Here is a 57,671-nt window from a genome sequence, read left to right as displayed (position 1 = left end):
TGCATTATGTCTGAGCCATGGAGCTCCCTCCCAACACCCTTAGCCAAGGACGTGGCCGGCTGCTGGCATTCCGTGTTTCCGCAGGGCGTGCCTGAGTGGCTGTTGACGGAGGGGATGTCCGAGGCGGTGCTGGCAGAGGCAGTGGCGCGCAGCCTGTTTCTTCGGCAAACCCTGGAGCGCCAGCCGGAGCAGGTGCGCGCCATGGTAAAGGCGCGGCCCCTAACCGAGCCAAACACCCCGGAGTTCCTGGCTGAGCGCTGGCAGGACTATCTCGGTGACGTTACCGATGAAACGTCCTTGCACGCCCAGCTGCGCAAATACCGTCGTGAGGCGCAGTTCCGAATCATCTGGCGGGACCTGCTGCGGTGGGCCGATCTGGCCGAGACCATCGCGGCCACCAGCGCCTTCGCCGATACCTGCATCGAAGGCGCGCTCGACTGGCTTTATCAGGAAGCCTGCGAGCAGTCTGGCACGCCCTGGGGCACGGACCCTGCCACCGGCAAAGAAGCGCCCCAGAGAATGGTGGTCTTGGGCATGGGCAAACTCGGCGGTCGGGAACTCAACGTCTCCTCGGACATCGACCTGATCTTCGCGTTTCCCGACAAGGGCGAAACCCAGGGTGGCCGTCGCTCCATCGACAACCAGACCTTTTTCATCCGCCTCGGCCAGCGCCTGATCCAGGCGCTGGACCAGATTACCGCAGACGGTTTCGTGTTCCGGGTGGACATGCGTCTGCGGCCCTACGGGCAGAGCGGGGCCCTGGCGTTGAGTTTTGCCGCGCTGGAGGCCTACTACCAGGATCAGGGCCGCGACTGGGAGCGGTACGCCATGGTCAAGGCCCGGGTGGTGGCCGGTGACCAGGCCGCGGGCCAGGTCCTGCTCGCCACTCTCCGGCCCTTCGTGTACCGCAAGTACATAGACTTCAGCGCGTTCGAGTCACTGCGCAGCATGAAAGCCATGATCGGTCGGGAGGTGCGACGCAAAGGCCTGGAAAACAACATCAAGCTGGGCAGTGGTGGTATCCGCGAGATCGAGTTCGTGGTCCAGGCCTTCCAGCTGATCCGTGGCGGGCGCGACCGGGAGCTCCAGCAACGGGAGCTGCAGGTCATCCTGAACGAGCTGGAGGCCCTGGAGCTGTTGCCGCCTCAGGTGGTCAAGGAGCTGCGCGAGGCCTACGTGTTCCTTCGCGATCTTGAGCACGCGCTGCAGGGCATGGAGGACAAGCAAACCCAGCTGCTACCGGAAGACGAGCTTGGGCGGGCCCGCGTGGCGAGGATCATGGGATTCGACGACTGGCAGGCCTTCGACGCCAGTCTCAGTCAGCACCGTCAGCGGGTGGCCAAGCACTTTGCCAACATCATCGCCACCGAAGACAAGGAACAGGATGGGGCAGGTGAACCGGAGGAGGGCTGGCAGGAGGTGTGGCTGGCCGAGCTCGATGCCGAGGCGTCGGTGGCCTGGCTGGCAAAGCACGGCTACGAGGACGCCGAGGCCAGTGTGACCATGCTGCGGGAACTCCGCGAGAATCGCACGGTGCAGACCCTACAGACCCAGGGCCGCAGGCGGCTGAACCAGTTCATGCCGATGCTGCTGGAGGCGCTGACCCAGGTCGACAACCCCTCGGAAACCCTGGCCCGGGTGCTGCAGCTGGTTGAAGCCATCCTCCGGCGTACCGCCTACATGGTGTTGCTGCTGGAAAACCCGGGCGCCTGCGCCCAGTTGGTTGCCCTGTGCAGCGACAGTCCTTGGATCGCCAGTCAACTGGCGGAAACGCCGCTGCTGCTGGACGAGCTGCTCAACGCCGAGAGTCTGTACCATCCGCCCGCCAAGGCCGAGCTGCAGGACGATCTGAGACAGCAGATGCTGCGGATTCCCTACGAGGACCTGGAGGAGCAGATGGAGTCGCTGCGTCACTTCAAGAAGGCGCACCTGCTGCGGTTGGCGGCGTCGGAGCTGAAGGGTACCTTGCCGCTGATGAAGGTCAGCGATTACCTCACCTGGCTGGCGGAAGTGTTGCTGGATCACGTTGTCGACGTTGCCTTTGCCAACCTGGTCAGCCGCCACGGCTACCCCAAGCGCGCCGACGGCTCGGTCTGTGACACCGACTTTGCCGTGATTGGCTACGGCAAGCTCGGCGGCATAGAGCTGGGGTACACCTCCGATCTGGACCTGGTATTCGTGCACAAGGCCGACCCGGAACTGGCCACCGACGGCGAGAAACCCATCGACAACGCCGTGTTCTATACCCGGCTGGGCCAGCGCATTGTGCATATCCTGAATACCCAGACCCCCGCGGGCCTGCTCTACGAGGTGGATATGCGCCTGCGACCGTCCGGGAATTCCGGGCTGCTGGTCAGCACCGTGCAGGCCTTCGAGAAATACCAGCGCAACGATGCCTGGACCTGGGAGCACCAGGCCCTGGCCCGGGCCCGGGGCGTCGCGGGTTGCCCGCAAACCCTGGCCGCGTTCGAAACCATTCGCCACGACATCCTGTGCCAGAGCCGGGACCTGGACAAGCTGCGTCAGGAGGTCGTGGACATGCGCGAGAAGATGCGGGTCAGCCTGGGCACCCCTGAAAACCGTCAGTCCGAGACCTTCCACATCAAGCACGACACCGGCGGCATCGTCGATGTGGAATTCATGGTGCAGTACCTGATGCTGGCACACAGTGCCGATCACCCCGAACTGACTCAGTGGTCGGACAACATTCGGCAGCTCGAAGAGCTGGGGCGGGTCGGCGTATTACCGGTCGAGGACACGAAAAAGCTGCGCGAGGTGTTCATCACCCTGCGTTCGACCATCCATCGCCGGGCGCTGCAGAACCTCAACAGCCAGGTTGAGGCCGGCAACTTTATGGACGAACGGAATTACATCCGCGCCCTGTGGCAGCGTGTGATGCTCGACTAGTTTGCTCTGTGTCTTTCTGGTTAAAAATCCTGCTAGAATGCCGGTTCCCCCGAAAACCGCTTTTTTAGGAGCAACAAAGAATGTCGATGGCTGATCGCGATGGCCTCATCTGGCTGGATGGCGAAATGGTTCCCTGGCGGGAAGCCAAAACCCACGTGCTGACCCACACCCTGCATTACGGCCTGGGCTGTTTTGAAGGCGTGAGGGCGTACAACACCGCCAAGGGCCCGGCAATTTTCCGCCTGAACGATCACACCGACCGGTTGTTCCGCTCAGCTCACATTCTCAACATGAAAATGCCGTTCAGTAAGGAAGAACTGAACGAGGCGCAGTGTGCTGCGGTACGGGAAAACAATCTGGACGAGGCCTACCTGCGCCCCATGGTGTTCCTGGGTTCTGAAGGTATGGGCCTGCGCGCCGACAACCTCAAGGTTCATGTCATGGTCGCCGCCTGGAGCTGGCCGTCCTACATGTCGCCGGAGGCCAAGGAGATGGGGATCAAGGTTCGCACTTCCTCCTACACCCGTCACCACGTCAACATCACCATGTGCAAGGCGAAGGCGAACGGCAACTACATCAACTCCATGCTGGCACTGAATGAAGCCATCGCCAGTGGGTGTGAAGAGGCGCTGCTGCTCGACAACGAGGGCTACGTGGCCGAGGGTTCCGGTGAGAACATCTTCATCCTGCGCGACGGTGTCCTGCATACCCCGGAACTGACCTCCTGTCTGGAGGGGATCACCCGCCAGACTATCCTGGACTTCGCTCAGGAGCTGAACATCCCGGTGAAAGAACGCCGAATCACCCGTGACGAGGTGTACATCGCCGAAGAAGCTTTCTTTACCGGCACCGCCGCCGAGGTACTGCCGATTCGCGAGCTGGATGGCCGCACCATCGGCGCCGGCAAGCGTGGCCCGGTCACCGAAAAACTCCAGGCCATGTACTTCGATGCGGTTAAAGGCAAGCTTGACGCCCGCAGCAACTGGTTGACCCACGTAAAGGGCTGATCGGGCACACGGGTACCCGAGGCCGCCTTCTGCCGTTGCGCAGTCTGGCGGCCTTGTTGTTTACATTCATTTTATTTTCAGGAACAGCACATGGCAGACGTCATCAAAGTCCCCGTCTCCTTCGGCGAGGTTCTCGACAAGATTACTATCCTCGAAATCAAATCCGAGCGCATCAAGGATGAGGCCAAGCTCAAGAACGTTCGTCTGGAGCTGGAGGAATTGAGCGCGACCTGGAACGACGCAGTCGAGGATCAAAGCGCCATCGCCGATCTGCGTGCCCAGCTCAAAGCGGTGAACGAAGAGCTGTGGGTGATCGAGGACGACATCCGCGATCAGGAAGCGGCTCAGGATTTCGGGCCCCGGTTCATCGAACTCGCCCGTGCCGTCTACGTCACTAACGACAAGCGAGCGGCCATCAAGAAGGACGTGAACCTGGCGCTGGGGTCACGGTTTGTGGAAGAGAAGTCCTATCAGGATTACACCGCACGGAAATGATTCTCCGGCGCTCGCCTCACTGGCGCCGCGCCGCTAAGGAGAGACAAGGCAGCGTCCGATCATCCAAGATCCGACGCTGTTTTTGTTTCTGCGGTCTGTTGACTTGCCACCCACCGGTCCAGCAGTGCGGTAGCATCCTCAACGGTCACCAGTTCCATGGCACCTTCAAATTCGGCTTTCGCTCCCCATCTCGCTTCTTCGACGTTCTTCCCGGTAAATTGCTCAAGCGCTTCAGGGTAGCGATTCACGCACCAGGCCAACGAGTTGTAGGGGCCTGAACGATAGGGGTTGCTGGCGGCAAAAATACCGAGAACATCGGTGCCGACGGCGCTGGCAATGTGGGCCGGGCCGGTGTCGGGCGCTACGGCCAGATCCGCCTGGGTCAGAAGCGCGGTCAGCTGCTTGAGGGTGTCCTGGCCGCAGATGTTGTGGGCTCGCTCCTTCATGGCGTGCTCAATCGTTTTGCAATACTCCGCTTCGAATGGAGCCGGGCTGCCCACCAGAATCACCTTCATGCCGTGTTTTTGAATGGCATGGTCCGCCAGCTGGGCATACCGCTCCGCCGGCCAGTTCCGCAAGGTGTGACTGGCGCAGGGGCTGATCACCAGGTTGCGCCGGTCGGTGGCCAGGTGCTGGCGGGCAAAGGCGTGGTCGCTGTCGCTGAGCGGAATGTGCCATTGCGGGGGCGCGGCCTTGAGTCCCAGCGGCTCCAGGAAGCTGGCCAGGCAGTCACGCACGTGTTGCTGTGGCGCCGGTGCAATGCGTTTGTTGATGAACAGGCTGTGCAGGTCTTTGCTGCGGGCTCTGTCATAGCCGACCTTGATCTTGGCAGGGATGCAGGCAGCCGCCAGATTGGCCCGGAAAGCGACCTGCATGTGCAACAGGGCGTCGAACGACCGACCGCGCATCTGTTCGCGCAGTTCGGCGTAGCCCCGTCGCCCCGCCTTTTTATCGAAGATGACGAACTCAACGCCCGGCAAATCACCGATGAGTTTGGCTTCCACCTTGCCGATGACCCAGGTGATCTGCACGCCCGGCACCTGCTCCTGCAGGCTGAGTACAACCGGGATTACGTGGGTCACGTCGCCAATGGCGGAGAGGCGGAGTATGCAGATGGACTTCATGACTTCTTGGCTCATAGTGGGCCGGCGACCTCAGTTGTGGAGGTCGCGGGCCATTCATTGGTAAACTGGCCGCCATTCTATCTCACCAGTGGTCGGAGGTCCCAACTGATCCAGTGGTGGGTTGATTCCATCCAGATGCACTGTTCCGGGGAGCCATGGTCGAGTCTGAGTGTATTGAACGGGAAAAGGGCTCAGCCTTGCTCATACATCCGAATTACGAAGGGCTGGTGACCGGTGATTGGTTTGACCCACTGTATTGGGGGTCGCGAGCCCAAATGGTCGGCAGTGGTGGTCGAGGTGCTGCCTGGTTTATCGAGGCCGAGGGGCGTCGTCTCGTGTTGCGAGAGTATCGACGGGGTGGGCTCGTCGCCAAGCTGGCCGAGAAGAGCTATGTCTTCACCGGGGAGCAGAACGTTCGATCGTTTTCAGAATTCAGATTGCTGAACTGGATGGTCGAGGCCGGACTTCCCGTTCCCAGAGCTGTAGCGGCGATGTATCGGAAGGTGTCTGGGCTGCATTACCAGGCCTCGATCCTGATTGAGCGCATTGACCATTCGGTGCCGCTCGCCGATCTCATCCGGGATCTCCAGGCGTCGGACTGGTCTCGGCTCGGCGCGACGATCCGTCGCTTCCACGACGCCGGTGTTCGCCATGCCGACCTGAACTGCTTCAATGTTCTGGTCAAAGAGGCGCAATTTTTCCTGATCGACTTTGACAAGGGACAGCTCATGCCGTCCTCTGCACGACCGCAGTGGAAGCAGGGGAACCTGGAGCGGTTTGCCCGGTCGCTGCGGAAAGTCGCTGGTGAGACCACCCAGCAAAAAGTTTGGGACTCATTTTTGAACGGATATAACGGGAGTCAGACCGCTTGAACGACCAACCGAAACAGAACGCCTTGCCCGCCATTCTCTGCCTGACGGACGCCTGCGACCGGCCGGAAACCGAGCTGTTTATTGGCTTGAGAAACGCGGGCTTTGACGTTGATGTGATGTGTAACCCCAAGGGCAGGAACTATCAGCGCCTGGTCGATGAAGGCATGGTGGCCCAGCCGATGGCGCTGAAGACCCGATTCGACAAGGATGGCATTGCGGCGATCCGCGAGCAGTTGGGAAAGAAACGCTATGAAGTGATTCACGCCTACAACCCACGCGCACTGGCTTGCGGCATCAAAGCGTCCAAGGGCATGGATGTCAAAATCGTGGCCTATCGTGGCGTGATCGGAAACATCAGTTTCCTCAATCCGGAGTCCTGGATTACCTTCCTGCACCCCCGGGTAAACAAAATTGTGTGCGTGGCCGACGCCATCAAGGAATACCTGGCGAGCCTGCGACTCCTCTGGCTGCGCATTCCCGACTCGAAACTGCAGCGAATCTACAAGGGGCACGATCTGGGGTGGTATCAGGCGGAACCCGCAGACCTGAGTGAGTTTGGCATTCAGGAGAACGACTTCGTGATCTGCTGTACCGGGCGCAACTCGCCAAGGAAGGGCTTTGATGTGTTGATCGAAGCCATGGACGAGTTGCCATCGGATGTAAACGCGCATCTCGTGTTGGTTGGAAATGTCGATCAGAACGAAGAGATTCGTGCCCTGGCTCAAAAGTCCAACCGCGCCGATCGGATACATTTCACGGGGTTTCGGAATGATGCGCCGTCGATAGCCGCAGCCAGCGACGTTTTTGTGCTTCCGTCGAAAGAACGGGAAGGGCTACCGCGAGCGGTGATAGAGTCGATGGCCTATGGTGTGACGCCCGTGGTAACAAGCGTCGGGGGCATGCCTGAATTGGTGGAGGACCAGGTCAGCGGCTTGGTGGTCGCTCCAAACAGCAGTTCGGCATTGGCCGGGGCGATCGAGCGCCTTTACCGGGATCGGGACGCTGCAACCCGGTTTGGACAGGCTGCGCGGGAACGAATCGCCTCGAACTTTCACACCTCCTACACGGTTCAAGAAACAGGCGAGCTCTACAAAGCGCTCACGGGCAGGGTCTAAATGCGCCGTTATCTATTCTTCGTCAATCAGCCCTATTCCTATTCCATACTCCGGCCTTTGCAGGACGAAATACGTCGGCGGGGCGATGAAGCGGCTTGGTTTGTGGCGGGCTGTTCGACGGCGCCTTTGCGTGCCGATGAGCGGCACCTGAAGACAGTGAAGGAGGTCATGGCGTTCAACGCTGACGCGACGTTCGTTCCCGGGGATTGGGTGCCTTATTTTTTTCCCGGGATCAAAGTCGAGGTGTTCCACGGCATGGCCCGTAATAAACGGGGCCACAGCAGCGAGGACGAGAGTGACCATTACCGGATCCGGGGCTGGTTTGATCTTTATTGCACCCACGCGAAGAGAGATACCGCCAAGTTCCAAGAGCTTGCAGAAAGTCATGGACATTTCGCCGTTGCTCATACCGGTTGGCCAAAGCTTGATCCACTTCTCGCTCAATCCGTGGCTGGCGAACGGAAACGGGATGCCAGTGAGCCCCCCGTGGTCTTTTTCGCATCAACCTTCAGTCGTTCGGTGACAGCGGCCCCCGCGCTGGCTGAGACGATCGGAAGACTTGCTGCCAGCGACCGTTGGCGGTTTATCGTTACGCTGCACCCGAAAATGGACCCTTCTATCGTAGATGCGTATCGGCAAATGACAGGGAAAAATCTTCGCTTTGTTGAGAGCGACGAGGACCTTCTGCCAATCCTGCCGGAAGCTGATGTAATGTTGTGTGACACGTCGTCGATCATGTTTGAGTTCATGTTTCTTGATCGGCCAGTTGTCACCTTCAAAACCAAGATGCCGGGGCCCTACCTCATCGACGTTGCCAGCGAGGACGAAGTCGAGGCTGCCCTGAAGTCAGCTCTGGCGCGCCCGCCGGCGCTTATGGATGCGGCTCGCACATTGTGTCAAGAGTTGCATAGTTTTCATGATGGTCATTCCAGTGCGCGCGTACTGGATGCAGTTGACGATTTTTTTGCCAACAAACAGCAGCGACTGACATCGAAGCCTTTAAACCTGATCAGGAAAATCAAGGTACGGCGCCGATTGACGCGAGAACTCAAGCGCGCTCCGCAAGGGGATCGATAGTGGCTGAGGGGACGATTTGCCTTGGAGTGAACGGGTTTGAGTAACAAGGTCGGCCCACTCAATGTGTTTGTCGCCAGTACCCCCCTGCAATTGATCAGTTGCTCCGAGGCTCGCGAGCATTATGGATGCGATGGGAATCGCTGCATTCTCATCCTTGCGCGGCCCGATAACCGAGAAACACAATCCCAGATGATCTACCTGGCCGACTCCTTGGGCTGGAGAGGGCATCAGACCTGGTTTCTGGGAAAGACATCGTTTTATTTGAAGTTCTTGTTGATTTTCCGCCAACTATCGAGGCGTTCGATCTCGTATCTCTTCATCGGAAACAAAAACAGTTGGGTTCATGAGGCCTTCTACTTGGGATTGGAAAGCCAACGTGTCGTATTCGTGGATGATGGATTGGCGACGGTCAAATACTACCACTCGGTCTTGGACAGGCGATTTCAAATGCGGATGTCGGCGGGTAAGAAGCGGACGCTAGCCGCATTGGGAGTACGTCTTACTCAGTTCAGGGACCGGAATTCGCTCGCCTTTTTTACCTGCTTCCCATTGGACAGTGCGGGTCCTATCAGCGTTCAAGTGCATGACTTCCCGGTATTCCGGCGTGTGTTCAAGTCGGGCGAAAAAACCCGTGACGGTGGCCCCGTGGTCGCGTTTCTAGGGCAGCCGTTTGGCGGCGAAGATCGACTCAACCAGCTTAAAGCTCAAATTGAGCTTGTGATAGAAAGGCACCGAGAAGCGCGCATTCATTACTTTATGCACCGAAAGGAGACCGTAGAGGAGCTCGAACGCACTCTCGCCCGCTTCCCCGTAGAGATACGCCAAGCCGGTCGACCGATTGAAGTCGAAGTAGCCTTGTCGGGCGAACAATACGAGGGCTTTTACAGTTTTGCCTCGACAGCACTGTTCACTCTAAAAAAGATCTTCCCGGAATCTCTTGTATACCAGCTTGATGACCGGATGCTCGCCTCGAAACTTCCTTACTACGTTGAAATTGTGGACATGCTACGCAGTACGGGAGTAGAGACCATACCACTGGCTCAGCCGGTTAATTTGGACTGAGCCAGCTCAACCTCGCCAATCTTGGGCCATCAATCGATGCTTTGTGGGTCATTCGGGCGAGACAGCGTCCACAGCCCCGCATACTTGTTGAAAGTCACTTGTGCGTAAGTCACCGCGGTCAGATAGCCAACAGCCCCATCCAAGAAACCAAGCCGAACAACATAAACCTGAACGAAGGTCAGCAGGCCACGCAGCGTCGGGTAGATCATGGTCCGGGTTTTTTTCCCTTGTCGGTGTTTCTCTTGCGAGCCCAACCAGGCGTACTTGGCACTTTTCTCGAGGGAGTGGCCGAAATCCCGATGGGTGTAGTGGGTCAGTCGGCCGCGCAGCGTTTTGATCTTCCGGCCCTCCGGAATAAGGATCCGTTCATGGACGAGGGCGTCGGAGAACCGCACGCCTTCCCTTCTGAACAGGCGGAGAGGAGCACGTCCGCTGCGGCCGAAGTCCAGGCGTTTGCCGTAAATGGTAACGGCCCAGGGGAGTTTGTAGGCATCCGCGTCGGGGTCGGCGAGATGGTGATTAATCTCTCGCGCCAGTTCTGGGGTGATGCGTTCGTCGGCGTCCAGGGATAGGACCCAGTCGCTGGTCGCTCTTTCCAGCGCCCGCTGTTTCTGGATGCCAAACCCAGGCCAGTCGGTGATTTCGACCACGTCTGCGTACTGTTTGGCGATCTCCGCCGTACGATCGGTGCTTCCGCTGTCCAGAACAACAATCTCATCGGCAACGAGTCGAGCGGATTTCAGGCAGTCCGCTATGTGGGCTTCTTCGTTCTTGGTGATGACCGTCGCCGTCACGCGACATTTGCGGCTGCGGGTGTAGGACGCACTAATCTCATGGAATAGGGCAGAGGAAATACCGGCCACGGAGAGCAGATAGAACGTCAGGAACAGAGTTCGATTAAACGTCGCTTCGGTCAGGCCAAAAATGAGGAAGCCGACACTGACTGTGGCGCCTGCGGCTGCCAGATGCGCCGCTGGCGCGTGATGACTTCGGATATGGCGAAGGAAAAGGAGTAACGGGATTAGGATGAGCAGTGCCCAACCCAGAATTCCGGGCAGTCCGCTGGTGGCTGCACTGTTCAGCAAGTCACTGTGGGCGTGGCCTGAGCAGCAGAGTTCCAGTTTTTCAGACGCAGTTCCAGTGGCTGCGGCCGCCTCAATCTGTTCGGTGTAGCCTCCCAAGCCAACGCCGGTCCACGGATGCGCACGAAACATGTCGGCGGCTAAAGACCAGACTTCCAGTCGCAACTCCATACCCGTGTCGAATTCTCCCCCATTTAGAAGCGTTTGCACGGACTTGGACATCCGATCACCGGTGGCGAAGGCGATCCCTACGATGAGCGGAATGGCGATCAAGGCACGGCTCAGGTATTTCTTCTCCAGCAGCGGAACGAGTAGCAGCATGAAAGCGGGGAGGGCAAGCAAGTTGCTGCGAGTTTCAGAGAGCATGGAGATGACAATGGCTGTGCAGCCGAGCACTATCAAAACCATGCCACAGCGCTTGTTCTTTGAACTCCTGAAGAATAGGCCGCCAATCAGGGTAAGAAAGCCGCCAAGTAGAGCCAGGTTTCCGAAACTGATCGGGTTAATGCCGCCGCCAAACCGTAGCGACATGAGCTGATCAAAGGAGCCTATTTGAGTGGCCAAGGCCCATGCCAAGGCAATGATGACCGATAGCGACACCAACGAGAAGGCGATAAAAACCGATCTGGCTTTGAATCCAACCAGGCTCAGGGCCACAACCAAGGGCCAGAACAGAATCAGTCTGGCGTGGGTGCCCAGCGTCTTGCCGCCCTCATAATCAAATCCCTCGCGCACCCAGGACCAAGTGCTAACCGCGAAAAAGAACCAAAATGCAAAATGCAGAAGTCGCAGCTCTTTCGGCGTTTCCCATCCCGTTTTCTGAGGTTGTTTGCGGGCAATCATAACGCCGCCCGCAACGGCGAGAAGCAGCGTTGCCCCGGCAAGAATACTGGAGGAGAGCAGGGCGCCGCCAAGCCCGGCCATGAATAGGGCCGTTAGTAGGATCCGGTAGTGCGCTGTCATGTGAAGTCGGTCCGTGCGTTTGCAGTACGTGAGCAATTGATGAGTAAGTGGTCGATCACCGGGTCAGCAGATCCGATCTGGTCGGTAGGGGTTGGGCTGCCCCGGCGGCCGGTGGCGTAAGCGCTTATACTCCCATTGATATTGCTCGGGAATGTCCAGGACGCAGCGTTCGATGGAGCGATTCATGGCGGTCGTGGCAGCGACGGCGTCCTTGTCACCCAGGCCGTCGTCGGTTCGTTTGACCACGATCCGGAAGCCCTGGGCATCGGGTAAACGCTCGGCGTAGGTGATCAGCACATTGGCTTCGGTCCGTTGGATCAACTTCGACACCAGCGTCATGGTCTTCACTTCCATTCCGAAAAACGGAGCGAACGCATTGCCCTTGCCTCTCGGGGATTGATCCGGAAGGATGCCGGCTACCCCACCCTCGCGCAGGATGGCTGCTAGTCGCGCCAGGCCCCGCCGGTCTCCTCTGACCAGTTCAGAACCCAATCGTCCTCGCACCTTGATCATGTAGTCCTCGAATTCAGGCATGTTGGGGGGGCTGTAGAGGGCCGCCATCTTGTACCGGGACGAAAAAAACAGTCCCGCGAGTTCCCAGTTGCCGAGGTGAGGGGCGAGCAGAATGAGCCCTTTGCCTCCGGCCATCGCTTCGTCGATGAGTTCCAGGCCTTCCGTTTCTTTGACCAGGTCCAGGCATTTCTGGACCGGCCATTCCCACATCAGTGGCACTTCCAGCATGGTTTGTCCGGTTTGCACCAGCGAGGCCTGCGCCATGCGCTCCCGCTCTTGAGCTGAGAGCTCGGGCAGACAGATGCGGAGGTTGATGTCCGTCACCTCCCTGGCCTTGGTCGGAACTTTCCATAGCAGTAGGCCAATCCAGCGCCCGATCCGCTGGGCGCTGCCCAGAGGGAGCCAGCCAACCACTCTGAGCAGGCCGGCGATGACGAAATACTTTAGCTTGCTCATTTGCGCCCGTACCGGTCCTCGTACCTCACGATGTCGTCCTCGCCCAGGTAGGAGCCGGACTGCACTTCAATCAGCTCCAGGTCGATCACCCCCGGGTTTTCCAGGGCGTGGATCTGGCCGACCGGGATGTAGGTGGACTGGTTTTCGGTAACCAGATACGTCTTCTCACCGTTGGTGACCCGGGCGGTGCCGCTGACCACGATCCAGTGCTCGGCGCGATGGTGGTGCATCTGGACCGACAGTTTGGCGCCTGGCTTCACGGTGATGCGTTTGACCTGGTAGCGGCTGCCGTTGTCGATGGAGTCATAAACGCCCCAGGGCCGGTAAACCTCCCGATGGTTCATGTGTTCGTGGCGGCCGTCGTCGCGAATTTGCTCCACCACGGCTTTGACGTCCTGCACCCGGTCCTTGTGCGCGACCAGCAGGGCGTCCTTGGTTTCGATGATCACCAGATTGTCGACACCGACCGTCGCCACCAGGCGGCTGTCGGCGCGCACCAGGGTGTTGGCGGTGTCCCGGGTGATGACGTCGCCGGTCAGGCTGTTGCCCGCGTCGTCCTTGGTGCTGACATCCCAGAGTGCCGACCAGGAACCGATATCGCTCCAGCCGGCGTCCAGGGCCACCACCGCAGCTTTGTCGGTTTTCTCCATCACCGCGTAGTCCACGGATTCGGAAGGGCACTGGGCGAACAGCTCGGCGTTGACCCGGGTGAAGTGCAGGTCCTCGCTGGCATCGGCGATGGCGGCGCGGCAGGCGCTCAGAATATCCGGGCGGTGGGTTTCCAGTTCCCTCAGGTAGTCCCGCGCGGAGAACAGGAACATGCCGCTGTTCCAGAGGTATTCGCCCGAGGCCAGGTACTTGTTTGCGGTGGCCAGGTCGGGCTTCTCTACGAAGCTGTCCACGGCGTAGCAGTCGTCTGCCAGCTCGCTGCCGCGGTGGATATAGCCATACCCCGTTTCCGGATGGCTGGGTACGATGCCGAATGTCACCAGTTTGCCCTGCTCGGCCAGCGGAATGGCCTTGGTGACGCCCGCCTGGAAGGCCATGGTGTCCTGAATCAGATGGTCGGCGGCCAGGACCAGCATCAATGGGTTGCTGCCGTTGGCGTGTTCACACAGCTGGATCGCAGCCAGGGCGATCGCGGGCGCGGTGTTGCGTCCGCTGGGCTCAAGGATGATCTGCACGTCTTCCTGGCCGGACTGGCGCATCTGTTCCGCGGCGAGAAACCGGTGTTCCTCGTTGCAGATCAGCAGCGGCTGTTCCGCATCCAGTCCCTCCAGGCGGGCCACCGTGGATTGCAGCATGGACAGGGGGCTGTCCGTCAGCTTGAGGAACTGCTTGGGATTCAGTTGCCGCGATAACGGCCAGAGCCGGGATCCGGTTCCGCCAGCCATGATGACAGGATGAATCATGCGTCTACTCCGAGCGTGGGTGGGTTGAGCCCGCCTAATCAGGATCAAGGGCCGGCATATTATCATAGGGCGGCACCGGAGGCAGCGTTGCCGGCGGCGCCTCGGCTTGCTTCCGGCAGCGGCTAACGCCCGGCTTTTTGCGCCTGTTCCCAGCTCTGGCGGCGGTCGCCCAGTTCCCAGTCAATTCGGGTGTAGAGCCGGCGGATGCGCTTACGGATGTAGTGTAGTCGCCAGGCCGGGGTTGTGGAGAGCAGGCGCGGCAGCAGCGGGGCTCCGAGACCGTCCACCAGGAAGAGCCGGGCGTCGCCCTGATCCGCCCGGCTGGCGATGACCAGGTTGTGGGGCAGCAGGTTGCGGGTCAGGATGCCCGTTTGGGTCAGCCAGCCGGCCAGATCCTCCACCAGTTGGCGCGCGTTCGAATCAAACCCGCGGCGCTGCAGGTACTGTTCCAGGGTTTCGGCCGGCGCTCCGTGACTATCGGTCAGCAATTCGCTTTCGTTGGCCAAGCCCTGAGCGGTCTCCACCGGGCCGAAAAACTGGGGCAGGTGGGCCCACAGCAGCTGGTCCTGGCCACGCCTGAGCAGTTGGACCACGGCCGGCTGCCGATGAGCCTGGATTTCCTGACGGTTGTCGTTCAGCCGGGCCTTGCCCAGCAGTTTTTTCACCGGTTTCTGCCGCCGGTAGCGGGCTTCGATGTTTTCCGGGCGCACCAGTTTCAGGCAGCGGCCGGGACGGTCGGGGTGGTGGAAGCAGTGCCGGTTGGAGCCGGAGGCAAACGGGGTCTGGCCAGATAGATCGATCATCCTTGCGCCTCCCGGTAAACCTGTTCGGTCTTCGCCAGCATGGCTTCCAGGGTGCATTCTTTCCGCACCCGCTCGACCGCTGGCCGTTCCGCTTCCCGCAACCCGGCCAGATCACCCAGCCAGCGCGCCAACGGCTCCCTGAGTCCGCGGGCACTGATGGCCTCGCTCAATGCTTGATCCGGTAGAAACTCGACGGGGCCGGCCACGGGCGTGGCGATGACGGGGCAACCGACCATCAACGCCTCGATCAGAACGTAGGAAAAGCCCTCCCGCCGGGAACTGATGATGGTCAGATCCGCCCGTTGATAGGCCTCCGACAGGTCCGTTTGAAAACCGGCCAGACGGACACGCCCGGCCAGACCCAGAGTCTGGATTTGTCTCTGCAGTGCGCCCCGCTCCGAGCCTTCGCCGCAAATGGTCAGCGTGGCCGGCCGGCTCAGGCCCGCCCAGGCCTCGATCAGCAGGTCAAAGCCCTTGACCGATTCAAGCCGACCGACCGCCAGACAGTGGGGCGGGTGGTCCTCGGTCCCGGCCGGTCGCGGTCGCGCCTCCTGGTTTGCGGTCGCAGCGCCGCCCGGGATGCCATTGAAAATCAGGTGCTTTTTGGGGTGTTCAAGCTGCTCGAAAATCCCCGGGCTGACCACAATTACCTGGTCGAGGGGCTGGAACGCAGCGTGGCTGGATTTGATGCCGTGGATGGTGCCTACGATGTGCGGCACCAGGCCCCTGGGCAGCCGGCCGGCCAGTTGCGCGGCCTTGTTGCCATGGGCGTGGAGCAGGTCTGGACCGATCCGGCGCAGGCTGCGCCGGAGACTCAAGGCGAGCCAGGGGTGTCGGCGCCCCAGTTGCATGGGCACGGCATGGAAGTGAATCTCCGCGGGGAAGCGGTCGCGATAGTCCTTGTGCGCCAGTACATGGACCCGGTGGCCGCGCTGGGCCATGCCCAGGGCCAGATCCAGGGTGTGTTTTTCCATGCCGCCCCAGGTGGTGCCGGGAGTGGCCACCAGCAGCGCCAGGGTCAGGCCGGGGCAAGTGGTCATGGCGCGCCCGGTTTGCCGGCAAGCACCGTGTCGTACACCCGCAGCGTGGCGGCGGTCTGGGACTCCAACCGGAAACGCTCCGGTATTTCGATCGGCTGTTTGCCGCCGTCCAGCAGATCCAACACCACGCGGGTGAAGGCTTGGGTGTCGTCTGGCGGGGTCAGGCCCGTGGGGAAACAGGCTTGCAGGGTTTCGGCCGCCCCGCCGCGGTTGTAGGCAGCCACCGGAGTGCCAGAGGCCAGGGCTTCGGTCACCGTGCGACCAAAAGGCTCGGGTTTGGTGCTCATGTGGCACACCACATCGGCCAGCAGGTACAGGGTGGTCATGTCATTGCGCTGGCCGAGCAGGCTGACCCGGTCGGTCAATCCCAGTCGGGCGCGCTCCTTTTCCAGTTCCTCCAGGAAGTGCTCCTTGCCGGGTTCGGCGCCGCCGACGATGATGCCATGGCAGTCGGGGCGCTTTTGCACCAGTTCGGCCATCATCGCCAGGAAGTCGAGTTGGCCTTTCCAGCGGGAGATCCGGCCGGGCATCATGATGATCTTTTTGCCGGCGAGCTGGGGGTATTGGCGGAACCAGCGCTGCAGCCATTGTTGGCTGAGTTCACGCTGGCGGAAGGCACTCAGGTCCACGCCACGCTGAATGACGGTCAATTTGTCTTCCGGCACCGGGTAATTGGCCAGGACGTAATCCCGGACGCAATCGGAGACCGCAATCAGGTGATCGGCCCGGGTCATGATGGCGCTGTAGGGATTGACCGAATACATGCCGTGAAAGGTCGACACCACCGCCGGGCGACGCTCCGCCGGCAGGCCCTTCAGGGCCAGGAAGATGATCCAGGCCGGCATGCGGGAGCGGACATGGATGATGTCGGGGTGCAGCTCCTGAATGAGTCTGCGCATGGGCCGGATCTGCCCGAAGGAGGCCGGTGATTTTCGGTGGATGGGCATGAAAATGTGGGTCGAACCCTGGCCTCGGAGCTGCTCGGCCATGGGGCCGCCCTTGGACACCACGAAGGACTCGTGCCCGCGTTTGACCAGGTCGGAGGCGAATTCCACCGTGCCCCGTTCGACGCCGCCGCTGTAGAGCGCGGGCAGTGCTTGCAGAATTCTCACCGCTTGGCCCCTTTGCGCATGCTGCCCGTGGCCGCGTGGCCTCGGAGCAGCCCCCGTTCCAATACCCAGCGCGCAGCCCGATCGGCTTCCCACAGGGCGGTGGGCTGCAGCCCCTTGCCCGCCATCACCGCCGAGTGGTCACTCCAACTGGCCACCCGGCCAGCCTGGGTGAGCCGGTCGACACCCGCGGCAACCCGGCTGCCGGCCACCGGCGTCAGCTGCAGAATGCCGGTTGGGACCCCGGAGGTGGCGGCTTCGCACACCATGGACATGCTGTCGGGACTGACCCAGACCGCCCGGGATGCGGCCAATTGGTGGGCCAGCCAGAGTTCGTGGGTGTCGCTTGGGTCCTGGACCGAGATTTTCGGTCCCGCCAGTTCCTGCAGTCGAGCCAGCAGTGGCTTGGGGGTTCGGCGCGAGCCGCTGAGGGTCCAGCGCCATGCGGGGTATTGGCCGATCAGATGGTGCACCTGACCCAACACCACGTCATCGTCCCACTCGAAATGGGGCGAGGGACCACCGATCAGGACCAGCGCCTCGGGTTTGTCGGTGAGTCGGGCGAGGGGAGTAACGGTGTTGAGCACGCCTTCGGTCACCAGTACTCGATTCGACTCCGCCACGCCGTCGTGGGCGGGCACGATGGCGCCGTCCAGCCAGCCCATCGGGAAGCCAGGTTTCATCAGTACCACAGTGCGGGCGCCCTTGTGTTTGCGCAGGGCCAGGAGCAGCCGGTGGGTGCCCGAGCCCGCCGCCACAATGAGATCCGGCGAAGGCAGCCCGGGCTCGATACGCGGTGGCAGGGCCAGCAGCGCCCGCCAGATGGGCACCGACAGCTGTGTGGCGTCCAGCCAGTGCAGACTCGCCCCGGCCAACACCCGCAGGCGATTGCCCAGGCCCTTCAGCTGGTTGCGGTGGCCGGGCTTGCCATCGGTCAGCAGCCACACCACCGGGGCTGACGTGTTGTGTTCAGCTGCGGCCATAAAAGCCCGGGGCCTCCGGGTCGGGGCGGGTCTTGAACCGCCGGTGCATCCACAGATACTGGTCCGGGGCCCGGCGGATTTCGCGTTCGATGGTGCTGTTGATCAGAGTCGCGTCCTGCAAGTCGTCGCCGCTGGGGAAATTCTCCAGCGCCGGGTGGAAAAAAATCTCGTAACCGGGGCCGTCGTCCCGGCGCACGTGGCTGAACGGCACCACGGCACAGCCGCTGCGTTCGGCGATGCGCGAGGTGGCGGTAATGGTGCCGGCCGGGATGTTGAAGAAGGGCGCAAAGACGATGTCCTTGCGGCCATAGTCCTGGTCGGTGGCGTACCAGACCGCGTGGTTCTTCTTCAGGCTGCGGAACAGGCCCCGGAGGTCCTTGGCACCCAGGACCGTGCCGTAGCGACGCTCCCGGGCGCGGGTCATCACGGCGTTCATCAGGGGGTTATTGTGATCCCGCTGCATGACATCGGCGTGAATGTATTCGGTCACTAGGCTGCCGCCCAGGTCCAGGGTGCTGTAATGGCCGCCCAGCAGCAACACCCCCTTGCCTTGGGCCAGAGCCTGTTCAAAGTGCTCAAGGCCGTGCACCTGGGTGATATCGGTCAGTTTCGCCGGGTCCCGGAACCAGGCCAGTCCCAGCTCCAACAGGCCAATGCCGTTGGCAATGAAGGACTTGCGGACCAGTGCCGCCTGCTGCGCGGCCGGCAGTTCCGGAAAGCACAGCCGGATGTTGACCTCGGTGATGTGCCGGCGGCTGCGGGCCAGGCGCCAGGCCAGCAGGCCCACCAGCTTGCCCAGCCACCACTGGCAACGGATGGGCAATTGGGCCACCAGCCACATCAGGCCAATGCCCAGCCAGGTGGGCCACCAGCGCGGGTGCCGGTAGGCGGAGTAGTCGGTGTTTCGGGGAAGTTTTCGGTATTTCTTGTTCACTGCCAGCGGGTCCTGCGTCTCTTGAATCTGGTCGCCACCTGCCTTTGCTGTCAGCCTCAACCAGAAGTAAATCAATGGGTTTTCGGCTATGATAGCGTACTGTTTTGCCGGGAGTCCTCTGTGCTGCAATTTATCTATTCCCAGTTAATCCGACTGATCCTGCCCTTTATTTTGTTGCGCTTGTGGTGGCACGGACGGCGGGCGCCGGAGTTGCGCCGGAACTGGTACCAGCGGCTGGGTATTGTGCCCAAGACCGAAGGTGCCGTGGTCTGGGTGCACGCGGTCTCGGTCGGCGAGACCATCGCGGCCGGCCCGATGGTGCGACGGCTGCTGGCGCGGGAGCCGGGCATCACCATCCTGATGACGGCAATGACCGACACCGGCCTGGCCCAGGCCCGGAAAATGTTCGGTGATCAGGTGCACTACGCCTACGCCCCCTACGACACGCCGGGCTCGATCCGACGGTTCCTGAAGCGCGCCCGGCCTCGCATTCTGGTGATCATGGAAACCGAAATCTGGCCCAATATGATACGCCAGTGCCGGGCCTCGGAGGTGCCGGTGTTCCTCATCAACGCTCGCCTGTCGGAACGCTCGGCCCAGGGCTATGAACGTATCCGGAGCCTGGCGGTACCGATCATGCGCAGCATCAGCTGGGTCGCGGCCCAGGCCGAGAAAGACGCGGAGCGGTTCTGTCGCATCGGGGTGGCCGACGCCAAGGTGGCGGTCACCGGCAGTGTGAAGTTTGATGTGGACATCCCCGACGCCGTTCGCCAGGCGTCGGTTGCGTTCCGGGAGTCCCTGGGCGGCCGCTTCGTCTGGATTGCCGGCAGCACCCACGAAGGGGAGGACGTGCAGTTGCTGGACGCCCATCGCCAGATCCTTGCCCGATACCCGCAGGCGTTGCTGATCATTGTGCCGCGTCACCCCGAGCGTTTCGAGTCCGTCGCCGACAAGGTGCTCAAGGCCGGTCTGACCTTGGCCCGGCGCTCGGCCGGGGAGGCTGCAGACGCTGCGAACGTGTACCTGGGCGACACCATGGGCGAGCTGATGATGCTGTACGGCGCCAGCGATGTGGCGTTCGTCGGAGGGTCGCTGATCGAGCGGGGCGGCCACAACCCCCTGGAGCCTGCGGTGTGGGGCATTCCGGTATTCTCCGGCCCGCACGTGTTCAATTTCGAGACCATCTACCAGCGCCTGGTGGACGACTCCGGCGTCAAGCTGGTGGGCAATGCCGATGAGCTGGCGGCGGATGTCAGTCGGCTGATCGGGGACGATGGGGAGCGGCGTGCGATTGGCGATCGGGCACTGGCGGTGGTCAACAAGAATCGCGGCGCGCTGGAGCGGGTGGTCGACGGCATCATCGACCGGTTGTGACGCGGGTGCCGGCCGGCACCCGCGATCAGGCGTTACTGGCTTGGGTTGTCCAGTACCTTTTCTTCGTTGGCCAGGGCTTCGATGCCCGGCGCGGTCTCACTCAGCCAGTTGTTCAGCGCGGCCAGATCCTGGGGGCTCAGGGTGCCGGCGGCCTGTTTCAGCTGCAGGGTGTTGATCACGTAGTCGTAGCGGGCGTTGGCGAAATCCCGAAGCGCGACGTAGTAGGCCCGCTCGGCGTCCAGCACTTCTACGATGTTGCGGGTGCCTACCTCGTAGCCGGCCCGGGTGGCGTCGAGAGCGCTGCGGCGTGACACGATGGTCTGCTCCAGGGCCGACGCGGTCTCGATGTTGTTGTTGACGGTCAGGAACAGGCTGCGGGTGGAGACGCGCACGTCACGACGCACCGTCTGCAGTGACTGTTCGGCCACGGTCACCAACGAGCGCTGCTGACGCACGCTGGCCTGGGTGCCGCCACCGGTGTAGAGCGGCACGTTCAGGGTCAGGCCAATCACCCCCTGGGTGGTGGTGCCATCCCGCTGCATCTGGAACGACGACGGGTCTTCCAGGCCATCGGTCTTGGTCTTGCCGTAGGACGCATTCAGATCCAGGGTCGGGTAGTGACCGGCCTTGGAGGCGCGCAGGTTGGCCTCGCTGACGTTCAGGTCGTAAATTGCTGATTGAATGGACCAGTTCTGGTCCAGCGCGGTCATCTCCCAGGCGGCCGGGTCCATCGGGTCCGGACGGTTGAGCGGGAAGTTCTGGCGCAGGTTCTCCAGGTCCTCGGCAAACTCGCCGGTCAGGCGCGCCAGCTGTTCGCGGGCAACGTTCAGCTGGTTTTCCGCGACGATGCGCTGGCTGCGGGTATCGTCGTAGCTGGCGCGGGCCTCGTAGACTTCGGTGATGGCAATCAGGCCCACATCGAAACGCTCCTGGGCCTGCTCATACTGGCGCTGGATCGCGGTCTCGGCCGCCATGGTGGTGGTGACCGTGTCCTGCGCCCGCAGCACGTTGAAGTAGGCGGTAGCAACGTCGAGGATCAGCTGTTGTTGGGCCAGGTTGTACTGGGCCCGGGCAGAGTCGGTCTGGAACTGGCTGGCGTCGTAGCGGAACCAGGCGTCGGCCTGGAACAGTGGCTGGGTCAGTTGCACGCCGTAGGCGTATTCCCGGTAGCTGTTGTCCTGGTTGGGGCCGTCCACGTCCACGTAGTTGGCCTCGCCGAAGGCGCCAAGCTGGGGCAGGAGTTCGCTTCGGGTGACGTCACTGCCGGCCTGCTGGGCTTCAAAGCTGGCCTGGGCGGCGGCGATGCCGGAATCGTAGGACAGCGCTTTCTCGTAGGTCTCCACCAGATCCATGGCGAGGGCGGGCTGCACCGCCAAGAGGCCAACAAGTCCGGAAAGCAATCGTTTCTTCATTATGTCTCCTGAATGCCTGTGCAGGTGTGCGTCCTTCGTGGACACGCTGGCCTGGCAACTGTATCTCACTGATTGTGCTGCGATGGGCCGTCGGTAGAGCTTTGGACCGCCATTATGGACAATAATCAGTCGCAGCTCTACACTTGCAAACGGCACTCATTCCGGGTGTCACACAAAACAGATTCGCGTCTTGACGGGGTGCTGGTCTGCCTGGGGTGAACCCGGGCAACTGGCTGAGATTGCATCGCAGAACCCGCGACCTGATCCGGATAATACCGGCGTAGGGATTGAGACCGTTGTGCTGACTGGAACCTGGGGTTTCCCTGGCTGGGGAAAACCGTTTCAGCCTCCGTCATACGCGACCCGATGGCCAACCCAAAACGGGAGCGAATGATGACAGAGCTACCTTCTTACCTCAGTGAATCCGCCAAGGTCGACACCGCCGCGGTCAAACCACTGCCCAATTCCCGCAAAGTGTACGTGACCGGCAGCCGCCCCGATCTGCGCGTGCCCATGCGGGAAATCACCCTGGGCGACACTCCCACGGACATGGGCGGCGAGCAGAACCCGGCGGTGGTGGTGTATGACACGTCCGGTCCGTACACGGATCCGGACGCACAGATCGACCTGCGCAAGGGCCTGGCGCCGATTCGGGCTGACTGGATCGCCGAACGGGGCGATGTCGAGACCCTGCCCGGCTACAGCTCGGAGTACACCCGTCGGCGTTTGAAGGACCCGCAGCTGGATCCGCTCCGGTTTCTGGAGGCGCGCAAACCCCTGCGGGCCAAGCCGGGCGCCAACGTCAGTCAGATGCACTACGCCCGGCAGGGGCTGGTGACTCCGGAAATGGAGTTCATCGCCATCCGCGAGAACCAGAAGCTGCAGGAAGCTCGGGCCCAGGGCCTGCTCGACCAGCAGCACCCGGGGCAGTCATTCGGGGCCAATCTGCCGGCGGCGATCACCCCCGAGTTTGTCCGGGACGAGGTCGCCCGGGGCCGGGCCATCATTCCGGCCAACATCAACCACCCGGAAATCGAGCCGATGATCATTGGCCGCAACTTCCTGGTGAAGATCAACGGCAACATCGGCAATTCCGCCGTGAGCTCTTCCATCGAGGAAGAGGTCGAGAAATTGACCTGGGCCACGCGCTGGGGCGCGGACACCATCATGGACCTGTCCACCGGCAAGAACATCCATGAAACCCGCGAGTGGATCATCCGCAACTCGCCGGTGCCGATCGGCACCGTCCCCATCTACCAGGCCCTGGAAAAAGTTGGCGGGGTTGCCGAGGACCTGACCTGGGAAATCTTCCGGGATACCCTGATCGAGCAGGCCGAGCAGGGCGTGGACTACTTCACCATTCACGCCGGCGTCCGGTTGCACCACGTGCCCCTGACCGCCAACCGGGTCACCGGCATCGTGTCCCGGGGCGGCTCGATCATGGCCAAGTGGTGCCTGGCCCACCACAAGGAAAGCTTCCTGTACGAGCACTTCGAGGACATCTGCCAGATCATGAAGGCCTACGACGTGTCCTTCAGTCTCGGGGATGGCCTGCGCCCAGGCTCGATTGCCGACGCCAACGACGCCGCGCAGTTCGGCGAACTGGAAACCCTGGGTGAGCTGACCAAGATTGCCTGGAAGCACGATGTCCAGTGCATGATCGAGGGGCCGGGCCACGTGCCCATGCACCTGGTCAAGGAGAACATGGACAAGCAGCTGGCGTGCTGCGACGAGGCGCCCTTTTACACCCTGGGGCCACTGATCACCGACATTGCCCCGGGCTACGACCACATCACCTCCGGCATTGGCGCCGCGATGATTGGCTGGTACGGCTGCGCCATGCTTTGCTACGTCACACCGAAGGAGCATCTGGGGCTGCCCAACAAGGACGACGTCAAGACCGGCATCATCACCTACAAGATCGCCGCCCACGCCGCCGACCTGGCCAAGGGGCATCCTGGGGCCCAGGTGCGTGACAACGCGCTGTCCAAGGCCCGGTTCGAGTTCCGCTGGGAAGACCAGTTCAATCTGGGCCTGGATCCGGACACCGCCCGCGCCTTCCACGACGAAACCCTGCCGAAGGAGTCGGCCAAGGTGGCGCACTTCTGCTCCATGTGTGGCCCCAAGTTCTGCTCCATGAAAATTTCCCAGGAGGTTCGGGACTACGCCGCCGAGCATGGCATCGACGAAGTGTCGGCCATCGACGCGGGGATGCAGGAGAAGTCCCGGGAGTTCGTGGACGCGGGCAGCAAGCTCTACGATCGGGTCTAGTCGGGTCCCTATCGCCCCGGTCGGCTCCTTGGCCGGGGCGGTCGGTGGCGCTTGCATTCGGCAGCGGCCAACGGCTATGGTTCAAAATTCCTTGTCCGAACAGGTTAAGAAATGACCGAACCTTTTCAGTTCAACGCGAGCGATGTGCGGATCGAAAAGCGGGAAACCGTCTTCCAGGGCTTCTTTCGCATGGACAAGCTGTGGTTGACCCATCCGCGTTTTGACGGCCGTGACATGCCCGTATTCACCCGGGAACTGTTTATCCGCGGCGACGCCACCTGCGTGCTGCCGTACGATCCGATTCGCGATGAGGTGGTCCTGTTGGAGCAGTTCCGCCTGGGCGCCCTGCACCGAAGCCAGACACCCTGGCTGCTGGAACTGGTGGCGGGCATGAACGAGGAGGGCGAGACACCCGAGCAGGTGGCACAGCGGGAAGGGCAGGAAGAAGCCGGGCTGACCTTTGCCCGTCTGGACCGGATCTGTGACTACCTGGTGTCGCCCGGCGGCACCACCGAGATGATCCATCTCTACTGCGGCCTGGTCAGCACCGAAGCCGCGGGCGGGCTGTTTGGCATCGAACACGAACACGAGGACATCCGGGCCCACGTGGTCAGCGCCACGGAGGCCATCGCCATGATCCGTGATGGCCGGATCAACAACGCAGCGGCTATCATTGCACTACAGTGGCTGGAATTGAATCGCGCGCGACTGCGCGAAGAGGCGACGCAATGACCGAATGGAGTATGAAACCGAAACCCTACGTGCCGGACCTGCGCCGGCTGGGTGCTTTGTGTGACGGTAATTACCAGCGGTTGCGGCGGCTGCGTCAGCTTGAGGTGGGCGGCACACCGGTGTGCGAATTCGAACTGCACCGGGAAAACCTGTACCTCGGCCGGGTCCGGATCAAGGTGCTGCAGACCGCCAAGTTCACCGAAACACTGCTGCTGGAGCAGGTTCACAACTCTGGCCGCTGGCTCAACAACCCGCAGATGACGGTGCGTGTGTATCACGACGCCGCCATGGCGGAAGTGATCAGCTGCTACCGGGATCGCCAGATCGCTCCGGTCAACGATTACCCCAATCGTTTCATGCACCACCCGGACGAGAAGGTCCAGGTCAACGGGTTTCTCGCGGATTGGCTGGACTACTGCCTGCGCTTTGGCCACCTGCCCATGGAACATGCGGCCTGGTCGGCCGGCGAGGGCGTCGACTGAAGCCCCGTCGGGACGCGGGCAAAAACGCCCAGGGCTGCCATGGCGGTGTGTCGCAGTTGTCAAATCAGGCAAGAGTTTGCCAGCGCCTGGTCAGAATGTGACAGCGGTTGCATTCGGGGGCGAATAAACCGAAAGCTGTCGTCGTACACTGGTGCGACGTTTACGTGATGTTCACTGATTCGACCAAGAGCGTATGACCACAAAGGACGAGCCCCGGCCACTCCGGGTACTGCAACTGACCGATCCCCATCTGATGGCCAAGGCCGATGGCGACCTCCTGGGCGTGAACACACGGGACAGCCTGCAGGCCGTCATTGAGCAGGTTCTGGAGCAGCATGGTCGGCCGGATCTGATCCTGGCGACCGGCGACATTGCCCAGGACGGCTCGGTGGAGGCCTACCAGGTGTTCGGCGAGAGTCTGAAGGTGTTTGACTGTCCCTCGGCCTGGATTGGTGGCAATCACGACCATGCCGAAACCCTCGCCCGGGTCGCCGGCGACTACAACGCCAATCAACGCCACCTGGTGCGCGACGGCTGGCAGTTTGTGCTGCTGGACTCGTCGGTGCCCGGCAAGGTGTTCGGTGCTCTGGCGGACGCCGAGTTGGCGTTTCTGGCGGATGCCCTGGCGGCAAACCCGGAGTTGCCTGCTATGGTCTGCCTGCACCACCACCCGGTGGATATCGGCTCGGACTGGATGGCGCAGATCGGCCTGACCAACCGGGACGCGTTCTGGCAGGTGATCGATCGGTTCCCCCAGGTCAAGCTGGTGCTCTGGGGCCATATCCACCAGGAGTTCGAACAGACCCGTCGCCACGTGCAGCTCCTGGCCTCGCCGTCCACCTGCATTCAGTTCACCTCCGGCTCCAGTGATTTCGCCGTGGAGGAGCGACCACCCGGCTACCGCTGGTTTGAGTTCCATGACTCCGGCGAGTTCCGCTCGGAAGTCGGTCGGGCCACGGCATTCCAGTTTCAGCTTGACCGCAACAGCACCGGTTACTGAGCGCCCCCCCTGATCGCCTTGGCAAAACCCTGTCGTCTTTGCTGGCCGTTGTTGGTCAGTAGTGCCTGGATGGAGAGCCACTGACGTACTCTCTATTAAGATGAATGACAGTGGTACTATTGCGGCCTTCGATGAGTTTTTGTCATGGAGGAGGCGGCATGATCGAACGTGCCCATCTGGAAATCCTGCGTGCGGTGGATCGGGCCGGGTCGCTGACGGCGGCCGCCGAGCGGCTGCACCTCACCCAGTCTGCGCTCAGCCATTCCATCCGGAAGCTGGAGCAGCTACTGGGCACCGATGTCTGGGTTCGGGAAGGGCGACAGCTCCGGCTGACCCAGGCCGGTGAGTATGTGCTGTCCCTGGCGAACCGATTGTTGCCGCAACTGGAACACGCAGAGATGCTGATCGGGCAATTTGCCAAAGGCCAGCGGGGCAACCTGCGCATCGGCATGGAATGTCACCCCTGCTACCAGTGGTTGCTGAAAGTGGTTGGGCCCTATCTGGAGCAGTGGCCGGGGGTTGATGTGGACGTGAAGCAGAAGTTTCAGTTTGGCGGCATTGGCGCCCTGTTCAGTCACGACATCGACATGCTGGTCACCCCCGATCCGCTGCATCGGCCGGGGCTGGTGTTTGAGCCCGTGTTCGATTACGAACAGGTGTTGGTGGTCGGCGCCGACCACCGGCTGGCGGGCAAGGCCTGGGCTGAGCCGGCAGACCTCGAGCAGGAAAGTCTGATTACCTATCCGGTGGAGATTGAGCGCCTGGATATCTACACCGGTTTTCTGTTGCCGGCCCACGCCAGCCCCGCCCGCCACAAGACCATCGAAACCACCGACATCATGTTGCAGATGGTGGCCGCCGGTCGTGGCGTGGCGGCCTTGCCCCGTTGGCTGGTTGAGGACTACCAGGCCCGGATCCCGATTCGGCCGGTGCAGCTGGGCGAGCGCGGCATCGCCAAACAGATCTTCCTTGGGCTGCGGGAGCGGGATCGGCAGGTGGACTACCTGAACTCGTTCATGACCATGGCACGCCAGGTTCGCTGGAATTAGTGTCTTCGGTTAAACTGCGCAAAAATTTGCTTCAGGACATCAGACTATGAGTAACATTCCCGCAGACCTGAAATACATCGAGACTCATCAATGGGTGCGCCTCGCCGACGATGGCACCGCCACCGTTGGTATTACCGACTTTGCCCAGGAGCAGCTGGGTGATGTGGTCTACATCGGGGTGCCGGATCTGGGCGCCACGGTGAACGGTGGTGAGGAAGCCGGTGTGGCGGAGTCGGTGAAGTCGGCGTCGGATGTATTCAGCCCGGTCACCGGTGAGGTGGTGGAAATCAATGAAAGCCTCGAAGACGAGCCGGAAAAGGTCAACGAGGACCCCTACGGTGACGGCTGGATGTTCAAGGTCAAGCTGGCGGATGCCGGCGAACTGGAGGGCCTGATGGACGCGACCGCCTACGCCGAACACGTGGCCGCTGAAGGGTGACCCGCAAGACCGTTTCCGTTGACCCTTCAAGTGGCTGGTGTGTTCGATGACGTTTCCGATTCTTTATCTGCGTAAGGGCGCCGAGCGTCGGCTTCGGTCTGGTCACCTCTGGGTGTACAGCAACGAGGTGGATATCCGCCGGTCGCCGCTGACCGACTTTGAGCCCGGTGTTCAGGCCGAGCTTCGCGCGGCCAACGACAAATCCCTGGGCACCCTGTTCGTCAATCCCCACGCCCTCATCTGTGGCCGACTGATCAGTCGGGATGGGCGTAATGGCATGACCCCGAAACGCCTGACCGAACGGCTGGAAGTGGCGCTGGCCATGCGGGAACGGCTGTTCGACCGGCCCTTCTACCGTTGGGTGTTTGGTGACAGCGACGGCCTGTCCGGGCTGGTGATTGACCGCTTCGACGATACCGTGGTGGTGCAGATCTCGACCGCCGGCATGGAGCTGATGAAGGACGCCATCGTTCGGGCGGTGCAGCGCCTGGTGCACCCGGCGGCGATCATCCTGAAAAACGACGGCAAGATGCGCAAGATCGAAGGGCTGGATACCTACGTGGAGCACGTCCACGGCCCCGAGGTTTCAACGCTCAGGGTTGAGGAGAACGGTGTCCGGTTCGAGGTGCCTCTGGAAGGCGGCCAGAAGACCGGTTGGTTCTACGACCACCGGGTGAATCGGCAACGGCTGCAGGCCTATGCGCCGGGCAAGCGCGTGCTGGATGTCTTCAGTTATGTCGGAGGCTGGGGCATTCAGGCCGCATGTGCCGGCGCCAGCTCGGTAACCTGCGTCGATAGCTCGGCGTCGGCCATCGACTCGGTGCACCATAACGCCCGCCTGAATGGTCTGGACAATGTCGAAACCCTGGAAGGGGATGCCTTTGAGGCCCTGAAAGCGCTGTGCGACGAGAAGGAAAAATTCGACATCGTGGTGCTGGACCCGCCGGCCCTGATTCCCCGCCGCCGGGACCAGAAGGCCGGTGAGCAGGCCTACGCCCGGCTGAACCAGTTGGGCCTGCGTCTGCTGGAGCGGGATGGCATCCTGGTGTCGGCGTCCTGCTCCATGCACCTGTCCCAGGACCGCCTGACCGACATCATCCGTGGCGGCGGGCGCAAGATTGACCGCTTTGTCCAGCTGCTGGAGCAGGGGCGCCAGGCCCCCGACCATCCGGTCATCCCCGGGATTCCGGAAACCGATTACATCAAGGCCTGCTTCGTTCGCGCCCTCACCAGCTTTTTCTGAGGGCGCGGCGCTCCGGGCGTCAGTCCCGCAGGGACATGACTGTCCAGCCCTGGTCCCGGGCCAGCGCTTCCAGGGTTGGGTCCGGATCCACGGCGACCGGGTGATCGACTTCCCGCAGCAGGGGCGCGTCGTTGTGGGAATCGCTGTAGAACCAGGCGCCCTCCAGCGTCCTGCCGTAAGCCTGCAGCCAGTCCTGAAGGCGCTTCACCTTGCCCTCCTGGAAACTGGGGGTGCCGGCCACCTCACCGGTGTAGCGTCCGTTCACCAGTTCCGGTTCGGTGGCAATCAGGTGCTCGATGCCCAGTTCCGCGGCAATGGGTTCGGTCACGAACCGGTTGGTGGCCGTGATGATCATCAGGGTGTGGCCCTGTTCCCGGTGCTGATCCAGGAGCGCGGCGGCCTTGGGAAGCATCATCGGGCGCACCTTGCGTTCCATGAACGTCGCGCGCCAGCTCAGCAGCTGGTCCATGTTGTGGTTGGCCAGCGGCTGCAGCGCAAAGCCGAGGTAGTTCAGTATGTCCAGCTCGCCGTTCAGATACTCCTCATAAAACCGGTCGTTCGCCCTCCGGTAGTCCTCGGCATCGACGATGCCTTCTTCCACCAGGAACTGGCCCCAGGCGTGGTCGCTGTCGCCTGCCAGTAGCGTGTTATCCAGATCAAAAATTGCGAGCGTCAAGCTGTTACCTCCGATGATCACATGGCCTGCCATTGGGAGCCCAGTCTACCACGACCTGAGGAATGCAGTGCCGTTTGCCGAACCCTTGGGTTTCTGCAAGAATGAGAGCAACTTGGACAATTCTGACCGGTCAATTTTTGTACCCGGTCGACCGACTTTTGAGAGGACTGTGCCGTGATAGATTCAGACGGTTTCAGACCCAACGTCGGAATCATTCTGGCCAACCACAGAGGAGAGGTTCTCTGGGCAAGGCGAATTGGGCAGGACTCCTGGCAGTTTCCCCAGGGTGGTATCAAGCACGACGAATCACCGGAAGAGGCACTGTATCGGGAGCTGGGAGAAGAAATCGGTCTGGGCGCCAGCGATGTGGAGATCATCAGTTGCACCCGAGGCTGGCTCAGGTACCGACTTCCCAGGAGGATGGTACGCCATAACTCGCACCCCGTTTGTGTGGGCCAAAAACAGAAATGGTTCCTACTGAGGATGTTATCGCCGGACGCGCAGGTGTGCGTGGACGGAACGGAATCGCCGGAGTTCGACGGCTGGCAGTGGGTGAGTTACTGGTACCCGCTCGGCCAGGTGGTCTCCTTCAAGCGCGAAGTGTATCGACGCGCGTTGAGGGAGCTGGCGCCAAGACTGTTCTACAACATGGAGCAGTGGCACCGTAGCGAACAGAACCGGCGGTTGAAGGAACACCAGAAATGACGGATTGACCCCGCCATGCTGAGCATACTGCGAAGTCTTGTACAAGAGGTGAACGGCGCCCGCGATTTGCAGGAGGCGCTGGACGTCATTGTTTCGCGTGTGCAGAAAGCCATGGGGACCGAAGTGTGCTCGGTCTACCTGCTGGACCCGGCCACCAACCGCTACATTCTGATGGCCACCGAAGGTCTCTATCGCAAGGCCGTCGGTAAAGTCAGTCTTGGTTACTCCGAAGGCCTGGTTGGCCTGGTGGGCTCCCGCGAGGAGCCCATCAACCTCGAAGACGCGCCCGCCCACCCCCGTTATCGCTACTTCCCGGAGACCGGGGAAGAGCGCTTCCGTTCGTTCCTGGGGGTGCCCATCATTCACCATCGCCGGGTTCTGGGGGTGTTGGTGGTCCAGCAGCGGGAAAGCTCCCGCTGTTTCGATGAGGGTGAGGAAGCCTTCCTGGTCACGGTGTCGGCTCAGCTGGCGGGCGTGATCGCCCACAGTGAAGCAACCGGCGCCATCAGTGGCCTGTCGCTCACCGGGGAAGAGGCCCGGGACGTCAGTTTCAACGGTGTGCCCGGCGCGCCAGGTGTCGCCATCGGCGACGGCGTGGTGGTGTATCCCGCTGCCGATCTGGATGTGGTGCCGGAGAAACCGGCCGAGGACATCGAGCAGGAACTGGAAATGTTCCGCGCCGCGGTCAAGGCGGTCCGGGAAGACATCGAGCGGGTCGCCAACCGGCTGGCCTCGCAGCTGCGGCCCGAGGAACAGGCCCTGTTCGATGTCTATCTGCGCATGCTGGGTGACGAAGCCCTGCCCGGCGAGGTCGCCAACCAGATCCGCGAAGGCACCTGGGCCCAGGGCGCATTGAAGCAGGTGGTTCAGCAGTACGTACGCCATTTTGAAATGATGGACGACCATTACCTGCAGGAGCGTGCCGTCGATGTCCGAGACCTGGGCCGTCGGCTGCTGTCGCACCTGCAGGAGGGCGACCAGCGTCACCTGGAGTATCCGGCCCGGACCGTGCTGGTCAGCGAGGAGCTGACCCCGGCCATGCTTGGCGAAGTGCCCAAGGGGCAACTGGTGGGGCTGGTGTCGGTCAAGGGCTCCAGCAACTCCCACGTGGCCATCCTGGCCCGTGCCATGGGCGTGCCGACCGTGATGGGCCTGGTGGACATCCCGGTCAACCAGCTGGATGGCAAGGAATTGGTGGTCGACGGCTTCGAGGGCCAGATCTTTGCGTCGCCCTCGGACGACCTGCGGGCCTTCTATCAGGCCATCTGCGACGAAGAAGATGAACTGATTCGCGGCCTCGAGGCGCTCCGGGACCAGCCCTGCGAAACCACCGACGGGCACCGGGTGTCGATGCTGGTGAACACCGGCCTGATGACCGACGTGGTGCGTTCCCTGTCCCACGGCGCCGAGGGCATTGGTCTGTACCGCACCGAAGTGCCGTTCATGATCAAGGATCGCTTTCCGTCCGAGCAGGAGCAGCGCCAGTACTACCGGGAACAGCTCGAGGCCTTTGCCCCGAACCCGGTCACCATGCGCACCCTCGACGTTGGCGGCGATAAGTCCCTGACCTATTTCCCGATCCAGGAAGAAAACCCGTTCCTGGGCTGGCGCGGTATCCGGGTTACCCTCGACCATCCGGAGATCTTCCTGGTCCAGGTGCGGGCCATGCTCAAGGCCAGTGAAGGGCTGAACAACCTGCAGATCATGCTGCCCATGATCAGTAACATCTCCGAGGTGGAGGAGTCCCTGCACCTGATCTACCGGGTGTATCACGAGGTCCGGGAAGAGGGCTACGACATCCACATGCCCAAGGTCGGGGTGATGGTGGAGATACCGGCCGCGGTGTACCAGATCCGCGAGCTGGCCGACCGGGTCGACTTCCTGTCGGTGGGATCGAACGATCTGACCCAGTATCTGCTGGCGGTGGACCGCAACAACCCGCGGGTCGCCCAGTTGTACCATTCTTACCACCCGGCAGTGCTCCAGGCCCTGGTCCGGATTGCCCAGGACGCCCACGCCGTCGGCAAGCCGGTGGGGATCTGCGGTGAATTGGCCGGCGATCCGGGCGGCGCCCTGCTGCTGATGGCCATGGGCTTCGACTCCCTGTCCATGAACGCGGCCAGCCTGCCCAAGGTGAAGTCGGTCATTCGCAGCGTCAGCCGGGAATGGGCTATGCAGTTGCTGGAAGACGTGCTGCTGCTGGATTCGCCCCACGTCATCAAGAGCTGCGTCGATCTGGCCCTGCGCAACGCGGGTTTCGGTCGTTACCTGCGCCCAGGCAAATCCACCACCGTGGCCTTTGCAGAAAAGGCCTTGTCCTGAACTTTTAGCCCGTTTCGAACGAATATAGGGTGAGTACTCTAAAACCTGTTGGTAGGTTAGAGGCGACGTGCGCGTGCGGAGATCCATGCCCGAAACGCCAACCGGAGAAGAAAAACCATGACAGCTGCAACCGATCTGAAAAAAAAGCCCCGCATCGGGCTCGCCCTGGGGGGCGGTGGACCGCTGGGGGGAATTTACGAGATCGGTGCCCTGCGAGCGCTGGATGAGGCGCTCGACGGCCTCGATTTCAATGACATTAATGTCTATGTCGGGGTGAATGGCGGCTCGTTTGTCGCGGCTAACCTCGCCAATCAGATGACCACGGCGCAACTGTGCCGGATTTTCGTGCGAAACGAAGCCGAGGTGCATCCGTTTCACCCGGAAGTCTTCTATCGACCGGCCTTCCGGGAAATTGGCCGGCGCCTGTTGTCGGTGCCCGGGCTGGTGTCCACGGCGGTGCAGCGGTTCATCAACAACCCCTACGACCAGAGCCTGCTTGAGGCCCTGACCATCCTGGCGCAGGCGGCGCCGGCCGGTCTGTTCGACAACGAAGGCCTGCACGAGTACCTGAAGCGGGCCTTCACCATGCTGGGCCGGACCAACGATTTCCGGCAGCTAAAGCGCAGTCTCTACATCGTGGCCGCTGACGTTGAAAGCACCGAAGCGGTCTGCTTCGGTGCACCCGGCTTCGACCATGTGCCCATTTCCCGGGCCATCCAGGCCAGCACCGCCTCGCCGGGACTGTATGTGCCGGTGGAGATCGATGGCCGGTATTACGTGGATGGCACCCTGCGCAAGGGCCTGCACGCCTCGGTGGCCTTTGAGGACGGCGCCGATCTGGTGTTTGCGGTGAATCCGCAGGTGCCGATCGATGCCAGTGCCGCGGTGCGGGCCGGCACCATGAAGCCGGGGGAGCTGACCCGCTCGGGCATGCCTAACCTGCTGTCCCAGACCTTCCGAACCATGGTTTATTCCCGCATGCAGTCGGGCATCGCCCAATACGCCCGGGATTACCCGGACAAGGACATCCTGCTGTTTGAGCCGACCCGGGACGACGCCAAGCTGTTCTTCTCCAACGTCTTCAGTTTCCAGTCCCGGCGCATGGTGTGCGAACACGCCTACCAGATGACCCGGCGGGATCTGCTGAACCGTGCCGATGCCCTGGAGCCGAAACTGGCCCGTTACGGCATCACCCTGCGCCGCGACCGTCTCGAGGACGAGCAGCGCACCATCAGCACCAGTCTGTACGGGGAAATGCTGCCGTTGTACGTGGCCAAGGGCCGGCAGAAAAAAGCGGAGAAAGGCAAGCTGGCCGCAGGCCTGGAGAACGTGTCCCAGCTGTTCAGCAGCGCTCAGTAGGGCCGGCGCGCAAGAGCGCGGGGCGGGCACAAAAAAGGGGACGCTTGGCGTCCCCTTTTGCGTTCCCGTTACAGGATATAACGGCTCAGGTCCTCGTCTTCCGACAGGTCCCCGAGTTTCTCGTCGACGTAGGCCGCGGTCACCTCGAAGCCATCGGTCACCTTGTCGCCGGCGTCAAAGGACAGGCCTTCCAGCAGCCGTTCGAGCACCGTGTGCAGGCGGCGGGCCCCGATGTTTTCGGTGCTTTCGTTGACCTTCCAGGCCACTTCCGCAATCCGGGCGATGGCGTCTTCAGCGAAGGTCAATTGCACGCCTTCGGTCGCCATCAGGGCCTCGTACTGCTGGACCAGGGACGCATCCGGTTCGGTCAGGATGCGCTTGAAGTCCTCGGGCGTCAGCGCCTGCAGTTCCACCCGGATTGGCAGGCGGCCCTGCAGCTCCGGAATCAGGTCCGACGGCTTGGACAGATGGAAGGCGCCGGACGCCACGAACAGGATGTGGTCGGTGCGGATGGAGCCGTACTTGGTGCTCACCGTGCTGCCTTCGATCAGCGGCAGCAGGTCCCGCTGTACGCCTTCCCGGGACACGTCCGAGGAGGTGTTTTCCGACCGCTTGGCGACCTTGTCGATCTCGTCGATAAAGACGATGCCGTTCTGTTCCACGGCCTGAATCGCCTTCTGCTTGATCTCTTCCTCGTTGACCAGCTTGGCCGCCTCTTCTTCCTGAACCCGCTTGAGCGCATCCACGACCTTCATCTTGCGGGTCTTGCGCTTCTCCGAGGACAGGTTGGAGAACATGCTTTGCAGCTGATTGGTCATCTCCTCCATGCCCGGAGGGGCCATGATCTCCACGCCGGCACCGCTGCTGCTCAGGTCAATTTCAATGTCCTTGTCGTCCAGCTCGCCCTCGCGCAGCTTCTTTCGAAACAGCTGGCGGGTGGAGGAGTTTTCCCGCGGCTGACTGTCTTCGTTGAAATCCCGGGCCGGCGGCAGCAGGGCATCCAGAATGCGCTCCTCGGCGGCATCCAGGGCCCGATGCTCGTGACGCTTCATCTCCTGCTCGCGCAGCATCTTGATGGCCATGTCGGCCAGATCCCGGATGATCGACTCCACGTCCCGGCCCACGTAGCCCACCTCGGTGAACTTGGTCGCTTCCACTTTCAGGAAGGGCGCGTCTGCCAGCTTGGCCAGCCGGCGCGCGATTTCGGTCTTGCCGACGCCGGTGGGGCCGATCATCAGAATGTTCTTCGGCGTGATCTCGTCGCGCAGGCTGCTATCCAGCTGCATCCGGCGCCAGCGGTTACGCAGGGCGATCGCCACCGCCCGTTTGGCTTCTTCCTGGCCCACGATGTGTTTGTTCAGCTCGTGGACAATCTCACGGGGTGTCATTGCAGACATGGTCGCTCCGGATCAGTCGTTGGTGGACAGCACTTCGAGGGTGCGATTGTGGTTGGTGTAAATGCAGATGTCGGCCGCGATATCCAGGCCCTTCTCGACGATTTCGTGGGCCGACAGCTCGGTGTTCTCCAGCAGTGCCCGGGCCGAGGCCTGGGCAAAGGGGCCACCGGAGCCGATGGCAATCAGTCCCTGCTCTGGTTCAATGACATCGCCGTTACCAGTGATGATCAGCGATGCGGTCTTGTCGGCTACCGCCAGCAGGGCCTCAAGGCGGCGTAGGGCACGATCCGTTCGCCAGTCCTTCGCCAGCTCGACCGCGGCTCGGGTCAGGTTGCCCTGGTGCTTTTCCAGTTGGGCCTCAAACCGCTCGAACAGGGTAAAGGCATCGGCGGTGCCGCCGGCAAACCCGGCCACAACCTTGCCATTGTAGAGACGACGAACCTTGCGGGCATTGCCCTTCATTACCGTATTGCCCAGGGAAACCTGGCCGTCACCGCCCATGGCGACTTCGTCATCGCGCCGGACCGAAAGTATCGTAGTCATTGGGGCTCCAATTGCCTGTTTGAAATCGGTATTGGGCAGTTATGGAGGCGTGGCGAAAGAATTCAAGTGGAGGGGCGCTCTGCACCGTGGCCGGTGTCAGCCTTCTTTCGGGATTTTCCGGATCAGGGGCTGGATGTTGATTGACACCAGTTTGTCGATGGCCGAATTCATCTGGCTGCGGGAGCTGAACGGCCCGACATTAACCCGGTACCAGGTGCTGCCGCTGTCCAGGTCGATGCGCTGGACGCTCGCACGCAGGCCCTGGAAAGCAATCTGGGCACGCTGACGCTCAGCGTCGTCTTTCTTGCGGAAGGAGCCGGATTGCACGAGGTAGTTGAAGTCCTGCTTGGCGGGGCCAGGGGTGTACTCCTCGACCTTGGGCGGCACCACTTCCGATTCCGGCAGCATCTCGTAGAAGCGGAAACCCGGCTTCTTGTCTTCCTGTTTGGCGGTGGTTGCCGGCTTCGGCTCGGTCTTGGCCGCTGGCGGTTGCGCCGGTCGGCTGGGCTCGGACGGTGGCAGGGAGTTGAGGTAGACAATGAACCCGACGAACCCGCCGACGGCCGCCAGCGACAGAATCCACTTCAGCGACAGGCCGCCCTGCTGGGCGCGGGCCGGAGCGGCAGAGCGGGCGCGCGTTTTGGACGTGCCAGGGGCGCGCGCCGGCTTCTTTTTCGGGGTCGCAGACGCAGAGGCCGAACGGTTCTTGCGGGCGTAGTCTCGGGACATGGTCGTCGTTTACATCTCTTCCGGTGCGCTGACACCCAGCAGGTCCAGCCCGTTGGCGATCACCTGGCGAATCGCCAGGTAGAGGCTGACCCGGGCATCGCGCACATTGGCGTCTTCGATCAACACCTTGTGGGCGTTGTAATAGGTGTGGAACTGACCGGCCAGATCCCGCAGGTAGTGGGTCAGGTGGTGCGGTTCCCGTTGCGCGGCGGAGTTGGCAATCAACTCGGGGTACTTGGCCAGCTGGTTGGCCAGCTCCTTTTCCTCGTCCAGGGTCAGCAGCGACAGGTCACCCTTGCATTCGTTGCGACCGCGCTCGATACCCTCGTCGGCCAGCTTGCGCAGGACGCTGCAGATGCGCGCATGGGCATATTGAATGTAATAGACCGGGTTTTCATTGGTCTGGGAGCGGGCCAGGTCGATATCGAAGGTCAACTGCGAGTCCACGCGCCGCGCCGCCAGGAAAAACCGGGTGGCATCCCGACCGACTTCGTCGATCAGGTCCCGGACGGTGACGTAGCTGCCGGCCCGCTTGGAGATTTTCACTTCCTGGCCAGAGCGGGTCACCATCACCATCTGGTGCAGGACGTAGTCCGGCCAGCCCTGGGGAATGTCCGATTTCAGGGCCTGTAGGCCGGCCCGGACCCGGGTCACGGTGGAGTGGTGATCCGCGCCCTGTTCGTTGATGACCGTGGTGAACCCGCGCTGCCATTTGTCCAGGTGGTAAGCCACATCGGGCAGGAAATAGGTGTAGCCGCCGTCCTTCTTGCGCATCACCCGGTCCTTGTCGTCGCCAAATTCCGTGGTCTTCAGCCACAGGGCGCCGTCCTGCTCGTAGGTGTAGCCGTTTTCCTGCAGGCGTTTAACGGTGGCCTCGACCTTGCCCTGCTCGTACAGGGACGACTCCAGGAAGTACACGTCGAAGTGTACGCCGAAGGCCTTCAGGTCCAGGTCCTGTTCCCGACGGAGGTAGGCGACCGCAAATTCGCGGATGGCGTCCTGATCGTTCGGATCGGCCTTCGCCGTCACTTCCCGATCGTCGGCAGTCACCGTCTCGCCCGCCAGGTAGGCGTTGGCGACATCGATGATGTAGTCGCCCCGGTAACCGTCCGCGGGCCAGCTGTCGTCTTCGGGAGTCAGACCCTTGACCCGGGACTGCACCGACAGCGCCAGGTTGTTGATCTGGGCGCCCGCGTCGTTGTAATAGAATTCCCGGGTCACGTCGTAGCCGTTGGCTTCCAGCAGCCGGCACAGGCAGTCGCCAATGGCGGCGCCGCGACCGTGCCCCACGTGCAGCGGACCGGTCGGGTTGGCGGAGACGAACTCCACCTGGACCCGTTCGCCCTTGCCGTGGTCGTTGCGTCCGAAACGGTCGGCCTGGCTCAGAATGGTTTCCACCACTTCGAAAGCGCTGGCGGTGCTCATGAAAAAGTTGATGAAGCCGGGGCCGGCGATTTCCACTTTTTCCACCGCAGCGCTGGCTGGCAGCTTCTCGACCAGCGCTTCCGCCAGCTTGCGCGGCGGGCAACCGGCAGCCTTGGACGCGACCAGGGCAATGTTGCAGGCGTAGTCCCCGTGGGACTTGTCCTTGGTGTTGCCCACTTGCGGCGAGAAGGTCTGGTCGGCCGGCAGGGTGCCTTCAGACTGAAGTGCGGCCAGTGCGGACTGGAGCAGATCGGAAACGGTCTCTTTCATGCTGTCAGATGACTCGGTTTGCTGGAAAATTGGAAATCGGGCAGGGCGCCCGTTGGCAATAGAAGGGCGCTATTATCGCGGAAACTGGCGCTGCAAGCAAAAGGCTCAGGTCGCGATCTAGCCGGTTTCCTGCGGGTCGACGTCAATCATCCATTTCACGTTGCCGGGCAATCGCTGTTGGTCCAGGTGCGTGCAGATGCCTTTGAGTACATGGTTCAGCCGTTTCCGGTTGTCGCTGTTCAGGACCAGTTGGGCGCGGTAACGGTCGGCCCGTCGGGCAATCAGCGCGGGCAATGGTCCCCAGACCTCAACACCCGTGGTCTGGGCCATGGGTTTGATCTGATCCAGCAGTTGCAGGGCCTTCTCCATGGTGTCCGCTTCGGCCCGGAATATGGCCATGGCCCGGAAGGGCGGAAACTGGCCGCTTTCCCGCTCGGCCAGCAGTTGGTCGGCGATGTCCAGGTAGCGGCCCTCGCACAGGGTCTTCAGCAGTGGGTGGTCGCTGTGGCAGGTCTGGACCAGCACCTGCCCGGCGTGGGCGCCGCGGCCCGCCCGGCCACTGACCTGCAGCAGGGTCTGGATCAGTTGTTCCGGGGCGCGGAAATCGACGCTGAACAGGCCGCCATCGGCATTCACCACCACCACCAGGGTCACGCCGGGGAAATCGTGGCCTTTGGCCAGCATTTGCGTTCCAACCAGGACGCAGGGCTCGCCGGTATTGACCCGCTCCAAGATGGCCTGGATGCTGCCCTTGCGCTGGGTGGAGTCCCGGTCGACCCGGACCACCGGCGTGTCGGGGAAGTGCGCCGACAGGACATCCTCGGTCCGCTCGGTGCCCTGGCCGACCGGTTTGAACGCGTCGCTCTCGCACTTGGGACATTGCTCGGTGGCAGCGGTCTGGTAATCGCAGTGGTGGCAGCGCATGGCGCGATCCCGGCGATGGTAGGTCAGGCGCGTGTCGCAGCGCGGGCAGTCCACCATGTGGCCGCAGTCAAAGCACATCATGACCGGGGCAAAGCCACGTCGGTTGACGAACACCAGCGCCTGCTGGCCGCGTTCCAGGGTTTTTCGTATGGCCCCGAGTGCCGGCTGGGACAGGCCACCGTCCAGGGGGCGACTGCGGATGTCCAGCAGGCTGATTTCGGGCGGGCGTGCCTGGCCGGCTCGTTGTTCCAGACGCGTCAGCTGGTATTTCTGCTGTTGCGCATTGTAGTAGGACTCCAGGGAAGGCGTCGCCGAGCCCAGTAGGATCGGGCAGTCGTTCAGGTGTGCCCGGTAGACGGCGACATCCCGACCGGAATAGCGGAAACCCTCGCCCTGCTTGTAGGAGCTGTCGTGTTCTTCGTCAACAATGATGGCCCTGAGCCGGGTGAAGGGCAGGAGCACGGCGGAGCGCGTGCCGATCAGGATCACCGGCTCGCCATTGCGAACCTTGAGCCAGGTCGACAGCCGTTCGCCATCGTTGAGGGCCGAGTGCCAGACCACAATGCGAGTGCCGAAGTAGCGCTGGAACCGGGCCACCGTCTGGGGGGTCAAGTTGATCTCAGGCACCAGGACCAGGGCCTGTTCGTCCCGGCCAAGGTGCTGTTTGAGGTAATGAAGGTAAATCTCGGTTTTGCCGCTGCCTGTGATGCCATAGAGCAGCGACGCCCCGAACCCCTCCGCCGGCCGTGCCAGTTGCTCCGCGGCACGGGTCTGGGCTTCTGACAGGGTGGGTGACTGTTGGTCGTAGTCCGGGTGCGGGGCGATTGCGGGCTGCGCCGGGGTCGTGTTGGCTTGCACCAGGTTTTTCTCCAGCAAGGCTTTCACTTGCTGGCGGGTGAAGCCGGCCTGAATGATTTCCTGATCTGAGGCGCTCTTGCCTATGCCGGACAGCCACTCCAATAAGGCTCTCTGCCTGGGGGCGCCGGCTGGCACCTCGGCCGGGTCGCCGATCGCGCGCCATTGGGTGACCTGCTTTTGTTCGGCCGGTCGGCCTTTGCGCAGGGCTACCGGCAAGGCGGTGAACAGGCACTCGCCCAGCGGGTGCTGATAGTAGTCACTGGCCCAGCTCAACAGGCGGAAGGTTTCGCTGGGCAGGGCCGGCCAGGACTCGAGCGCGGAGAGGATTGGCTTGACCGTGATGCCCGGCGGCGGTGTTACGCCGGTCTCCACCACCAGGCCGGTGGCTTGCTGGCGGCCAAAGGGAACGCGAACCCGTTGGCCGGGTACAAGGGGGGTGCCGTCCGGGATGCGGTAATCAAACAGGCGCCGCAATGGCCGGTTAAGGGCGATTCGTGCTGTGGAGGACACCGGCGGCTCCAGGTGAGTTTGTGAGTCTCGGTAAATGCGGATCTTGGCGCGTCGCCACTGGGCCTGATCATTGGCCCTGCATGTGATGAGCGACTCTGGCAATGCTTGCCTGGCGACCGTTTTGCAAGTAATATTCGCGGTCTGATTTCGGCAGGGCATGATTGTGCCCCGTCTTCACATTCGATTCAAACATGCGGTGCCTGGCGCCTGGGCAAACTCAGCCCCGTGACCGGGTGGCGGCATGACCTAACGAGGTTCGCCATGAAAGAAGGTATCCACCCCAAGTACGAAGACGTCACCGCTACCTGTTCCTGCGGTAACGTGATCAAGACTCGCTCCACCATCGGGCACGACCTGCAGCTGGACGTTTGTTCCCAGTGCCACCCGTTCTACACCGGCAAGCAGAAGGTCATGGATACCGGTGGTCGTATCGATCGCTTCCAGAAGCGTTTCGGTGGCCGGATTGGCGGCAAGAAGGGCTGATCGCTCCGAAATCGCCGAAGAAAGCGCCTGCGGGCGCTTTTTTTGTGGGTGGGGTACTGAGTGTAGCTAAAAGCGTCATACGCATTTAGCACTATTGACTGATCATAAAGTGGGCGGCGGAGGCTTGTTGTTTAAGGGGGTTCGGGCCATAATGTCGCGCCCCGCTGAGCTCTGCTTTGCGGTTCATTACCTTTAAACGTGACAAACGGAACAGTGGCAATGTCTCAAGATCTGAAAGCAGCAGCCCTTGAATATCACGCCAAGCCGCGGCCTGGTAAGCTGAGTGTCGAAATCACCAAGCCCACCCAGACCTCCCGCGATCTCTCCCTGGCGTATAGCCCTGGGGTTGCCGAACCGGTCCGCGAGATCGCAAAGGACCCGGAGAACGCATACAAGTACACCGCCAAGGGCAACCTGGTGGCTGTCATCTCTGACGGTTCTGCGATTCTTGGTCTGGGTAACCTGGGTCCGCTGGCAAGCAAGCCGGTAATGGAAGGCAAGGGCGTACTGTTCAAGCGCTTCGCTGGCATCGATGTCTTCGACATCGAGGTCAACTCCGAAAGCCCGCAGGCGTTTATTGAAACGGTTGAGCGTATTGCCGATACCTTCGGTGGTATCAACCTCGAAGACATCAAGGCCCCCGAGTGCTTTGAGGTCGAGCGTGCGCTGATCGAGAAGTGCAACGTGCCGATCTTCCACGACGATCAGCACGGTACCGCCATCGTGACTGCAGCCGGCATGATCAATGCCCTTGAGCTGCAGGGCAAAAAAATTGAAGAAGCAAAAGTGGTGTGCCTGGGTGCCGGTGCTGCCGCTATTGCCTGCATGAAGCTGCTGATCAGCTGCGGTATTCGCTCTGAGAACATCTTCATGCTCGACCGCAAGGGTGTGATCCACTCTGGTCGTGATGATCTGAACCAGTACAAGGCCATGTTCGCCAACGACACCGATAAGCGCACCCTGGATGATGCGATTGACGGTGCCGACGTGTTCCTGGGGCTGTCCGGTCCGGACCTCCTGACCGCTGATCAGCTCAAGGCCATGGCGCCAAACCCCATTGTTTTTGCCTGCTCCAACCCGGATCCGGAAATCAGCCCGGAAGTTGCGCTGGCGGCCCGTGACGATCTGATCATGGCGACCGGCCGCTCCGACTATCCGAACCAGGTAAACAATGTTCTGGGCTTCCCGTTCATTTTCCGTGGTGCGCTTGATGTGCGTGCAACCGCCATCAACGAAGAGATGAAGGTTGCTGCGGTTAACGCCATCCGTGAGCTGGCCAAAGAGCCGGTGCCTCAGGAAATCTGTGAAGCCTACGGTGTGGACAGCTTTGAATTCGGCAAGGAGTACATTATTCCGAAGCCGATGGATGTCCGTCTGCTGGAAGTTGTGCCCGCGGCAGTGGCCCAGGCCGCCGTGGACTCCGGTGTTGCCCGCAACCCGTATCCGGCGCACTACCCGCTGAAATCCATGGACGACATCATCTAAGGTTCGTTCGGGACGAAAAAAAAACCGGCGGTGATCCCGCCGGTTTTTTTATGCCTGCCCAACGGCGGCGGTCAGAAGATCTGCTGGGAGAAGTCGTCGCCGTTGCCGGTACGCTGCTCTTCCTCCTCCGCCGTCAGCGGGGCAGGAGCTTCCTCTTCCTTGAACACCTCAAAAATCCCATCCTCGCCCGGCCGGGCTCGACGACCGGTTTCCGGATTGATCCGGATGTTCACGATGCCGTTGGGGCGGGGCATGGTCGCCGGTGGTGTTCCGTCCAGCGCCACCCGCATGTAGTCGATCCAGATCGGCAGTGCCGTGCTGGCACCAAACTCCCGTCGGCCCAATGGCGCGGGCTGGTCAAAGCCGACCCAGGTCGTGGTCGCGATGTCGTGGTTGAAGCCGGCGAACCAGGTGTCCTTCTGTTCGTTGGTGGTTCCGGTCTTGCCGGCCAGGTCGTTGCGCCCCAGAGCCTGGGCCCGTCGTCCAGTGCCCATGCGGATCACGTCTCGCATCATGGAATGCAGAATGTAGACTGAGCGCTCATCAGCCAGGCGGCGCATGACTCTCGGTTTGGGTTGCGGGTTGTCCTCGGTCCGGGTCTCCTCGCGTTCGGTGTCGGTTTCGGCGGTCAACTGGTCACAGTCCTGTTCGCACAGGATGGTTTCCGGCGCCTGGTACACGGTTTCCCCATTGATGTCCTGAATGCGCTCGATCAGGTAGGGCTGGACGTCGTAACCGCCATTGGCGATGACGGCGAGTCCGCGGGCCAGCTGCATGGGCGTCAGTTGCCCGCTGCCGAGCGAGAGCGAGAGGTCGTCGGGCATGTTTGCCACCGGGATTCTCAGCTGTTTCAGGTAATCCAGGGTGGTCTGGATGCCAACGTCTCGCAGCAGGCGAATCGAGACGATGTTGCGGGACCGGTACAGGGCCTCGCGCAGGCGGGTAGGGCCGTAGAACTGTCCCGAGGAGTTCTGGGGCCTCCAGGCGGTTTCCAGCTCCGAATCGTCAAACACAATCGGGGCATCGTTATAAATAGTGGCCGGCGTCAGCCCGTTCTCCAGAGCGGTCAGGTAGAGGAACGGCTTAAAGGTGGAGCCGGGCTGGCGTTTGGCCTGGATGGCGCGATTGTATTTGCTTTGGCGGAAGCTGTAGCCGCCGGCCAGCGCTTCGATCGCACCGGTGCGCGAGTCCAGGGAAATCAGTGCGCCCTCGGCCCGAGGTACCTGCGCCAGTGACACCGTCGGCAGCGGCTTTGCGTCCTCGCTGGCAGTGCTCGAGTCATCGAGTCGCACGTAAACGACGTCACCCACCGAGAGCACGTCCGACGCTTTCTCCGGTTCCGGTCCCTGCAGGTCCTCGGTCTTGTAGCGGCGGGCCCAGGTCATGGTGTCGAACGGCATGCGCGCCGGCCCCACCTTGCGGACATGGACATCGGTCACGCCGGCTTCGTCGTCAACCTTGGTAACCAGCGCCGGCAGCAGGGCGGCTACCGTGGGGTAGTTCAGGATCAGCTCTTCGGGCGGCTGTTCGGCCAGGGTGTCGGCGTCAATCTGTCCAATCGGACCCCGGAAGCCGTGGCGACGGTCGTATGCTTCGAGGCCGTTGCGCAGGGCAGTGGTGGCGGTCTGCTGTTTCTTGCTTTCCACGGTCAGAGTGACCGTATAGCCATCGGTGTAGGCGTTATCGCCGAAACGCCGGACGATTTCCGAGCGCGCCATTTCGGCCACGTAATCGGCATCCACCTCGACGTCGGTGGCGTTGTAGTTGGCCGTAAGCGGGGCAGCCACGGCCAGGTCGTGAGCATCGCCGGTGATGAAGTCCAGGTCACGCATGCGGCCGAGGATCCAGTTGCGGCGGATCTTGGCCCGTTCCGGGTTGGCGAGCGGGTTGAATGCGGAGGGGGCCTTGGGCAGGCCTGCGAGCATGGCCATCTGGGCCAGTGAGAGCTCGGCAACGGGTTTGTTGTAGTAAACCTGCGATGCCGCGGCAATGCCGTAGGCGCGATTGCCCAGGTAAATCTTGTTCAGGTAGAGCTCGAGGATGCGGTTCTTGTCCAGTTCACGCTCAATCTGAAGTGCCAGAAGTATCTCGTTGAACTTCCGGATAAAGGTCCTTTCACGTGACAGAAAGTAATTTTTTGCAACCTGCATGGTGATGGTACTGCCCCCGGACTGGATGGATCCGGTGGAGACCAGTTCGATGGCAGCCCGCGTCAGGCCTTTGATGTCGACCCCGAAGTGCTCGTAAAAGCGGGCGTCTTCAGCCGCCAGGAAGGCTTGTAACTGAATTGTTGGGATCTGTTCGATTGTGATCGGTGCCCTTCTCTTTTCACCGAATTCTGCTATTAATTTGCTGTCCTGGCTGTAGACCCGAAGTGGGGTCTGAAGCTGGATGTCGAGCAGTTGCTCTACCGGTGGCAGGCCAGGGCGAAGGTAAAGATAGAAACCTGAGGTGACGATAATCGCGACACTCAGTCCGGTGAGAAACAACCATGCAAGAAGGCGAGATGTGCGCAACAAATGAGACATTTTTTTCTGACAACTGTTGGATATAGGTCTATCATTTGAGAAATTGCTTTAGGAAGGATGAGTCGCTTCGCCGCTGCAACGCTTCTCAACTGAAGAAGAAATGGCATTGTAGACGGAAAAAAGAAGAAATTCTCTTAAATAAAAAACACATAAGTAACTTAACCGGGTGCATCTAACCAGGTAAAGGGTGAGCGCGTGTTCGGATTGTTCGGAAAGAAATCCAGTGCCGTACTGGGGGTGGACGTCAGTTCCAGTTCGGTCAAGCTGCTGGAGCTGTCAAAGCAGGGCGACCGCTACAAGGTCGAGAGCTACGCGGTGGAGCCATTGCCGGCGAACGCCGTTGTGGAAAAAAACATCACGGATGTTGAGGCAGTGGGTGAGGTGTTGAAGCGCGTCGCCTCCAAGTCTCGTACCGGCGTCAAGCAGGTTGCCGTGGCCGTTTCCGGCTCTGCGGTCATCACCAAGGTCATCCAGATGGACGGTGGCCTGAACGAATTCGAAATGGAAGATCAGATCGCCCTCGAGGCGGATCAGTACATTCCATACCCGCTGGACGAGGTTGCCATCGACTTCGAGGTCCAGGGGGCCTCTGAAAGCAATCCGGATCAGGTCGACGTACTGCTTGCCGCCTGTCGCAAGGAAAACGTTGATATCCGCGAGGATGCCCTCGAAATCGCCTCCCTGACCGCAAAAATCATCGACGTCGAAGCCTACTCTCTGGAGCGGGCCTACTCGCTGATCGAGCCCCAGCTCGATACCCAGGGCGAAGAACTGGTCGTCGCCATCGTGGACGTGGGCGCAACCATGACCACCTTGAGCGTGCTCGCCGATGGCAAGACCGTCTACACCCGGGAACAGATCTTCGGCGGCAAGCAGCTGACCGAGGAAATCCAGCGTCGTTATGGCTTGTCGCTGGAGGAAGCCGGCCTGGCGAAAAAGCAGGGTGGCCTGCCCGACGACTACGAATCGGAAGTCCTGATGCCATTCCGGGAAGCCGTGGTCCAGCAGGTGGCTCGTGCGCTGCAGTTCTTCTTTGGCGCCAGCCAGTACAACGCCGTCGACTATGTGGTTCTGGCAGGTGGTACTGCCTCGATACAGGGGCTGACCGAGATGGTCGAGGAGAAAACAGGGACGCCAACCCTGGTCGCCAACCCGTTCGCGGACATGGCGGTGGGATCGCGGGTAAACGCGTCTGCCCTGAGTAACGATGCCCCCTCACTGATGATTGCCTGCGGCCTGGCGATGAGGAGCTTCGACTGATGGCAAAGATTAACCTCAGACCCTGGCGCGAAGAGCTCAGGGCGGAAAAACAGAAGCAATTCGTGGTCATGCTGCTGGGCGCCGCCATCATTGCCGGCGGCCTTGTTTTCCTGTGGAAATCAGACATGGACAGCCGCATCGCCTACCAGCAGTCCAGAAATGCGTACATTGAAACCGCGACCAAGAAGCTGGACGAGCAGATCAAGGAAATCGAAAGCCTGAAGCGGAAACGCGATGAACTGCTTGCCCGTATGCAGGTGATTCAGGATCTGCAAGGCAAGCGCCCGGTCATCGTCCGGGTGTTCGACGAGCTGGTGCGGACCCTGCCGGATGGACTGTTCTACACCGATCTGCAAAAGCGGGGCGATCAGGTCAACATTGTCGGAATGGCAGAATCAAACAGCCGGATATCCAACCTGATGCGTCAGTTCGAGGAGTCTGCCTGGTTTGCCAACCCCAACCTTTCCAATGTGTCGGCCGCGGATAACCGCCGGGCGGGGTACAGCCAGTTTAACTTGTCGGTGCAGCAGAAGACGCCCGAGCCCGAAGGGGAGGATAAGTAATGAGCCTCGCGGACTCTCTCAAAAGCCTTAACGAATTTGATATCAACGACCTGGATGTCAATAACGCGGGAATCTGGCCGGCGCCGGTCAAGGCGATCGTGGTGTTGATCATTTTTGGCCTGATCGTTGGTGGCGGCTACTGGTTTTTCGTCAAGGACCAGTATGTCCAGCTGGAGCGGGTTGAAAAGACCGAGCAGGACCTGCGGAAAAAGTACGAGGAAAAGGCCTACAAGGTGGCCAACCTCGCGGTGTTCAAAGCCCAGATGGCGGAAATGGAAGAAACCTTTGGCGCCCTGGTCCGGCAACTCCCGAGTGAGACCGAGGTGCCCGGGCTGCTGGAAGACATCACCAACACCGCGCTCGGCAGCGGCTTGGCGTTGCAGGAAGTGAAGCTGCAGCCGGAACAGCGCCGTGATTTCTACGCTGAGCTGCCCATCAATATCCGGGTTTCAGGCTCCTATCATGAGCTGGCCACCTTCGTGAGCAGCGTCGCTAGCCTTCCACGGATCGTGACCTTGCACGATCTGACCATCAAACCAACAGGCGGAGATGGAGAACAGCTTGACATGCAGGTTGTTGCCCGTACTTACCGCTACCGGGCTGGAGAATGAGCATGGCAGCTAAGCATGCAGGAAAAGCCTGGTTGGGTGTGTGTCTGGTTTCCTTACTCACCGCATGCTCCCAAGGCAATGGGTTCTCTGACATCGATAAATTCATGGCCGACACGCGCGCCAAGCCGCGGGGTTTCGTGGAGCCGCTCCCGGAATTCAAGGCCTACGAGGCCTTCAGCTACTCTGCCGCCGATCGGCGGGCACCGTTCGAGCCGCCGATTGATGTCCAGTTGACCATGGTTGACGAGCAGCCAGTCAGTGATGTCGAGCCCAATCTCGATCGGCCCAAAGAAGTGCTTGAAAACTTTGACCTCAAGCAACTGGACATGGTCGGAACGCTGAAAGGGGCCACCGGTAATCTGTTTGCCCTGGTTCAAGACGGTGTTGGAGGCATCCACCGAGTCCGGACTGGTAATTACATGGGGCAGAATTATGGCCGTGTCGTCGGCGTCAACGAGACACGAATAGAACTGATTGAAATCGTTCCGAATGGCCGGGGTGGTTGGGTTGAGCGACCACGTTCCCTGACTCTGGAAGAGGAAGAAGGCTAAGGAGCGGCAGGATGAATAATGAAAGAAACATGCACGAACAAAAAAGTTTGGGGTCGAGGCTAGCGATGTTTAAAAAGCTCAATGTATACGTCGGCGTGATTGCTTTTGGGTTGTTGTCTGGCCTGGCCAATGCGGTCACGCTGGAAGACGTGTCATTTTCATCGCTGCCGGGAGATCGCCTGGAGGTGAAGCTTGCCTTCGACGGTCAGCCGCCAGAGCCCACGGGCTACACCATCGAGCGCCCCGCCCGGATCGCCGTTGATCTTCGGGATACGTCCAGTGCCCTCGACAGTCGCAGCATTCCCCTGGGGTCGGGCAACGCCCAGAGTATGACGGTGGTTGAAACCAAGGACCGGACCCGACTGATCTTCAATCTGGTGGAACTGGTTCCATATAACTCGGTTCGTAGAGGCAACGCCTTGGTGATGACCATTGGTGGCGACGGTGCATCGCAACCGACGGTTGCGTCCTCAGGTTCAGGTTCCGAGTCCCGCGGTATGCGGGCATCCCAGCCCGGCGCGCTCGCCGGTGTCGATTTCCGTCGGGGCAAAGACGGGGAAGGCCGGGTTGTGGTCGATCTGGGCAGCGAAAGCACGCCCGTCGATCTGTCTGAGCTGGGAGGCAAGATCCGGCTGACCATGTCCGGCATCACGGTACCGGAAAACCTCCGCCGTCGTCTCGACGTCACCGACTTCGCAACGCCGGTCAATCGAATTGATACCTTCGTACAGGACGGCAACGCCGTGGTCGAAATTCGTCCGGAAGGCAATTACGACTACATCGCTTACCAGTCTGGCAGCGAGTTCACGGTGAGCGTGGAAAAGCTCACCGAAGAAGAAGCCGAAGCCCGGCGTGAAGAGAAGTTCCCGTACACCGGTGAGAAGCTGTCCCTGAACTTCCAGGACATTGAGGTGCGTTCGGTACTTCAGCTGATTGCAGACTTTACCGGTCTGAACCTGGTTGCCAGTGATACTGTTGGCGGCAGCATTACGCTGCGCCTGCAAAATGTGCCTTGGGACCAGGCGCTGGACCTGATCCTGAAGACCAAAGGTCTCGACAAGCGGCAGATCGGCAATGTTCTGTTGGTGGCGCCAGCGGACGAAATCGCCGCCCGGGAAAAGCTCGAGCTTGAGACCACCAAGCAAATCGCCGAACTGGCGCCGGTTCGACTGGATATCATCCAGGTCAACTACGCCAAGGCTGCTGACGTTGTGGCTCTGATCGAAGCCGACAAGGAGCTGATTTCCGATCGTGGTTTCGTGTCCTCCGACGTCCGGACCAACACCATCAGCGTGCGGGAGACGGCCGAGAAGCTTGAAGAAATTCGTCGTCTGGTGTCCACGTGGGATGTGCCCGTGCGTCAGGTATCCATTGAAGCCCGGATTGTTCGTGCCCAGACCAACGTGGCGGAAAATCTGGGTATTCGCTGGGGCGGTGCCGCCTACAACGTGAGCGGCGACAACGTGTTCTCCGTTGGTGGCTCTCAGGGCGCGGTCGAAGAAGCCCGCCAGGCGGCTGGTGGCACCAACAATACCATCACATTCCCGGGCGCGCTTGCGGTGGATCTGGGTGTGACGGGTGAGGGCGCTTCGTCCTTCGCGATTGGCTGGGGCAGCGATGACTTCCTTGTGGATCTGGAGCTGTCGGCCCTGGAAAGCGATGGTCAGGCCGAGGTGGTCTCTCAGCCGCGGGTCGTCACCGCTGATCGTCAGACTGCGTCGATCAAGTCGGGTGAGGAAATTCCTTATCAGGAAGCCTCGTCCAGCGGTGCCACGTCTGTTTCCTTCAAGGAGGCCGTGCTGTCACTGGAAGTGACGCCGCAGATCACCCCGGATGACAAGATCATCATGGATCTGGTGGTGAACCAGGACTCCCGTGGCGAAGTAACCGCGGGCATCCCCTCCATCAATACCAACGAGGTCACTACTCAGGTACTGGTGGGTAACGGTGAAACGGTCGTTCTGGGCGGGATTTTCCAGTCTGAGGTGGCGACACAAACCACCAAGACGCCGTTCCTGGGCGACATTCCCTACCTGGGGCGTCTGTTCAAGCGTACCGAACACATCGACGAGCGCAGTGAATTGTTGATCTTCATCACGCCGAAAATTGTGAAAAGCGATCTGATTCGGTAACGGGACTGAAAATGAAAAAAGCCGCCGCTAACACCGGCGGCTTTTTTGTGCCTTCGGCAATCAGGGTTTTGGCCCGGAAACTTATGGAATCCCGGGGCCTGTGATATTCTCACCCGCCTGAACACTATCGAGCGGAAGTTATGTCTTTGCCCAAACGCGTTGTCCTGGTGGGTCCTATGGGGGCTGGAAAAAGTACAATTGGCCGCATGCTCGCCAAGGAGCTGGGCTACCAGTTTCTGGATTCCGACCGGATCATCGAGGAGCGCTGTGGCGCCAATATTCCGTGGATATTCGACGTGGAGGGTGAGGACGGTTTTCGCCAGCGCGAGACCGCCATGCTTGACGAACTATCGCTTAAGCACAATACGGTGCTGGCCACGGGCGGCGGCGCAATCATGCGTCCGGAGAATCACCGGCTGCTGAAGCAGGACGCGCTCGTGGTCTACCTGAAAACGTCCATTGACCAGCAGGTCGAGCGCACCCGCAAGGATCGCAACCGGCCGCTGTTGCAGAACGACGATCCGGAGGCGGTATTGCGCAAGCTGTTCGCCATTCGCGATCCCCTTTACACCCAGTTGGCGGACATCATCATGCACACGGATCGCAAGAGTCCGCGCCTGGTGGTTCGGCAACTGGTCAATCGGATGAATCCGAAAACGCCTCGACACAAGCGGCAAATCAGGAAGGAAGGGCGAAATCATGTCTGAGATTCTTCATGAGCTCACGGTGCAGCTGGGGGAGCGTAGCTACCCCATCGTGATCGGCCAGGGACTGCTGGGTGAGTTCGATCTCAGCCCCTATGTCCAGGGCTCTCAGGTAATGATTGTCACCAACGACACCGTGGCGCCGCTGTACCTGGATCAGGCCAGGGCCTGTTTTCCGGGCAAAACGGTGGATGCCGTGGTGCTGCCCGACGGTGAACGGTACAAGGATTGGCAAACCCTGAACCGGATTTTCGACGGGTTGCTGGAACGCCGCCACAGTCGCAAGACCACGTTGGTGGCGCTGGGCGGCGGGGTCGTCGGTGATATGGCCGGGTTTGCCGCAGCCTGTTATCAGCGGGGTGTGCCGTTTATCCAGATTCCGACGACCTTGCTGTCCCAGGTGGATTCCTCGGTTGGCGGCAAGACCGGCATCAATCACCCCCTTGGCAAGAACATGATCGGTGCGTTCCATCAGCCCCAGGCCGTGCTGATCGATACCGATAGCCTGAACTCATTGCCGCCGCGGGAAGTGTCTGCCGGCCTGGCGGAAGTCATCAAGTACGGACTCATTCGCGATACCAAGTTTCTGGCCTGGCTCGAGCAGGCGATGGGCCGCCTCATCAACCTCGAGGCCGACGCCCTGGCGGAAGCGATTTTTCGCTCCTGTGCCTGTAAGGCCGACGTGGTGGCCCAGGACGAGCGTGAGGGCGGGCTGCGCGCCATCCTGAATCTCGGGCATACCTTCGGCCATGCCATCGAAACGTTCGCCGGTTATGGCAACTGGCTCCATGGCGAAGCCGTAGGCACCGGCATGATCATGGCGGCGGATCTGTCGGCCCGAGAGGGCATGATCAGTCGGGAGGATTACGACCAGGCGGTCGCTCTGATCAAGCGGGCGGGGTTGCCGGAATTGCCGCCGGCCGAGATGACCCCAGAGGATTTCATGACCCTGATGTCGGTGGACAAGAAGAATGTAGATGGTCGGTTACGACTGGTGCTGCTTAACGGCATTGGTCACGCGTTCGTCACCGGTGACGCCGGTGCCGAGAATCTTGCCGCCACGCTGGCAGGCTTCTGTCGCGCCAGCTAGGCCGGCGACAGGCGAGGCTGTAATTAAAGACAGGTACGGGAAGTGACGGAAGAAAGCTTGAACAGTCTGGATGGCGGTGGGTTGTTCCCCCGATTGCAGCAGCGATACGGGTTTCGGGCCAATCCCCTGGAGATGGATGCTCCCTTCTTTCCGGATGCGATGCGCCATCATGCCCTGGAGACGCTTCGTCATTTGAGTGGCTTTGGCGACATGGCCTTGCTGCTGACCGGAGCGCCCGGCTCCGGAAAAACCCGCCTGCTGGCCGAGCTGGTGCGCAGCGAGTCGGCGCGGCTGGACTTTCATTCCTTGCCGATAGCCGCGCTGGCCAGCGCCAAGGCACTGGCCGGAGCCCTGAAAACCATTGCGCCCTCGGCGTTTCGAGCGGACTTGGGCGCCCGGGAGGCTGTGTACGGCTTTTTTCGCTGGTCCGAGGCCCGGGCGCGCAAGGGCCAGCGCATGGTGCTCGTGCTCGATGACGCGGACCGCGCACCGACCGAAATCCTGAAACTCCTTCTCGACGCTTTTCTCGGAGCTGAGCGTGGCGTGGCGGCAGTGCCGGTCATGACCGGCGGAGATGATCTGGTTGAACGCTTGGGCCTGGACCCGGTGTCGGCCAGTGTGCACCAGATTCACCTGCGGCCCCTGACTCGTGAGGAAGTGGTTGCATACCTGGAACCGCGCGTCCATTCAGCCGGTGGCAAAGCCGCCGAGTTGTTGACCCCGAGTCAAGTGGGCAAGATCCATGCGATGAGCCAAGGCAGTTTCGGGCGCCTGAAACGGGTCACCCCGGGTATTTGGCTGGATATGGTGGCCTCGGCCCCCGGTACCGGGACTCGGCGCATACCGGCGGTGCGCAAACTGGTTTGGCCGTCGCTGGCGTTGGTCATTCTGGCCGGATCCTGGTGGTTCGTGTCCAAGCAATACGACGATTCCATGGCCGAGTCCGGCGGCCGGGAGGAGTCGCCCGAGCGCATTCGCAAGAGCATTACCATCGGGCCGGACTCGCCGGACGCTGGTGAGGCCGCTGTGACTCCGGAGCCCAGCCAGGCCTTGGCCATGAACGACCCCGCGGTCGACACTCGTCCTGAGCCTGAGCCTGAGCCTGAGCCTGAGCCTGAGCCTGAGCCTGAGCCTGAGCCTGAGCCTGAGCCTGAGCCTGAGCCTGAGCCTGAGCCTGAGCCTGAGCCTGAGCCTGAGCCTGAGCCTGAGCCTGAGCCTGAGCCTGAGCCTGAGCCTGAGCCTGAGCCCGAGCCCGAGCCCGAGCCCGAGCCCGAGCCCGAGCCTGAGCCCGAGCCCGAGACCGAGCCCGAGACCGAGCCCGAGACCGAGCCCGAGACCGAGACCGAGACCGAGACCGAGCTCGAGCCTGAATCCGAACCGGAGGCCTTCACCCCTCAGGATCCTTCCCGTTACGTCGCACTGGATCGATTCCGCCAGCGCGAAGGCTGGACCATCCAGCTGGTGGCCGGCAACCTGGAGCAGACCGCGCTGAATGTGCTGCAGGGCTATCCGCAACTGACCGACGCGGTCTATACCAAAGGCGAGCGCGGCGGTGACCCCTGGTTTATGGTATTCTCTGGTCAGTACCCAACCAAAGCTGCTGCCCGGCAGGGTGCTGGTCGCCTGCCGGAACCACTGCGGAAGAACTCACCCTGGGTCCGTGAGATCAAGGACTTATAGGGTTTTTCGTCAGAACTTCAGCCCTGATTTTGCACCGGTGAGGACTGGGAAATCCAGTTCCTGTTCCCCAGAATAGTGCCACTCTGATTTGAGTACGTATTTCTACGTGTGTAAAATGACCAGCCCCCATTTTCAGTGTCTGCGGGTAAGTGCTCGGCTGAAAGCCGTTTAACCCGTTGATTGAAAAGCATTTCTACGCGAGAGAACGCTTATGATGACAGGTTTGTATCATCCCGAGGAATTCAGGGACAACTGCGGTTTCGGTCTGATTGCCCACATGAAGGGCGAGACCAGCCACAAGTTGTTGCAAACTGCCATCGAGTCGCTGACCTGCATGACCCACCGCGGTGGTATCGCTGCAGACGGAAAGACCGGCGATGGTTGTGGCCTCCTGATCCAGAGTCCGGATGGCTTTCTGAAGAAGGCCGCCGAGGCGGCGTTTGGCAAGGCGCCGGGCGACCTGTTCGCCGTGGGTCAGGTGTTCCTGAACCCGGATGAGGCCAAAGCGGCGGCCGGCCGGGCCGCCATTGAGAAGCGCCTGACCGAGCAGGGGCTGGAAATCATGGGCTGGCGCGAAGTGCCGGTCGATGACAGCTGCCTCGGCCCCATGGCCCTCGACTGCCTGCCGCGCATCGAGCAGGTCTTCGTCGTGCCCAATGGCAAGGCGGAGAAGGAATTCGCCATCAGCCTGTTCGTTGGCCGACGCCACGCCGAGCGCGACATGGTCGATGACTCCGAGTTCTACATCTGCAGCCTCTCGCACCGGACACTGGCCTACAAAGGCCTGATGATGCCGGCGGACCTGGCCAACTTCTACAAGGATCTGGGTGACCCGGACCTGGAAACCGCCATCTGCGTGTTCCACCAGCGTTTCTCGACCAACACCATGCCGCGCTGGCCGCTCGCCCAGCCGTTCCGCTATCTGGCGCACAATGGCGAGATCAACACCGTCGACGGCAACCGCAACTGGGCCATCGCCCGTGCCGCCAAGTTCAGCTCTCCGGACCTGCCGGATCTGCAGACCCTGCAGCCGCTGGTCAACCTGACCGGTTCCGACTCATCCAGCATGGACAACATGCTGGAAGTCCTGCTCGCAGGTGGCGTCGATCTGTTCCGGGCCGTGCGCATGATGATTCCGCCCGCGTGGCAGAACGTCGACAGCATGGACTCCGAGCTGCGTGCCTTCTACGAGTACAACTCCATGCACATGGAGCCCTGGGACGGTCCGGCCGGTCTGGTCCTGTCGGATGGCCGCTATGCTGTCTGTATGCTGGACCGCAACGGCCTGCGCCCGGCCCGCTGGGTTATCACCAAGGACGACTTCATCACCCTGGCCTCCGAGATCGGTACCTACGACTACCAGCCGGACGACGTGGTGGCCAAGGGCCGGGTAGGGCCCGGTCAGATGCTGGCGATCGACACCGAATCCGGTGAAGTCCTGCACACCAAGGACATCGACCAGCGTCTGAAGTCGGCGCAGCCGTACAAGCGCTGGTTGCGCGAAAACGCCCTGCGGGTCGAAACCACCCTCAATCAGGACACTCCGGACTTCAAGCTGATGGACGCCGACGAGCTGTTGGTGCACCAGAAGATGTTCATGGTGTCCTTTGAAGAGCGGGACCAGGTACTGCGTCCGCTGGCCGAAAACGGCCAGGAGGCAGTAGGCTCCATGGGCGACGATACGCCCATGGCCGTGCTCTCCAGCAAGGTTCGCCACGTGGCGGATTACTTCCGCCAGAAGTTTGCTCAGGTCACCAACCCGGCGATCGATCCCCTGCGCGAATCCATCGTGATGTCGCTGGAGACCTGTCTGGGCGCCGAGCGTAACGTTTTCGAGGAAAGCGCCGAGCACGCCGACCGGATCATCCTGACCACGCCAGTGCTGTCACCCGCCAAGTTCCTGAAGATCACCAACAACGATCGCCCCGGATTTGAGGTGGCGCGGATTTCCATGAGCTACCGCCCCGAGCAGGGACTGGAGCAGGCGATCCGTCAGGTCTGCGACGAAGCGGAGCAGGCCGTTCGTGACGGCAAGGTCATCCTGGTGCTGACCGACAAGGACCTGAAAGAGGGTGAGCTGCCGGTGAGCGCTATGATGGCGACCGGCGCCGTCCACCATCACCTGGTGGCCATGGGCCTGCGGTGTGACTCCAACCTGCTGGTCGAGACCGGCTGGGCCCGGGATCCGCACCATTTCGCGGTGCTGTTCGGCTTTGGCGCCACCGCGGTGTACCCTTACCTGGCCTACCAGGTGCTGAACGATCTGATCCGCACCGGCGAGCTGATGATGGATCCGATCGAGGCCAAGAACAATTATCGCAAGGGCATCAACAAGGGCTTGCTGAAGATCCTGTCCAAGATGGGCATCTCCACCATGACCTCCTATCGTGGCGCCCAGCTGTTCGAAGCCATTGGCCTGGCCGACGACGTCGTCGACCTGTGCTTCAAGGGTGTGCCGAGCCGAATCCAGGGCGCGAGCTTCTACGACTTCCAGCAGGACCAGGAGCAGCTGGCCGCCGTTGCCTGGAAGCCGCGCAAGCCGATTTCCCAGGGCGGCCTGCTCAAGTACGTGCACGGCCAGGAATACCACGCCTTCAACCCGGACGTGGTGGGCAAGCTGCAGGAAGCGGTCATCAGCGGCGACTACGGCCATTACCAGGAATACGCCGGGCTGGTGAACGAGCGTCCGGTGTCCACCCTGCGTGACCTGCTCGGGTTCCGGGCCGACCTGAAACCGATCGATCTGTCCGAGGTCGAGCCGGCCGAGAACATCTATCCGCGCTTCGATTCCGCGGCCATGTCCCTCGGTGCCCTGTCGCCGGAGGCGCACGAAGCCCTGGCGGTGGCCATGAACACCCTGGGCGGTCGCTCCAACTCCGGTGAGGGCGGGGAAGACCCGGCCCGCTATGGCACTGAGAAGCGTTCCAAGATCAAGCAGGTGGCGTCGGGCCGTTTCGGTGTCACCGCCGAGTACCTGCGCAGTGCCGATGTCATGCAGATCAAGGTGGCCCAGGGCGCCAAGCCCGGTGAGGGCGGCCAGCTGCCCGGCGGCAAGGTCAACGACCTGATCGCCCGCCTGCGGTACTCGGTGCCGGGCGTCACCCTGATTTCGCCACCGCCGCACCACGACATCTATTCCATCGAGGATCTGGCCCAGCTGATCTTCGACCTGAAACAGGTCAACCCGCAGGCACTGGTGTCGGTGAAGCTGGTGTCCGAGCCGGGCGTCGGTACCATCGCGGCCGGTGTGGCCAAGGCCTACGCTGATCTGATTACCGTATCCGGCTACGATGGCGGCACCGCGGCCAGCCCGCTGACCTCGATCCGCTATGCCGGTTCGCCGTGGGAGCTGGGCCTGACCGAAACCCAGCAGGCCTTGCGCGCCAACGATCTGCGCGGCAAGATTCGCCTGCAGACAGACGGTGGCATCAAGACCGGCCTGGACGTGGTCAAGGGCGCCATCTTGGGTGCCGAGAGCTTCGGCTTCGGTACCACGCCGATGGTGGCGCTAGGCTGCAAGTACCTGCGCATCTGTCACCTGAACAACTGCGCCACCGGTGTCGCCACCCAGAACGACCACCTGCGTGAAGAACACTTCAAGGGCACGGTCGAGATGGCCATGAACTTCTTCCGCTTCGTGGCGGAGGAAACCCGGGAGTGGATGGCCAAGCTCGGAGTGCGGAGTCTGGAAGAACTGGTGGGTCGGGTCGACCTGCTGGAGCGCCTGCCGGGTGACACCGAGCGCCAGAAAAAGTTGGATCTCTCCCGTCTGCTGTCGAACGATCACATTCCGGCCGACAAGCCGCAGACCTGTCAGGTCGAGCGGAACCATCCGTTCGACAAGGGCACCCTGGCCGAGCAGATGGTCCAGGACATTGCGACCTCGATCGAGAACAAGTCGGGTGGCGCC

General features: G+C 61.5%; 46 protein-coding genes and 1 riboswitch (1 of these 47 only partly in view). Of the genes, 29 read left to right on the top strand and 17 right to left on the bottom strand.

Features of this window, described 5'->3' with window-relative positions; genetic code table 11:
• Positions 1–6: 6 nt before the first annotated feature.
• From glnE to U5822_RS17930, 3 genes are all read left to right on the top strand, one after another.
• The gene (glnE, locus tag U5822_RS17940; protein WP_322857050.1) at positions 7–2,907 is read left to right on the top strand and encodes a bifunctional [glutamate--ammonia ligase]-adenylyl-L-tyrosine phosphorylase/[glutamate--ammonia-ligase] adenylyltransferase; all 2,901 of its coding nucleotides are present in this window, start codon (positions 7–9) and stop codon (positions 2,905–2,907) included.
• Positions 2,908–2,987: 80 nt separating this feature from the next.
• Positions 2,988–3,914, top strand: a complete 927-nt coding sequence (locus U5822_RS17935) for a branched-chain amino acid transaminase (protein ID WP_322857049.1) — start codon at positions 2,988–2,990, stop codon at positions 3,912–3,914.
• A 90-nt stretch (positions 3,915–4,004) separates the two neighbouring features.
• Positions 4,005–4,409 carry a DUF6165 family protein gene (locus tag U5822_RS17930; protein ID WP_322857048.1) on the top strand — a complete coding sequence of 135 codons (405 nt, stop codon included), beginning with the start codon at positions 4,005–4,007 and terminating at the stop codon, positions 4,407–4,409.
• 59 nt (positions 4,410–4,468) lie between these two features.
• Here U5822_RS17930 and U5822_RS17925 read toward each other — a convergent pair whose 3' ends face one another.
• Positions 4,469–5,533: a glycosyltransferase family 9 protein gene (locus tag U5822_RS17925; protein WP_322857109.1), complete on the bottom strand. Its 1,065-nt coding sequence runs from the start codon at positions 5,531–5,533 to the stop codon at positions 4,469–4,471.
• A gap of 155 nt (positions 5,534–5,688) precedes the next feature.
• Between U5822_RS17925 and U5822_RS17920 the strand changes: the two genes are divergently transcribed.
• Genes U5822_RS17920 through U5822_RS17905 form a run of 4 tightly spaced genes read left to right on the top strand, consistent with a single transcriptional unit; the run spans position 5,689 to position 9,659 of the window.
• Positions 5,689–6,405 carry a 3-deoxy-D-manno-octulosonic acid kinase gene (locus U5822_RS17920; RefSeq protein WP_322857047.1) on the top strand — a complete coding sequence of 239 codons (717 nt, stop codon included), beginning with the start codon at positions 5,689–5,691 and terminating at the stop codon, positions 6,403–6,405.
• Positions 6,402–7,520 carry a glycosyltransferase family 4 protein gene (locus U5822_RS17915; RefSeq protein WP_322857046.1) on the top strand — a complete coding sequence of 373 codons (1,119 nt, stop codon included), beginning with the start codon at positions 6,402–6,404 and terminating at the stop codon, positions 7,518–7,520. The genes U5822_RS17920 and U5822_RS17915 overlap by 4 nt, the downstream gene beginning before the upstream one ends.
• The gene (locus tag U5822_RS17910; RefSeq protein WP_322857045.1) at positions 7,521–8,597 is read left to right on the top strand and encodes a CDP-glycerol glycerophosphotransferase family protein; all 1,077 of its coding nucleotides are present in this window, start codon (positions 7,521–7,523) and stop codon (positions 8,595–8,597) included. It abuts the gene before it with no gap.
• 36 nt (positions 8,598–8,633) lie between these two features.
• Positions 8,634–9,659, top strand: coding sequence for a polysialyltransferase family glycosyltransferase (locus tag U5822_RS17905; RefSeq protein WP_322857044.1), 1,026 nt, complete (start codon positions 8,634–8,636; stop codon positions 9,657–9,659).
• A 29-nt stretch (positions 9,660–9,688) separates the two neighbouring features.
• Here U5822_RS17905 and U5822_RS17900 read toward each other — a convergent pair whose 3' ends face one another.
• The 8 genes from U5822_RS17900 to lpxL form a co-directional block, all read right to left on the bottom strand.
• A complete protein-coding gene (locus U5822_RS17900) occupies positions 9,689–11,704 on the bottom strand; it encodes a glycosyltransferase (RefSeq protein ID WP_322857043.1) in 2,016 nt (671 codons plus the stop codon).
• Between the two features lie 63 nt (positions 11,705–11,767).
• Positions 11,768–12,673, bottom strand: coding sequence for a lysophospholipid acyltransferase family protein (locus U5822_RS17895; RefSeq protein ID WP_322857042.1), 906 nt, complete (start codon positions 12,671–12,673; stop codon positions 11,768–11,770).
• A complete protein-coding gene (locus U5822_RS17890) occupies positions 12,670–14,085 on the bottom strand; it encodes a mannose-1-phosphate guanylyltransferase/mannose-6-phosphate isomerase (RefSeq protein WP_322857041.1) in 1,416 nt (471 codons plus the stop codon). The genes U5822_RS17895 and U5822_RS17890 overlap by 4 nt, the downstream gene beginning before the upstream one ends.
• A gap of 122 nt (positions 14,086–14,207) precedes the next feature.
• Positions 14,208–14,888 (bottom strand): YrbL family protein, encoded by a 681-nt coding sequence (locus tag U5822_RS17885; RefSeq protein ID WP_322857040.1) that lies wholly within the window; start codon positions 14,886–14,888, stop codon positions 14,208–14,210.
• Positions 14,885–15,928, bottom strand: a complete 1,044-nt coding sequence (locus tag U5822_RS17880; protein WP_322857039.1) for a glycosyltransferase — start codon at positions 15,926–15,928, stop codon at positions 14,885–14,887. Before U5822_RS17880 ends, U5822_RS17885 begins: the two co-directional genes overlap by 4 nt.
• Complete coding sequence (locus U5822_RS17875) at positions 15,925–17,040, bottom strand: glycosyltransferase family 4 protein (RefSeq protein ID WP_322857038.1); 1,116 nt, start codon at positions 17,038–17,040, stop codon at positions 15,925–15,927. Before U5822_RS17875 ends, U5822_RS17880 begins: the two co-directional genes overlap by 4 nt.
• Positions 17,037–18,020 carry a mitochondrial fission ELM1 family protein gene (locus U5822_RS17870; RefSeq protein WP_322857037.1) on the bottom strand — a complete coding sequence of 328 codons (984 nt, stop codon included), beginning with the start codon at positions 18,018–18,020 and terminating at the stop codon, positions 17,037–17,039. The genes U5822_RS17875 and U5822_RS17870 overlap by 4 nt, the downstream gene beginning before the upstream one ends.
• Entirely contained in the window at positions 18,007–18,954 is a 948-nt protein-coding gene (lpxL, locus tag U5822_RS17865) for an LpxL/LpxP family Kdo(2)-lipid IV(A) lauroyl/palmitoleoyl acyltransferase (protein ID WP_322857036.1), read from the bottom strand. The genes U5822_RS17870 and lpxL overlap by 14 nt, the downstream gene beginning before the upstream one ends.
• 120 nt (positions 18,955–19,074) lie before the next feature.
• On the opposite strand from lpxL, the gene waaA reads away from it, so the two are divergent.
• Positions 19,075–20,328, top strand: a complete 1,254-nt coding sequence (waaA, locus tag U5822_RS17860; protein WP_322857035.1) for a lipid IV(A) 3-deoxy-D-manno-octulosonic acid transferase — start codon at positions 19,075–19,077, stop codon at positions 20,326–20,328.
• Positions 20,329–20,360: 32 nt separating this feature from the next.
• Here waaA and U5822_RS17855 read toward each other — a convergent pair whose 3' ends face one another.
• Positions 20,361–21,740, bottom strand: coding sequence for a TolC family outer membrane protein (locus U5822_RS17855; protein WP_322857034.1), 1,380 nt, complete (start codon positions 21,738–21,740; stop codon positions 20,361–20,363).
• A 184-nt stretch (positions 21,741–21,924) separates the two neighbouring features.
• Positions 21,925–22,044, top strand: a riboswitch (TPP riboswitch).
• A gap of 89 nt (positions 22,045–22,133) precedes the next feature.
• On the opposite strand from U5822_RS17855, the gene thiC reads away from it, so the two are divergent.
• From thiC to U5822_RS17820, 7 genes are all read left to right on the top strand, one after another.
• Positions 22,134–24,011, top strand: coding sequence for a phosphomethylpyrimidine synthase ThiC (gene thiC / locus U5822_RS17850; RefSeq protein ID WP_322857033.1), 1,878 nt, complete (start codon positions 22,134–22,136; stop codon positions 24,009–24,011).
• Positions 24,012–24,122: 111 nt separating this feature from the next.
• Entirely contained in the window at positions 24,123–24,743 is a 621-nt protein-coding gene (locus U5822_RS17845) for an NUDIX domain-containing protein (RefSeq protein ID WP_322857032.1), read from the top strand.
• Positions 24,740–25,225 carry a DUF1249 domain-containing protein gene (locus tag U5822_RS17840; protein ID WP_322857031.1) on the top strand — a complete coding sequence of 162 codons (486 nt, stop codon included), beginning with the start codon at positions 24,740–24,742 and terminating at the stop codon, positions 25,223–25,225. The genes U5822_RS17845 and U5822_RS17840 overlap by 4 nt, the downstream gene beginning before the upstream one ends.
• 193 nt (positions 25,226–25,418) lie before the next feature.
• Positions 25,419–26,225, top strand: a complete 807-nt coding sequence (gene cpdA, locus U5822_RS17835; RefSeq protein ID WP_322857030.1) for a 3',5'-cyclic-AMP phosphodiesterase — start codon at positions 25,419–25,421, stop codon at positions 26,223–26,225.
• A gap of 158 nt (positions 26,226–26,383) precedes the next feature.
• The gene (locus U5822_RS17830) at positions 26,384–27,274 is read left to right on the top strand and encodes a LysR family transcriptional regulator (RefSeq protein WP_322857029.1); all 891 of its coding nucleotides are present in this window, start codon (positions 26,384–26,386) and stop codon (positions 27,272–27,274) included.
• A 46-nt stretch (positions 27,275–27,320) separates the two neighbouring features.
• The gene (gene gcvH / locus U5822_RS17825; RefSeq protein ID WP_322857028.1) at positions 27,321–27,713 is read left to right on the top strand and encodes a glycine cleavage system protein GcvH; all 393 of its coding nucleotides are present in this window, start codon (positions 27,321–27,323) and stop codon (positions 27,711–27,713) included.
• A gap of 46 nt (positions 27,714–27,759) precedes the next feature.
• Entirely contained in the window at positions 27,760–28,956 is a 1,197-nt protein-coding gene (locus U5822_RS17820) for a class I SAM-dependent rRNA methyltransferase (protein WP_322857027.1), read from the top strand.
• A 19-nt stretch (positions 28,957–28,975) separates the two neighbouring features.
• Here the strand turns inward: U5822_RS17820 and U5822_RS17815 are convergent, their stop codons facing one another.
• Complete coding sequence (locus U5822_RS17815) at positions 28,976–29,632, bottom strand: histidinol-phosphatase (RefSeq protein WP_322857026.1); 657 nt, start codon at positions 29,630–29,632, stop codon at positions 28,976–28,978.
• 174 nt (positions 29,633–29,806) lie between these two features.
• On the opposite strand from U5822_RS17815, the gene U5822_RS17810 reads away from it, so the two are divergent.
• From U5822_RS17810 to U5822_RS17800, 3 genes are all read left to right on the top strand, one after another.
• On the top strand, positions 29,807–30,337 hold the full coding sequence (locus U5822_RS17810; RefSeq protein WP_322857025.1) for an RNA pyrophosphohydrolase: 531 nt from the start codon (positions 29,807–29,809) through the stop codon (positions 30,335–30,337).
• 15 nt (positions 30,338–30,352) lie between these two features.
• A complete protein-coding gene (gene ptsP / locus U5822_RS17805; protein ID WP_322857024.1) occupies positions 30,353–32,659 on the top strand; it encodes a phosphoenolpyruvate--protein phosphotransferase in 2,307 nt (768 codons plus the stop codon).
• Between the two features lie 117 nt (positions 32,660–32,776).
• Positions 32,777–34,018: a patatin-like phospholipase family protein gene (locus U5822_RS17800; RefSeq protein WP_322857023.1), complete on the top strand. Its 1,242-nt coding sequence runs from the start codon at positions 32,777–32,779 to the stop codon at positions 34,016–34,018.
• A 68-nt stretch (positions 34,019–34,086) separates the two neighbouring features.
• Here the strand turns inward: U5822_RS17800 and hslU are convergent, their stop codons facing one another.
• The 5 genes from hslU to U5822_RS17775 form a co-directional block, all read right to left on the bottom strand.
• Positions 34,087–35,415 carry an ATP-dependent protease ATPase subunit HslU gene (gene hslU / locus U5822_RS17795; RefSeq protein WP_322857022.1) on the bottom strand — a complete coding sequence of 443 codons (1,329 nt, stop codon included), beginning with the start codon at positions 35,413–35,415 and terminating at the stop codon, positions 34,087–34,089.
• A gap of 12 nt (positions 35,416–35,427) precedes the next feature.
• Positions 35,428–35,958 carry an ATP-dependent protease subunit HslV gene (gene hslV / locus U5822_RS17790; protein ID WP_322857021.1) on the bottom strand — a complete coding sequence of 177 codons (531 nt, stop codon included), beginning with the start codon at positions 35,956–35,958 and terminating at the stop codon, positions 35,428–35,430.
• Positions 35,959–36,054: 96 nt separating this feature from the next.
• Complete coding sequence (locus U5822_RS17785; RefSeq protein WP_322857020.1) at positions 36,055–36,687, bottom strand: SPOR domain-containing protein; 633 nt, start codon at positions 36,685–36,687, stop codon at positions 36,055–36,057.
• 9 nt (positions 36,688–36,696) lie between these two features.
• Entirely contained in the window at positions 36,697–38,382 is a 1,686-nt protein-coding gene (gene argS / locus U5822_RS17780; RefSeq protein ID WP_322857019.1) for an arginine--tRNA ligase, read from the bottom strand.
• Positions 38,383–38,499: 117 nt separating this feature from the next.
• Positions 38,500–40,674, bottom strand: a complete 2,175-nt coding sequence (locus U5822_RS17775; protein ID WP_322857018.1) for a primosomal protein N' — start codon at positions 40,672–40,674, stop codon at positions 38,500–38,502.
• Between the two features lie 261 nt (positions 40,675–40,935).
• Between U5822_RS17775 and rpmE the strand changes: the two genes are divergently transcribed.
• Both rpmE and U5822_RS17765 read left to right on the top strand, forming a co-directional pair.
• The gene (gene rpmE, locus U5822_RS17770; RefSeq protein WP_322857017.1) at positions 40,936–41,157 is read left to right on the top strand and encodes a 50S ribosomal protein L31; all 222 of its coding nucleotides are present in this window, start codon (positions 40,936–40,938) and stop codon (positions 41,155–41,157) included.
• 219 nt (positions 41,158–41,376) lie between these two features.
• Positions 41,377–42,642: a malic enzyme-like NAD(P)-binding protein gene (locus U5822_RS17765; protein ID WP_322857016.1), complete on the top strand. Its 1,266-nt coding sequence runs from the start codon at positions 41,377–41,379 to the stop codon at positions 42,640–42,642.
• 71 nt (positions 42,643–42,713) lie between these two features.
• Here the strand turns inward: U5822_RS17765 and U5822_RS17760 are convergent, their stop codons facing one another.
• Positions 42,714–45,170, bottom strand: coding sequence for a penicillin-binding protein 1A (locus U5822_RS17760; RefSeq protein ID WP_425259454.1), 2,457 nt, complete (start codon positions 45,168–45,170; stop codon positions 42,714–42,716).
• A 195-nt stretch (positions 45,171–45,365) separates the two neighbouring features.
• On the opposite strand from U5822_RS17760, the gene U5822_RS17755 reads away from it, so the two are divergent.
• The 9 genes from U5822_RS17755 to gltB form a co-directional block, all read left to right on the top strand.
• The gene (locus U5822_RS17755) at positions 45,366–46,430 is read left to right on the top strand and encodes a pilus assembly protein PilM (protein WP_322857014.1); all 1,065 of its coding nucleotides are present in this window, start codon (positions 45,366–45,368) and stop codon (positions 46,428–46,430) included.
• A complete protein-coding gene (locus U5822_RS17750; RefSeq protein ID WP_322857013.1) occupies positions 46,430–46,993 on the top strand; it encodes a PilN domain-containing protein in 564 nt (187 codons plus the stop codon). The genes U5822_RS17755 and U5822_RS17750 overlap by 1 nt, the downstream gene beginning before the upstream one ends.
• Positions 46,993–47,604 (top strand): type IV pilus inner membrane component PilO, encoded by a 612-nt coding sequence (locus U5822_RS17745; protein ID WP_322857012.1) that lies wholly within the window; start codon positions 46,993–46,995, stop codon positions 47,602–47,604. The genes U5822_RS17750 and U5822_RS17745 overlap by 1 nt, the downstream gene beginning before the upstream one ends.
• Before the next feature lie 2 nt (positions 47,605–47,606).
• Positions 47,607–48,155: a pilus assembly protein PilP gene (locus U5822_RS17740; RefSeq protein WP_322857011.1), complete on the top strand. Its 549-nt coding sequence runs from the start codon at positions 47,607–47,609 to the stop codon at positions 48,153–48,155.
• Positions 48,156–48,220: 65 nt separating this feature from the next.
• Complete coding sequence (locus U5822_RS17735) at positions 48,221–50,287, top strand: type IV pilus secretin PilQ (RefSeq protein WP_322857010.1); 2,067 nt, start codon at positions 48,221–48,223, stop codon at positions 50,285–50,287.
• 140 nt (positions 50,288–50,427) lie between these two features.
• A complete protein-coding gene (gene aroK, locus U5822_RS17730; protein WP_322857009.1) occupies positions 50,428–50,994 on the top strand; it encodes a shikimate kinase AroK in 567 nt (188 codons plus the stop codon).
• Positions 50,987–52,081: a 3-dehydroquinate synthase gene (aroB, locus tag U5822_RS17725; protein WP_322857008.1), complete on the top strand. Its 1,095-nt coding sequence runs from the start codon at positions 50,987–50,989 to the stop codon at positions 52,079–52,081. Before aroK ends, aroB begins: the two co-directional genes overlap by 8 nt.
• 57 nt (positions 52,082–52,138) lie before the next feature.
• Positions 52,139–53,761, top strand: a complete 1,623-nt coding sequence (locus tag U5822_RS17720; protein WP_322857007.1) for an AAA family ATPase — start codon at positions 52,139–52,141, stop codon at positions 53,759–53,761.
• A 211-nt stretch (positions 53,762–53,972) separates the two neighbouring features.
• Positions 53,973–57,671, top strand: the 5' portion of a protein-coding gene (gene gltB, locus U5822_RS17715) for a glutamate synthase large subunit (RefSeq protein ID WP_322857006.1). It continues 750 nt past the right edge of the window; 3,699 of the gene's 4,449 nt are visible here — the first part of the coding sequence; the start codon lies at positions 53,973–53,975; the stop codon falls past the right edge of the window.

The sequence above is a fragment of the Marinobacter qingdaonensis genome (assembly GCF_034555935.1).
Classification (GTDB): domain Bacteria; phylum Pseudomonadota; class Gammaproteobacteria; order Pseudomonadales; family Oleiphilaceae; genus Marinobacter; species Marinobacter qingdaonensis.
This window is presented reverse-complemented; position numbering and strand designations above follow the sequence as displayed.

What these genes read in the sequence shown, in the direction of transcription:
- aroK (WP_322857009.1), top strand. Translation starts at nt 50,428, where the DNA reads ATGTCTTTGCCCAAACGCGTTGTCCTGGTGGGTCCTATGGGGGCTGGA.
- U5822_RS17880 (WP_322857039.1), bottom strand. Translation starts at nt 15,928, where the DNA reads ATGACCACTTGCCCCGGCCTGACCCTGGCGCTGCTGGTGGCCACTCCC.
- hslV (WP_322857021.1), bottom strand. Translation starts at nt 35,958, where the DNA reads ATGACTACGATACTTTCGGTCCGGCGCGATGACGAAGTCGCCATGGGC.
- U5822_RS17830 (WP_322857029.1), top strand. Translation starts at nt 26,384, where the DNA reads ATGATCGAACGTGCCCATCTGGAAATCCTGCGTGCGGTGGATCGGGCC.
- U5822_RS17925 (WP_322857109.1), bottom strand. Translation starts at nt 5,533, where the DNA reads ATGAAGTCCATCTGCATACTCCGCCTCTCCGCCATTGGCGACGTGACC.
- U5822_RS17750 (WP_322857013.1), top strand. Translation starts at nt 46,430, where the DNA reads ATGGCAAAGATTAACCTCAGACCCTGGCGCGAAGAGCTCAGGGCGGAA.
- gcvH (WP_322857028.1), top strand. Translation starts at nt 27,321, where the DNA reads ATGAGTAACATTCCCGCAGACCTGAAATACATCGAGACTCATCAATGG.
- U5822_RS17785 (WP_322857020.1), bottom strand. Translation starts at nt 36,687, where the DNA reads ATGTCCCGAGACTACGCCCGCAAGAACCGTTCGGCCTCTGCGTCTGCG.
- U5822_RS17930 (WP_322857048.1), top strand. Translation starts at nt 4,005, where the DNA reads ATGGCAGACGTCATCAAAGTCCCCGTCTCCTTCGGCGAGGTTCTCGAC.
- U5822_RS17900 (WP_322857043.1), bottom strand. Translation starts at nt 11,704, where the DNA reads ATGACAGCGCACTACCGGATCCTACTAACGGCCCTATTCATGGCCGGG.
- U5822_RS17885 (WP_322857040.1), bottom strand. Translation starts at nt 14,888, where the DNA reads ATGATCGATCTATCTGGCCAGACCCCGTTTGCCTCCGGCTCCAACCGG.
- U5822_RS17765 (WP_322857016.1), top strand. Translation starts at nt 41,377, where the DNA reads ATGTCTCAAGATCTGAAAGCAGCAGCCCTTGAATATCACGCCAAGCCG.
- ptsP (WP_322857024.1), top strand. Translation starts at nt 30,353, where the DNA reads ATGCTGAGCATACTGCGAAGTCTTGTACAAGAGGTGAACGGCGCCCGC.
- U5822_RS17895 (WP_322857042.1), bottom strand. Translation starts at nt 12,673, where the DNA reads ATGAGCAAGCTAAAGTATTTCGTCATCGCCGGCCTGCTCAGAGTGGTT.
- hslU (WP_322857022.1), bottom strand. Translation starts at nt 35,415, where the DNA reads ATGTCTGCAATGACACCCCGTGAGATTGTCCACGAGCTGAACAAACAC.
- U5822_RS17760 (WP_425259454.1), bottom strand. Translation starts at nt 45,170, where the DNA reads ATGTCTCATTTGTTGCGCACATCTCGCCTTCTTGCATGGTTGTTTCTC.
- U5822_RS17870 (WP_322857037.1), bottom strand. Translation starts at nt 18,020, where the DNA reads ATGGCCGCAGCTGAACACAACACGTCAGCCCCGGTGGTGTGGCTGCTG.
- U5822_RS17920 (WP_322857047.1), top strand. Translation starts at nt 5,689, where the DNA reads ATGGTCGAGTCTGAGTGTATTGAACGGGAAAAGGGCTCAGCCTTGCTC.
- glnE (WP_322857050.1), top strand. Translation starts at nt 7, where the DNA reads ATGTCTGAGCCATGGAGCTCCCTCCCAACACCCTTAGCCAAGGACGTG.
- thiC (WP_322857033.1), top strand. Translation starts at nt 22,134, where the DNA reads ATGACAGAGCTACCTTCTTACCTCAGTGAATCCGCCAAGGTCGACACC.
- U5822_RS17745 (WP_322857012.1), top strand. Translation starts at nt 46,993, where the DNA reads ATGAGCCTCGCGGACTCTCTCAAAAGCCTTAACGAATTTGATATCAAC.
- U5822_RS17910 (WP_322857045.1), top strand. Translation starts at nt 7,521, where the DNA reads ATGCGCCGTTATCTATTCTTCGTCAATCAGCCCTATTCCTATTCCATA.
- U5822_RS17735 (WP_322857010.1), top strand. Translation starts at nt 48,221, where the DNA reads ATGTTTAAAAAGCTCAATGTATACGTCGGCGTGATTGCTTTTGGGTTG.
- U5822_RS17740 (WP_322857011.1), top strand. Translation starts at nt 47,607, where the DNA reads ATGGCAGCTAAGCATGCAGGAAAAGCCTGGTTGGGTGTGTGTCTGGTT.
- U5822_RS17935 (WP_322857049.1), top strand. Translation starts at nt 2,988, where the DNA reads ATGTCGATGGCTGATCGCGATGGCCTCATCTGGCTGGATGGCGAAATG.
- cpdA (WP_322857030.1), top strand. Translation starts at nt 25,419, where the DNA reads ATGACCACAAAGGACGAGCCCCGGCCACTCCGGGTACTGCAACTGACC.
- U5822_RS17890 (WP_322857041.1), bottom strand. Translation starts at nt 14,085, where the DNA reads ATGATTCATCCTGTCATCATGGCTGGCGGAACCGGATCCCGGCTCTGG.
- rpmE (WP_322857017.1), top strand. Translation starts at nt 40,936, where the DNA reads ATGAAAGAAGGTATCCACCCCAAGTACGAAGACGTCACCGCTACCTGT.
- U5822_RS17840 (WP_322857031.1), top strand. Translation starts at nt 24,740, where the DNA reads ATGACCGAATGGAGTATGAAACCGAAACCCTACGTGCCGGACCTGCGC.
- U5822_RS17820 (WP_322857027.1), top strand. Translation starts at nt 27,760, where the DNA reads ATGACGTTTCCGATTCTTTATCTGCGTAAGGGCGCCGAGCGTCGGCTT.
- U5822_RS17800 (WP_322857023.1), top strand. Translation starts at nt 32,777, where the DNA reads ATGACAGCTGCAACCGATCTGAAAAAAAAGCCCCGCATCGGGCTCGCC.
- aroB (WP_322857008.1), top strand. Translation starts at nt 50,987, where the DNA reads ATGTCTGAGATTCTTCATGAGCTCACGGTGCAGCTGGGGGAGCGTAGC.
- U5822_RS17845 (WP_322857032.1), top strand. Translation starts at nt 24,123, where the DNA reads ATGACCGAACCTTTTCAGTTCAACGCGAGCGATGTGCGGATCGAAAAG.
- U5822_RS17855 (WP_322857034.1), bottom strand. Translation starts at nt 21,740, where the DNA reads ATGAAGAAACGATTGCTTTCCGGACTTGTTGGCCTCTTGGCGGTGCAG.
- argS (WP_322857019.1), bottom strand. Translation starts at nt 38,382, where the DNA reads ATGAAAGAGACCGTTTCCGATCTGCTCCAGTCCGCACTGGCCGCACTT.